Genomic DNA, 54,239 nt, shown 5'->3' with positions numbered 1-54,239 from the left:
GGGGAGTTGCGCGATGCGAGCGCGACGATCGTGCCCGGCGTGGGCGCCGCGGGTCCTGCGATGCGCCTGTTGCGGGAGCGTGGATTCACGACAGTCCTGCGAGCCATGGATCGCCCCATGCTGGGCATCTGTCTCGGAATGCAATTGTTGTTCGAGGCGTCGGAGGAGCAGGACACCGAATGCCTGGGCCTGCTGCCAGGGGTCGTGCGGCCCTTGCCGCCGTCGGCGGGCATCCGGGTGCCACACATCGGATGGAATGAGTTGGACGTGCGCTGCGCGGACCCGATCCTGGCCGGGGTCGCGCCGGGAGCACGTGCATATTTTGTCCACGGGTATGCGGCGCCGGTGACGGACGCCTGCATTGCGACCGCAACACACGGCACCTCGTTCGCCGCCGTCGTGCGGCGGGGTTCGATCTGGGGCACGCAATTCCACCCGGAGCGGTCTGCCGCAGTGGGCGCGTCCATCCTGCGCAACTTCCTGGCGCGCGCCAATGCGAATCGGGAGGCGGCATGAGCTTCACCTGTTATCCGGCCATCGACGTGCGCGACGGTTGCGTCGTGCGCCTGCGCCAGGGCGACTACGCGCAGGAGACACGTTACGACCCGGACCCGCATGCGTGCGCGATGCGCTTCGCGGATGCGGGGGCGACGTGGTTGCATCTGGTCGACCTCGACGCCGCTCGCGCTGGCGGCTACACATTGGCACCGCTCTTGCGCCGGATCGCGGACGAGGGTCGCCTGCAGGTGCAGACCGGGGGTGGTGTGCGCACGCGCGAGGACATCGCGTCCCTGCTCGATGCCGGGGCGACGCGCGTGGTGATTGGATCGCTTGCGGCCGAGAACCCCGCGCTCGTCGCCCAATGGATCGAAGACTTCGGCGCCGAACGGATCGTCGTCGCGCTCGATGTCCGCGTCGACCAGGGCCGCTGGCTGCCGGCGATCCGCGGATGGACGCGCAATGCCAGCGCAGACGCGCTCGGCCTGCTCGTGTTCCATCGCGACCACGGCCTGCGGCATTTGCTTTGCACGGATGTCGCTCGCGACGGCATGCTCAGCGGCATCGATCCCGCGCTCTACACTGCCTTGCGACGCTGCGCGCCGGAGGTCGCCATCCAGGTTTCCGGCGGCGTTCGCGACGTAGCCGATGTGCGGGCGGCCCGGACCACTGGCTGCGCGGGCGCAATCCTCGGCCGCGCCCTCCTCGATGGGCACCTCTCGCTGTCGGAAGCGCTGGCATGCTGAGCCGTCGCATCATCCCGTGCCTCGACGTGCGCGATGGTCGCGTAGTGAAGGGCGTGCGCTTCCGCGACCACATCGATGTGGGCGATGTCGTCGAACTCGCGCGTCGCTACCGCGATGCTGGCGCGGACGAACTCGTCTTCTACGACATCGGCGCCAGTCCCGAGGGACGCAGCGTGTCGATCGACTGGGTCGAGCGCATCGGACGCGAGCTCGATATTCCATTCTGTGTGGCGGGTGGCGTGCGGGATGTCGCCACCGCGCGCGCTGTGCTGCAGGCCGGCGCAGACAAGATTTCGATCAACACGCCTGCGCTGGAACGCCCCGCGCTGATCGACGAACTGTCCGCAGCCTTTGGCGTGCAATGCGTCGTGGTTGGCATCGACAGCACGCGCGAGCCCGACGGCGAATGGCGTGTGCGCAGCCATTCGGGCGATCCGGCGGCAATGCGTTCCCCGGGGCGCTCCACACTGGCGTGGATGCACGAAGTGCAGGACCGGGGAGCCGGCGAGATTGTGCTGAATTGCATCGGCAGCGACGGCAGCTGCGATGGTTACGACCTTGCACAGCTGAGCGCCGCTCGCGCGCTTTGTCGCGTACCGCTGGTTGCGTCGGGTGGCGCCGGCCGCGTGGAGCACTTCATCGATGCGTTTCGCCACGCCGATGTGGATGCGGCGCTCGCCGCCAGCGTGTTCCACTCCGGCGCGATTGCGATTCCGGATCTCAAGCGCGACTTGAACCAGGCAGGCATCCCGGTGCGCCTCGTATGAATCTCGACTTCGACAAACAGGGGGGCTTGGTGCCCGCGATCGTGCAGGACGCAGATACGTTACGCGTGCTCATGCTCGGCTACATGGACGCGGCCTCCATCGACGCGACGCGTGCCACCGGCCGAGTGACGTTTTTTAGCCGCAGCCGGCAGCGCCTGTGGACGAAGGGGGAAAGCTCGGGTCATAGGCTGGAGCTCGTTTCGCTTTCCGTGGATTGCGACCACGATTCGGTCCTGGTTCTCGCGCGCCCGCAGGGTCCGACTTGCCATACCGGCTCAACGAGTTGCTTCGCGGGATCTGCGGAGAATCCGCTCGCTTCGCTCGATGCACTGATCCTTACGCGCGAGCGAGGGCGCCCAGCCGGTAGCTATACAACGCGGCTGTTCGACGATGGCGTGCGTCGCATAGCGCAGAAGGTGGGCGAGGAGGCCGTTGAGACGGCGTTGGCGGCGGTCGCGCAAGACGACCAGGCGTTGATCCGTGAAGCCGCCGACCTGCTGTTCCACCTGCTGGTGCTGTTGCGTGCGCGGGGTCTTGGCTTGGGGGACGTCGAGGCGATGCTCGCCGCGCGACGCCTTGCCCGACCCCCGACATCTGCTTGACCGATCCCTGCCACAGAAGATCGTGCCCGATTCAAAAATCGCGGACAGAACCGTGCGTTACGCGCAGCCGCACGATTGAATAGATGGCGGAGTAGATGTGGGAGAGCAACCGTTGAGTCGAATGTCCGCTTTCGGCCAGAAGCGGACACTCCGGACTCGCGCAAAATCGGCGCGAGGCGGCCGTGCGCCTGTAAGGAGGCGAGATTTCAACAGCCAGACCACCAAAATATCAGGCCCCGCTCCTACCGCCGGTCAGCGGGGCACCGCGTCGCTGCCGAGCTTCTTGGCGAATGCATGGTCCCGCAGAATAGCGCAATCGCGTTCGCAACTAGTCTTTGGACACACAGACCTTGAGCGGATCTAGCGCTGAAAGTGACAGCTAGCCGGGCGCGAGCGCGATGCTTTCATCGAAGTTCTGAGACTATCGGCGCATGAAACTGTCTTTGGTCGCACGGCCGGAGAGCTTGCGATCAAAGGTCCAGCCGTCCCACCGTTCGCTGATTTTGAGCATCTGTCGTGCAGCTCTGCTCGGTACACGCTAACTGCGGACACGTCCTAATCGAACAACGGCCGACTTTGGAGGCCCCTGACGCAGCATGGGACGCCTGGCTCGCTACTGGTGTCACTTGCGTGAGACCTTCTGGTTCCTTCCAGGAGCGATCGTGGCCGGCGCCACGCTCCTCGCGTTCGCGGCCATCGAGGCCGACGCAAGGTTTGTTGCTTCCGGCGCGCTCGAAGCGTGGCCCAGGATGTTCGGCGCCGGGCCAAGCGCATCGCGTAGCTTACTCACAGCCATTGCGGGGTCGATGATTACCGTCGCCGGCACCGTATTCTCAATCACGCTGGTAGCGCTATCTCTGGCATCGAGCCAATACAGCTCCCGCGTGCTGCGCAACTTCATGCGCGATCGCACAAACCAGTCCGTCCTGGGGACGTTTCTTGGCATTTTCGCTTACTGTTTGGTAGTCCTCAGGTCGATCTATGGAACCGGCGAGGACGCGTTCGTGCCCTCGGTAGCCGTTCTTCTTGGATTACTACTCGGCTTCGGAGGAATCGGTGTTCTGGTGTTCTTCATCCACCACATTGCGCGATCAATTCAGGCATCCCAGATCCTTGATGCTGTCCGCGGGGAAACTTGCGCAGTTGCCGACCGCTTGTTTCCGGAGAATGCCGGAGTGTGCAGCATCCGAGACTCAAGCTCGACAGGTATGCAGTGGCACGACGTGCTCCGCGCGAGCGCACCAGGCTATGTTCAGTTCATCGACTACCCGCGCCTGCGAGCCAATGCACGCGAACACAACGTCCGGTTCTACGTGCACCCGCGAATTGGCCAATACGTGCTCGAAGATGACCTGCTTTTGTCAGTTTCTGAATTATCAGCACCGAAATTCGTGGCTGCTGACGATTGCTTAGCTATTGGTGCGCAGCGAAGCCTCGAGCAAGACGTGGGATTCGGGATACGTCAGGTGGTCGACGTGGCGTTGAAGGCGCTATCTCCTGGTATCAATGACACTACAACGGCTGTCATGTGCATCGACACGCTCACGGCGATCCTCGCTCGCCTCGCATCGCGCGAACTTCGGTACGAGGGCTGTGCTCAGGAGGACGTGCCATGGGTGGACGCGCGTCACCCACTTTATGAAGACCTGCTCGACGAAGCGTTTGACCAGATTCGGTACGCAGCGCGCTACAACGTCGCCATTTTGGAGAGATTGTGCTGGGCGCTCTGTGCGTTGCGTACAAAGACCGGTGTCCCCGAACGATTGCGCGCGCTACGCGTCCACGGGGAGCGGCTGCAAGAGACGGTGCAACGGCACGTCGAGGAGTCCCATGAGTTCAACCGCCTTGTCAGATCGACGGATGCGATTCTCCAAGAACTTCGCTCGAGCGGCTGAAGAATGCGTGCGTGGAGGTGCGCGATCGCTTAATGAACTACATGATTACTAACTGAGCGCTGTTTTCTTCGTTGTGCAGCGGTTTCAAAGCATCGCGAATGCGAGTGCCGCCGACCCTGTCGGTACCAACGCACCGGCAAGCAATCCGCTGGCACTGATCGTTTCGTCGGAAAACCCCTTTTTCAAAAGCGATGCCCCTGCAGGATTGGGCGCGTTCGCAATGACCGTTAGGCCGCCGCCCGCTACCGCACCTGCGACCAACCAATACCGGGTGTCGCCCACGATTCCGGAAATTGAGCCTAGGTACGTCAGCGCCGCGTTGTCGGTGATCGCGGTGAGTCCGAGCGCGCCCAGGAAAAGCGATACGTCGTCTAGCCCGGCGATGGTCGGCTGCAGCCACCATCGTTGCAGGCCTCCCAAGACGACCAGTCCGGCAAGAAAAAAGCCGACCAGGAGAGCCTCCCGAAGGATAAGGGGGCTCTGGAATCGGTCGTACGCCTGCGCGAAGCCCAGGAACAGCAACAGCAACCCGATGAAGACAACCGCGTGGTGGGCGCTCACCACGATGCCCGCGAGTAGGCACACATGCACGACGATGACAGACACAGGTAGTTTGTCGTCGTCGCGGCTGATGCGGTCCGGGAGATGCTTACTCAGGGTCACGGTCGCGAATGTGGCGTTGACGATCACAGCAAGTGAGGCCTTCCACCCGAAGTTCGCCAGCATGAATCCGGTGTCCCAGTCCCACGTCTTGGCGACCATCAGGATCGGTGGGGCCGCGTAAGCGCTCAACGTCCCGCCGATGGAGACGTTGACGAACAAGGCGCCGAGCGCGAGGTACTTCGGCATCTCGGGTACGTCGCTGCGAAACGCGACGGGGCCAAGCATCAATGCCGCGATCGTCATTGCCGCCGGTTCCGTGATCAAAGAGCCCAGCAAAGGCACGGCGGCAAGCGCCAGCCAGGTCGTGGACACGCCGGACCGCAACGACAGCCGATCGGCGATCGCATGCACGATCGTTCTCACCACGTGCAGAATGGGTTTGGAGCCCGCCACCACCATAATCGCGAACACGAACAGCGGTTCGGTGTAGTCGCGCGACTCGACATAGCTTGTCGCTTCGATCGGCCCGACCAGTGTGGCCATGACGGTGATGAGTACGATCGCCCAGAAACCGAAAACGACTTCCACTTCTCCGAGAAGATGGAAGACCCCTGCATGGTTGGGAATTCGATGCGCGAGGCGCTCGAAGCGTTTCGCCGCGAACGTGTGAAGGACGGCGAGTCCGAATATTACGGCGGCCGCGAGTTCGATCGACGTTGGCTGCATGGTCAAGGGTTGCGCATCAGCGCCCGTCGAATTCGGGCAGGCCATGCTTCCGGACGCGCTCTTCCACGCGGGCGCGAAGGCGCCACCGCGCAGCGTCGCTGAGCATCCGCCCCGCCCATCGAAATACATTGAAGTCGCGCACCGTATGCCGAAGGCTGATCATTCGTTCGCGTTGCTCACCGGACGACATCCTCGCCGCTCGATAAATCGCATCGGCGGTTTCCTCGACATGGTAGGGATTGACGATCAACGCCTCGTGCATCTCGCGCGCAGCGCCAGCGAACCGGCTCAGCACCAGAACGCCCTGCTCGTCATCCCGGGATGCAACGAACTCTTTGCATACCAGGTTCATCCCATCGTGGAGGCTGGTGACGACGCAAATGTCCGCGGCACGGTAGAGCTCGATCAACTGTCCATGGTCGTGGTGTTCGGCAAGCAATACGACCGGCTGATAACACCCGGAACCGAAGCGCGCGTTGATCCTGGAGGCGATACGCTCGACCTGCTGCTGGAAAGCGCGGTATTCGTCGAGAGTGGATCTCGTCGGAGAGGCGACTTGCACGAACACGAACCTGCCGCGGAGGTTCGGATGCTTTTCCAGCATGCGCTCGACTGCGTTCAGGCGCTCTACGATTCCCTTGGTGTAGTCGAATCGATCCACGCCTAGCCCGATGATGGCGTGCTCGGGAAACCCGAGGCGCCCGATGACGGCATGCCGGCAATCAGCGGGCGATGCCCATTCTCCTTCGGTGGGGTGAGGCCATTCGATCGAAATGGGATAGCTTTCGATGAAAGTTTCCCGCTCGGCAACAGCCACGACCGAATGCTCGTGCTCGATCCTGGCCTCGATGAACCGATCGACGGTCTCGAGGAAGTTCTTGCAGTGGAACTTCGTGTGGAAGCCCAGGATCGTGCTGCCCAACAATCCGAGCAGGATTTCGCGTCGCCACGGACAGATGCCGAAGGATTCCGGGTTCGGCCAGGGGATATGCCAAAACGTCAGGATCGTGGCTTGCGGCAGCTTTTCGCGAACCAGCGCGGGCACGAGCGCCAAGTGGTAGTCCTGCACCAGCACGACGGGATCTTCGGTACGCGCCTCCTCGACGACGGCATCGGCGAACCGTTGGTTGACCGCACGATAGGCTTCCCAGTCCGATTCGCGGAACACCGGGCGGACGTGCGCGACATGGCACAACGGCCAGAGGCCCTCGTTGGCGAAACCGTAGTAGTACCCCTGCTCTTCTTCCGGCGTCAGCCAGATGCGGCGAAGCGAATACATCGGATGATCCGGCGGAACCGAGACACGATCATCAAGGTCGACCATGTCGCGATCGGCCGTTCCGCTCCCGTGCGCGATCCATGTTCCCGAGCACGCCCGCATTACCGGTTCTATTGCGGTTACCAAACCGCTGGCCGGGCGACGAACCCTTACGCCCTGCTGGTCGCGATCGTGTATGTAGGGCTCGCGGTTGGAGACGACGATGATTTCGTCGCCCCGCAGTTCCGAATGCAGCAAACCCCGCAGGCGCTCAGGCGTCCAGCCTGTCTCCGGGCCCCTCGCGCGCCGATACTCATCCTCCAACTGCCGCAGCCGTCCTCGCAGTTCCTCGGCGAGCGGCGCCAGCTCGGGTCGCACGGCTAAGGGGCCCACGGGGACGACGTCGCCGCGGAGCAATGCGCGCGCCCCAGCAATCCATCCGCGCCAGCTGATTTGCGCGACGAGCATCGTAATGATCGCCACGACAAAACCGAGCGTTGCGAGGAACGCGATCAGATAGCGCCGCGTATCCAAGCTGCGACGTTCGATGAAACTCAGGTCGTGAAGCAGGATCAACTCCGGCGTCGGCTCAAGCCCGATTTCGGAATTTTCGGTAGCGGCCAGCGGGTGGCGGCTGATCAGGACCGCGCCGCCGGGAAGCGTTATGCGCGGGTCGCCCAGGCCAGCGGTTTGCTTGGCGTCCGCGCACGACAACGTAGCCGGAAATGCATTTGATCGTGCGAACACTCCGCCATCCGAGCCGCAGAGCCCAATGCCGAACACACGCTCGTCCTGCGCCGTTCGATCGAAAAGCAACACGAGGCGACGCGCATCGCGTGAGGCCAATGCGTCGATCGTCGAGTCGTGGAGGGCATTGGCCACGAGCGCGGCACGAGCGCTGATGTCGCGCGTGAACCACCGCAGCGTGAGCTTTTCGATCAGCGGAAGCGCCACGTATGCCGCAACCACCATTGCGGCCGCAAGGGGCAGGAGAAATCGAAGCTGGAGTCGAAGATATCCGAGCATTAAGGACCAAACTTTGGCGACGCGACACTCCCCTGTCGCACGGACGCGCGAGCGAACGAAAACGTTGCATTAACTGCGCTGGTGGTCCTTCACGATTGCGGGGAACTCACGGCGCGGCTATAGGTATTCTCCATCATGCGCATGCGCGAGGTGTGCACGCGGGGTGAAGAGCGCCGATCGGAGTTCGGATGCACTTTTTCTGGGAAACCATCGTGGTCCCGCTCGCGCTCTATCTGGGCGTAGTCGCGGTCGCCGTCGTGGTGATCAGGTTGGCGCTCGCCCTTGTCGAGAAGCTGGGCCGACGTGATTAGGAAAGGCGATCGGCGCTGAGGCAAAAAAGAAGGGCTCGATCGTAACCGAGGCCCTTCCGATGCACGGCCCGAGGGTCATGCGTTACGCCGGACGAGTGGCGTTGCCGGACAATATCACCCTTTGATTTTCACAGCGAGCTCGTCGCTCTACCGCCCGCGATCAGTCGCAAACACGTGGAGGCTCTGCCCCCGAGAAGGAAGTCCTTGCCTTCCACGACTGCAAATCCCTGGATTTGAATCTGTTCTGCGACCGCGTCGCCCAAGTTTGCGTTGGCAAAACGCCACTCTGTGGTTCCCAGATAGAGCGTCGTCGCGGCGGGCGCAACCAACACATCAATTGGCCACCGGCGCGACAGAATGTATCGCCCGTCGCTTTGGCGATGAACGTGCAACTGATTCATGACTTCCCCCCGGCGCTCTTGACCCGCCAACAGTTACGCCAACTCCGTACTCCGAAAGTGAATCCAAGGACCCACCTGTCCGAAGGAGTCCGCCGTCCATCAAGTCCGTCGGTTGCCGCTTGCTGACGGCCTACTTGCAGTTCGGCTCGCAAGGCAAGGATGCGAAGCAAGCTGGCACCTGGCCGTTCATCAGTGTTTTTCCCGAATCGACAAGCAGTAGAAATACGCAAGCGGCCGACTGCTTCCTATTGCGAGCATCCACGCAGCCACGGAGGTGCGCAAAATGTACGGTCCCGATGAACGCTACCTGCATATCGCACCTTGGCTGTTGGCGCTGTGTCTGTTTGTCGCGCTGCTTGCGGCGCGTGAACTCGGCTACGCGATCCGCAGGCGCACGCGGACGGACAAGGCCGACGATGACGACGTGTTCGCGATGACCTCCGTTCTCGGCCTGCTGGCCCTGTTCATCGGGTTCACCTTCTCCATTGCCCTCGACCGCTACGAGCACCGACGCGCGTTGGTCGTTGCCGAAGCCAACGCATTGGGTACGACGTGGCTGCGTACTTCGCTGGTCGACGCGCCCGATCGGGATCGCATGCGCGCGGTGCTGCGTGCGTACGTGGCCACGCGCGTGGACTATGGCAATGCGTCCGACCCACGCGCGGAAGCCGACGCATGGCTGCGGACCGAAAGGTTGCAAGGCACCTTGTGGGAGACCGTGGTGCACGCCGTCGGCCCATTCCGCGACACGCCGCGTGCCTCCCTGCTGGTGACCACGACCAACGAATCGATCGACCTGGCCGCCGAACGTTTCGCCACGCGGCAGTCGCACGTTCCGCCGCGTATCCTGCGGCTCCTCGCGACCTTTGCGTTGATTTCGGCCGCCATGGTCGGTTTCCAGCGAGGCAGGCAACGGAATGCTACGACTTTGCTGTTCGTGCTGCTAACGCTGGCGATCGCGCTTGTCCTCGACCTAGATCGGCCGACGGCGGGGCTTACCAATGTGCCGCAGCAGCCGATGCTCGACTTGCAGCGGTCCATGCAGGGCACCTAGACAGGACCACGATGGCGATTGCCGCGACGTAGCGCACGATTTGCGACACGGGGCCTCCGGCCCCGTATTGCGGTCGATCGCCCCTTGTTCGATCATCGCGGCATGCTGACGCTCTCTCCAGACCTCCGGCGATTCGTCATTGCCAAGATCCCCAGCGTTTCGCACCTGGAAGCCTTGTTGCTCCTGCGCTCCACGAACGCGGCCTGCTCCATCGGGCAGTTGGGGGCGCGGCTGTATGTATCGCTGCCCCAGGCGATCAAGATCGTCGACGATCTCGCGACGGTCGGCCTTGCAGTGCACCTCGGTGAAAACGTCCAGTACCTGCCGAAGTCGGAAAAGCTCGCGCGCAACGTCGACGAACTGGCGGAAGCCTACGTCCGGCGCCTGGTCGAGGTGACTCGCTTGATCCACGCAGCCAACGACAAGAAAGCTCGCCGGTTCGCGGATGCCTTCTTCATGCGAAAGGACTCTTGATGGCGCTTCTCGTCTATGCCCTTTGCGCACTTGCCGCATTGGCTTGCTCGGCGTTGCTCCTCAATGCATGGCGACGAAATCGATCTCGGATGTTGTGGTGGAGCGGCGTGTGCTTTTTCCTGCTGACACTCGCCAATATCGCGCTGATCGTGGATTTCTTCGTGCTGCCGGATGTGCCGCTGTGGCCGTTGCGGCATGGACTGAGCTTGGCAGCGATCAGCGCGCTGCTCTATGGCCTGATCTTCGAGGAGAAATGAAACATGGAACCGCTTCTGCTCGGCATGATCTCGATGGGGTCGGCGGTGGCCGCACTTCTCTTCCTGCGGTTTTGGCGATCGACGCAGGATCGCTTCTTCCTCTTCTTCGCAGCGGCGTTCTTCGTCGAATCCATCAACCGATTTGTGTTCGCTACTATTGGGGCGTCCGCAAGCGAGCATCAATTCGGATATGTGTTGGCTCGCCTGGCCGTATTCGTCTTGATTCTCATTGCAATCCTAGACAAAAACGTAATTCGCAAAGCGCGTTAGGCTGCATCATTGGCCGCACCCGGCTCTCCAATTGGTAACTCATGAGTGTGCGGGTCAATTGCGGAGCGTCCGCACGTTAGCCGAGTATCAATGTCCGCTTTGGGTCGAAAGCGGACATCCACTAGCCCTATCTGCTTGACGTCGTACTGCAAACCGAGGCCCTGCCCTACCCATCCTGGACCCCCAGCTCGAAACCTGGCTGAAGCGCTACCCGCCTACAGCGTCTGCCTGCAGAGGACTTGAATAGGAACCGCCTAAAGCGTACACATCTGGCTAACCACCGGTACGCGGAGTTGTACATGAAGTACGTGGGATACCTGCGAGTCTCCACGGCGAGACAAGGCCACTCCGGCTTGGGCTTAGATGCTCAGCGCCTGGCTATTGAGGCGTTAGTCGAGCAGCGGGGTGGCAAGGCACCAGAGATCTTCGTGGAGATCGAAAGCGGTAAGGTCAATAACCGCCCGGAGCTCTCAAAGGCATTACACCTAACGAAGGTGACAGGAGCCACACTCGTTATCGCGAGGCTGGATCGCTTGTCCCGCAACGCGGCGTTCCTGCTTACGTTGCAGGATAGCGGGGCGCGCTTCGTCGCGGCCGACATGCCTGACGCTAACCACCTCACCGTCGGCATCATGGCTCTTGTTGCGCAGCAGGAGCGCGAAGCTATCTCGAAGCGAACGAAAGAAGCACTTCAAGCTGCGAAGGCTCGTGGGCAGAAGCTGGGCAATCCAAACGGTGCTCAAGCCCTGAGGCGCGCCGCTCGCGGAAACACTGCGGCCATCGAGGCAGTTAAAGCGACCGCTGACTCGCATGCTGCTGCTTTGCTCCCCGTACTTCGCGAACTTCGCGCGAACGGTTGCACCACACTCTCGTCGCTTGCCAAACAGTTGAACGAACGCGGCGTCCTGGCGCCCCGGGGCGGCACCTGGCACCGTTCGTCCGTTGCGAACCTAATCGCACGTGCGCGCTGAGGCCACGCAGGGGGAGCAATTGAGCGCTGCGCGCCTGTCTCACGTTTCGGTATGGCACAAGAGGGACTCACCGGGCTTTGCTGCGTAAGGGTTTCAGAGGGTCACTTCAGGAGGCCTTTCGGTATGCCCTAGCGCGGCCCTCGGTACTTGATCGCTTCCTCCAGTTGCACCTTGCGACACGCTTCCACGTACTGGATCAGAGAGGCGTGCGTCGCCAGCCAGTCACGGCACTCAGCGTCGCCACCTTCAGCGGACTCACGGATGGTCCTGAGGTCGGACCAGAGGGAATGCCACCCAGCGGATGCGGGGCCTGAGCCTCGGGTGGATGGACGGTGTTGAGCGGAGTGGCGGCGCAGGAGACCGAGAGTGGCGTCGAGGTGTGCATGGGTGTGTGTAGGGTGGGGGTATGGGGGAAGTGGGGATCGATCGATCTATCAACCCCCTTCGGAATTTTTTCCAAAATCGGGGCCGCCTGGACTGGGGGATGGATGAAGACTTACGCACTGCTCGTGGCGTTGCTCGCGCTCTCCGCATGCAAGCCAGAGAAGCAACTCGCGGACAACCCGCAGACCGCTACGGGCGAGACGCCTATTCGGTTCGTGATCTGCAACACGGGCGGCTCAGGGTGCTTCGTCGCTTCGCGCTTCGCGAGCTTCAACTCCTGCACGGCGCACAAGGAGTGGTCCGATATGAAGTGCGACCGGACTACTCCCGGCAGGATGGATTGCCGCGCTCAGGTCTCCGAAGTCTCCGCCACCTTCTGCACGCAGTAGGGAAACCTATGGGGCAGTTCAACGTCATCCCAAAGGAAATCGTGCCGACGTATCGACGCACGATGCGCTTCTGTAATCGTTTCGCCGAGCGCACTGCGCCTGAACTGTTTCGCTGGCTCGGGTGGTCTACTGCGCTCGCTGCAGTGCAGGTCGTGGCAATACGCACTGAGTCCAGTTGGCTCAAGGCAGTACCGATCCTGCTGGGCCTTTTTGTGGCGGCACGCATCCAGTGGTTTATCGGCCTCAAGCATCCCGAGGTGCCACAACAGGACGGCTCACTGCTGATCCGCTTCCAGTGGTGGCGGATGCTCATCGCGCCCGTGGGGTGGCTGCTTACGTGGGTCTTCGCCGTCGGCGCGGCCAACCTGATCGCCCAGAGCGATCTGCTTCCACCTATTGGAGAAACGAAGGCGGCAGAAACGACGAAGCCCCGGATAACGCCCGAGGCTCAATCAAAGGTCGCACCTGTTGTTGCGCCAGCGGCGGCGTCGAGTGTGACGCGAAGTGTGCCATTGGCTCCCCCGGCTGCAGCGTCTACGACGGTGCCGAAGCCCCCTAATGACTCCCCTAAGGTCGCGCCTCAATCAGCCGTAACGCACTGATTTGCAAGGGCCTACAGGGGGTGGCGCCGGAAGTGGGATCCGGCACCAAGAGTCTTCATCGGTCTTGGCGCCCCCTGCCAAGCTTTATGTGCCCTGCCCTCCACTCTAGGCAATGCATTGGTTCCGGTGCTGATGAACATCTAGTTAGCTTCAAACCGCTTCAAGCCTACTTACGAAAGCGACGAGCATTTGATCGCGTTGATCTTCCTCTTCAAACCAAGCCGCCGCTAGTTTCTTGAATGTTTTCAAACGCATCCCTTTAGGCCGCACTGGACTCATCCAGGCACTCGCATTTTGACCGAGACGCGCCGCAATTTTGTGGCTGCGCCGCCAACTGCGGGCCATTGGGTCTTCCGCTTGTGACGGATAAACCAGCTTCGCGCATTTACGACACAACGGCACATTCCACAGGTACAAGATCGCCATGCGTGCAAAGCAGCGCGGACAGGAGAACCATGGTCGACTTCCACCGAAATGGCACGCCGTTTTGGTGATGACAACGCGCTGCCTAATGTCGCGCCACGCAGCGTGCCGGTCCTTGTAGCGGTACCTCAGCGTCACCATATCCGGTGATGTCTCCAGCTCAATTTCCGCGCCACTCGGCCACCGCCACGTCAGGACATGTCCGACGGACAGGTGTCCGTCACGCTGCAGCCTGCGCACGTCCACTTGTAGTTTGCCAGTTGTCTTCGCATGCCAGCCTGGCCGGCCAGCGCCGCATCGCATCCCGCCTCGGCTCACGTTCCCCCCACAGAATACGAAACCAATAGTTGATCGTGGCGGCGAATCCCGCGTCCGCTTCGAACACAGGGAGCCATCCGTTTTTTGCGGAATGACGCGCGCGGCCGGACACCCGGAGCGATCAGTCCAGGGACCGAGCGACAATCAATTGACGAGCTGCGCCCTTGGTAACTTATAAAGGTGTACGCCTCCCGACTAATGTCTGGCGGGAAAAAACGCTGACCAGTACACGTTGCGACTAGTGCTCGGCTCAAGGTGCACCGTCCATCGCTTGACTGCTACACGTCGCGACTACTTCGGGGCGTATTTCGACTACGGAAATTGTTTCTCGCCATGAGTGGCTCGCTTTGTATTCGGGCGCTACTTCGAGCCACTTTCCCTTGCAGGCATCCACGGGCCACCAGCTAAGCGCGTACAAGGCGCACCGATTTCGCCCCCCCATACGCGTGGACAACAACCACCTTTCGCGCAGAAGCTTTCTAATTGCTTTGTTGAGCGTGCCGGGGCTACGCCAACCCCGATGCCGTAGCACCGAGTACGCGGCGGATAGGTCACCGTTGTTCTTTCCTGTGTAGTTTGCTGCGATCTCGATGAGCAGCTTTAGCGCCCAGGGATCCAATCTGCCGAACTCAGGGGAACGGAGGATGAAGTGCGGGATTCCGAGGAAGCTGTGCTCGCTCGCGCGACCGCGCTTACGAAAGCGCCGCGTAGTCTCATTGGCCATTTTCGCCCCCCGGCGAGTAGCCGACCAGCAGATCGCCTCTCGTCAGCTCAATTCCGATCCTCCGACAAACAGTAGAGGCCACCTGCAGTTGGCGGACAATGATGTCCTTGAAGAGCTCGACCAGTTGGCTATAGGTCCGCTCGCCTACCTCGACGAGGCAGGACCGCAGTTCATGGGCGTGGGCGCTTGTCATGCCTGGGCGCTCCGCTCTGAGTTACTCGCTGGGTTCTGCGCTGCGATCCATCGGTCAAAACCATCGGTGTCGATGTAGACGCGTCGCCCAAGCCGCACGATGGCGCCTGCGGCAGCCATGCCGTTGTGTTCGGCCTGGAATATCCACCAGCGAAGCTGGGGTTCGGTAAACGGGTGCTCGCTCGCGAACTGCGATACGGATCTGAGTCGTCGTGTCACTTCTATTGCTCCGCGCGGCTCGGAGTTGGCCGCTGCGGAAGCCATTCAATATGTCATCTAGTGCGGCGCGGTAATGCATCGCGATAGATGTCACTCAGCGCGAAGGGTGATAAGCCTTCGCCCATCTCGTCTGGGCGTTCTTGATGCCCTCAACAGTAACAACTCCACCGTAGCGCACGTTCATTTCCTTGGCGAAGGTTGTAGCGTTTAAGCGCGTCCCCGCATTTCGTCTCCGCACCCATTCCGATTGAATTTCGGCCATGACTCGAAGTTTTCCCCCGGCATCCTTCTGCAACTTTGCTGCCACAGCTTTCCGCGCGGCTTTTGTCGCAGCTGACTTTCGCCGCTCGACTAATGCGATTGCTAAGACCCTCGCCTCATCGGCGAGCGACTCTATGTAAGCAAGCATTTTGCGAAGGTGCGCCTTCGCTTCAGCCTCATTCAACGCGTCGATTCGTTGAAGCCGGTTCTCTCCGGCGCCCCAAATGTGCTCGATGTAGCCCTTTGCGCTGCTCACCAAGAGGTAGGAGCTCAACTCTTCGACGGGGCGGGTTTCAGTCGCATCTCGCAATTCAATCGCCCACTCCTCACCCGTGGCGGCCAGGGTATCCAAAACTTTTGCGAAACGCTCCGCCAACGCAGCTGCCTCTTGGGTCATCACGCAGCACCTCTGTCAGGCAACGCTGCGAAACCCTCATGGCGAAACTTCAGCGCATTCTCGTGACGCCTTGTGGAAACGCCCTCGGCAGCCAGGTCGCGCGACCAAGGCTTGTCTGCGCACGGTCCGTGCTTCTTCTTTGCTCCTCGCCTCCTACTGTGAGAAGAGCGGGCCGCATTCTCTACGCTTGTCGTTGTCAGGATCGTTCTCCAAGTGGACCGGTTATCGAACGTGTTGCTGAGTGTTAACGCACCCAGTCGCGCCTCTTGCCCGGCGCCTTTGCGGGAGCTTCTATCAAGTGCTCTGACATGCGTTCCAAAGTAGCTCGGACGTGCTCGCCGGTCTGGTGGCTATACCGTTTAGCCATGACCAATGTGCGGTGGCCGAGCGCTTCGGCCACTTCAGCAAGGCTCGCACCATTCATCGTGAGGTAGCTGGCGGTGGTGTGCCGCAGATCGTGGAAGCGGAAGTCGGTGAGTCCCGCGCTAGCGCGGACCTTGCGCCATGGCTTGTCCAAATCCGCAGGCGCATTGTCGTGCGCGCCCTTGAATACCCAACCCTCTTTAGTCGGATCTGCTTTTCGATGCGCACGTAGCGCCTCCTTAGCAGGGGCAATTAGCGGGACGTATCTGGGCTGGCGGTTCTTCGTTTCAACGAAGCGCAGCCGCCCAGACGTGAGGTCTATGTCGCTCCATTTCAGATACCGGATATTTGAGTACCGGGCGCCTGTAGCGAGCGCCAACAAAACGGCAAGGTTGATATTCGAATCAGAGGATTGCCGACAGGTCTTGAGGAGCGCGGTGCGCTCGGCGTCGGAAAGGAAACGGACGATGCCCTCGGATTCGGGAGCCTTCGACACGTCAAGAACGGGGTTTGACGGTAGCCAGCGCAGTTCCTTCCACGCCCACTTGCAGACGGCACTGAGTGCCGCCAGATAGCGATTGACTGTCGCGCCGGCAAGCGGCTCACCGTCGCGATTGCTGCGTGTCTGTAGGCGTCTACGAGCCTCAGCGATGGCCTCAGGCTTTAGGCGGTCCAGCGTCATGTGGCCGTAATTTTCATCCCACCAGGCGAGCAGCGACCTCTGTTTTGCCTCGTCTCGAATCTGACGGGTTGGGAGGTACTCGTCTCTGTACTTCCCAATAAGCTCTCGCAGGGTCCTGCGGCGCTCTAAGGCGGTCGGGACGTAGGTGCCATGACCCAAGTCCGATTCAACTTTGGCGGCCCACGCCTTCGCGTCTGTGAGGCGCTTGAACGTCTTCGTGCGCGGCAGCTCACCTTGCAAGCGAACCCGCACTCGATAACGCTTGGTTCCGTCCTGCAGCGTGCGCGGCTCAATGGTTGCCATGGTGGCGGGGAATAGTCGCTGGTTGTTGTCCCGCGAGTGTCCCCTGCCACCGTTATGGAGTCATGCCGCGTCGCACAACTCGCTCCGAAATCGCTTAATTTAAGTGGTGCCCGGAGTGGGGATCGAACCCACATGACCTTGCGGTCGAGGGATTTTAAGTCCCTTGCGTCTACCAGTTTCGCCATCCGGGCCGGGCGCGGCGCAGCATATCGCGATCTGCGATAACCTTTCCCGGGCCGGCGGGGAGCCGGCGCGGGAGCATTCGATGAGCGAAACGTTCGTTGCACCACGGCCGAACAAAGCTGGCAAGGCCGCGTGGATCTGCCTGGGCCTCGCGTGGGTCGCATTCCTGTTACCGGTACCGGGCCTGGGATTGCTCGGATGGGCGCTGAATTTCGCCGCTTTCATCCTCGCGATCATCGCGATGTCCAACCTCGGGGCGATGGCGGGGTTGTTCCAGTTGCTTTCGTCCCTGCTCGTTTCGCCGTTCGTGTATTTGATCGGCGTGCTGATCTTCTTCGGCACGGTCAGCGGCACGCCGGATTGGGCGGAATGGACGCGCGACCACGGCACGTTCCAGAGCGCCGGCGCCGATGCGGCGGAAGAAGCGAACCAGGCCGCGAACGACGCCGACATCGCCGCGATCGAAGCGATGGCCGACGCCGCGTCGGGCGCGCCGCCCGCGCAAGCCTCGGTCGTGGCGCCGGCTGCGGCTTCGACGCGCTGAACGCAGCGATCTTGACGCCCTGACGGAAGGGGTCCGCTAGAATGCGGGCCCGTTCCAGGGGTTGTGATGGAAGCTTTCCTCGTTTCGACCGGCGTCGTCGCGCTTGCGGAAATCGGCGACAAGACGCAATTGCTCGCTTTCGTCCTCGCCGCCCGCTTTCGCAAGCCGTGGCCGATCATCGCCGGCATCTTCGCCGCGACGATCTTCAACCACACCCTCGCCGGTGCGCTCGGTGCATGGTTGATGCGCGTGGTCGGGCCCGAACCGCTGCGCTGGATCCTCGGCCTGTCGTTCATCGCGATGGCCGCGTGGACGCTGATTCCCGACAAGCTCGACGACACCGATGCCGCCGCCAGGAAACACTGGGGCGTCTTCGGCACAACGCTCGTCGCGTTCTTCCTCGCCGAGATGGGCGACAAGACGCAGTTCGCCACGATCGCCCTGGCCGCGAAGTACGCCGCGCCGGTGGAAGTCGTGCTCGGCACGACGCTCGGCATGATGATCGCGAACGTGCCGGCGGTCTTCCTCGGCGACAAGCTGCTTTCACGCGTGCCCATGCGGCTGGTGCACATCGTGGCCGCCGGTTTGTTCGCGGTACTGGGCGTGATGACCCTCCTCGGCGCGGGCGCACGCTTCGGCTTCTGATTTGCCGTCGAGCTTCGGCCGCCTTCAGTAGTTTTGCTGACCCCCGTCGGTTGTTTTGCTGATTCGCCCGGCGGGCGCGGCGAACAGACTGGATCTCCCGTCCGGGAGGCCTGCCATGTCCACGCGATGGATGCTGCTGATCGTCGCCGCCCTCGCCTGCGCGTCCTGCAAGAAGGAAGAAGCGAAGGCGCCCGCCGCCACGACACCCACCCCCGCGGCGACCGCGGCGGCCAAACCTGCGCCCGCGGCGACCACGGCCGCTGCGCCCGCCGCTCCGGCTGCGCGCGACCGCGTGTTCACGCAGGAAGAGCTTGCGCAGATGGTCGCGCCCATCGCGCTGTATCCCGATCCGTTGCTCGCGCAGGTGCTGATGGCGGCGACGTATCCCGGTGATGTCGCCGATGCCGCCGCGTGGGCGAAAGCCCATCCGGATGCGAAAGGCGATGCCGCGGTGAAACAGGTCGCCGATCAACCATGGGATCCGAGCGTGCAATCGCTCGTCGCGTTCCCGCGGGCGCTCGCGACGCTCGGCCAGGACCCGGGATGGGTGCAGAACCTCGGCGATGCGTTCCTCGCGCAGCCCGACAACGTCATGGACGCCGTGCAGCAGTTGCGCCACAAGGCGCAGGACGCGGGGAACCTGGCGACCAACGAATACCAGAAGATCAGCACGCAACCGGCGCCCGCGCCGTCCGAACCTGCGCCGGTCTACGACGACAGCGGCAGCGGCGCGGTGGTGTCCGCGGCGCCCGCCGCGACGACGGATGTCATCGTGATCGAATCGGCCGATCCGCAGACCGTCTACGTGCCCTCGTACAACCCGACGACGGCCTACGGCACCTGGGCCTATCCCTCGTATCCGCCGCCCTACTATCCGCCGCCGTCGGCCTACTACCCGGTCGGCACCGCGCTCGCGCGCGGCCTTGCATGGGGCACCGGCGTTGCGATCGCCGATTCGTTGTGGGGCGACATGGACTGGAACGACCACGACGTCGACATCAACGTCAACAGCTACAACAGCATCAACACCAATCGGCAGATCAACAACAGCAATTGGCAGCACAACAGCCTGAACCGCGACGGCGTGCCGTACCGCGACCAGGTGAACCGCGACAAGTTCTCCAACCGCCTGCCCGACTCGGCCTCGCGCGATCGCCTGCGCGGCGACGACGCAAAACGTGCGCAGGCGCGCCAATCGATGGAACGCCGCGGCATGGACGCACCGGCACGCACCAATCGCGAAGCGCAACAACGCGCGCAAAGCGCTAGGCGCGACGTCGAGCAGCGGGGTGGTGCCGATCGCGCACGCGGTGATCGCCCAGCGGCCGGTGGAAATCGCGATGCCGCACGGGATCGTGCAGCGGCATCCGCAAATCGCGATCGCGCAGGCGCCAGCGGCAATCGCGACGCAGCCCGCAATCGCGCAGCCGCCAGCGCCAACCGCGGCGGAGCGGATCGTGCGAACGCAGCCAATCGTGCGAACGCAGCGAATCGACAAGGCGGCAATCGCCAGGCCGGGCAGAATCGCCAGCCCACGCAACACCGCCAGCAAGGCGCGAACAACCACGCCTCGCGCGACGCCGCACGCCAACAGGCGAATCGCCAGCAACGTCCGCACAACGACGCATTCTCCGGCGCACGTCAGCCGCAACAGTCGCGCGCCGCGGCGCAACGCGGCCACGCGAGCCAGGGCCAGGCGCGCCAGGCACAGTCGCGTGGTGGTGGCGGCCGACAACAAGCCTCGCACCAGGTCAACCGACAACCGCGCGGCGGAGGGGGCGGACAACGCCAGGCCAGCGGCGGACATCCGCAACGCGCCGCAGGTGGAGGACATCGTCGATGAACAAGTTCCTCCCGTTCGCATCGCTCGCCGCGCTCGCGTTCGCGATGCCCGCGTACGCGCAGCAAGCCTTCCCGACGCCCGACGCCGCCGGCGATGCACTCGTCAAGGCACTGGGCAGCAAGGAAGCCGACGCGACCCAACTCGCCGCGCTGCTCGGCAAGGATTGGCGCACCTACATCCCGACCGGCAGCGTGGACCGCAGCGATGTCGATGCCTTCCTGACGAAGTACCGCGACCGCCACACCTGGCAGGACACCGGCACCGACAGCAAGATGCTGGCCGTCGGCGCGGACGCCTGGACCTTGCCGGTGCCCCTGAAGAAAGACGCGAAAGGCTGGCACTACGATCTGGTCGCGGGCGCCGATGAAATCCGCGCACGCCGCATCGGCCGCAACGAGATCGACGTCATCGATGCGTTGCGCACCTATCACGATGCGCAGAACGATTACGCCGAAGCCGATCGCGACGGCGACGGCGTCCTCGAATACGCGCAGAAACTGATCAGCACCGACGGCCGCCACGATGGCCTGTACTGGGCCGACGACGACAGCGGCGAAATCAGCCCGCTCGGCCCGCTGTTCGGCGACGACACACCCAAGGGCGAGTACTACGGTTACCACTACCGCATCCTCACCTCGCAAGGTCCGTCGGCACCGGGCGGTGCGTACAAGTACACGCTCGGCGACAACATGAGCCGCGGCTTCGCGCTCGTTGCGTGGCCCGCGAAGTACGGCGACACCGGATTGAAGTCCTTCATGATCAGCCACGACGGCGGCGTGTTCGAACGCGACCTGGGCAAGGACACCGAACGCTCCGTCGCGAAGATGAAGACCTTCGATCCCGATAGCGGGTGGCAGGCGATCGACGAACCGAAACCCTAGGCGCGCGATGTCCGAGGAGTACGCCACGAGCAAGGTGTTGCTCGATCGCCTCAACGCGCGCTTGCCCCGCATGCTCGAGCTACAGCGCCACGTCGACGCCGGCGCGAAGCTCGACGAAGGCGAGTTCGAATTCCTGAAGGAGCTGGTCGAGGACGCCAACCTCAGCCACCAGTACGTCGCGCGACATCCCGACCTGCAACCGCTCGCCAGCCGACTGGTGTCGCTCTATGGCCAGATCGTCGAGAAGGCGCTGGAGAACGAGTCGAAAGGTTGAGCGACGCCGCACCTGCGGTATCGTGGACCCCTCATTCGGGGGGAGCCGATGATGTCCGCGATCCAGGCGCCGCCGGCGTGCAGGCCGGCGCAGTCCACGTTCGTCAATGTCGTTGCGTGGATTTCCATCGTGCTGTCCGCGTTCGCGACCTGCTCGGGGCTGTTCTCGCTGGCGATCTTCATCGTGTTCACTACGTCCGAAGACGTGCACCAGTGGTACGTGAACAGCCCGGGTGTCGGTGCGGCGACGATTTCACGATTGAAGTATCTGCCCTGGTTCGTCGGCGGCCACCTCGTGTTCACCACGACGATGTTCGCCGCATCGATCGGCTTGCTGCGCCGTCGCAACTGGGGCCGATGGATGTATATCGGGATCATGGCGCTGTTCATCGCCTGGTTCGTGGCCGTGCTCGTGGTCCCGCAGTACGTGCTTGGGTTCTCCGAGCCGATGCCGCTGGTCATGCGCGTCGTCAGCATCGTCATGACGGCCGCGATCTGCGCCGTGCCCCTGTGGATCATCAGGCGCCTGGTATCGCCAGCGATCGTCGCGGAATTCCGCAGGCCCTAACTAGTGGCACTGGGCGGCGCGCGGCACCAATGGCCTGATCGCGCGTCATCCGCCTTCGACACGGAACCTCGCATGCGCCTTCCGCTCACCCTGTGCCTCGCGCTCACCACCCTGGCCGCGCCCGCCTTCGCGCAGACCGCGCCGCACGCCGAACCGCCGACCAACCCGGTGCTCACGCCGATCCCGCCGGCGAAGGACGCCGACGTCGCCACGCTCGACGGCATCCTCGCCGCGCTCTACGACGTGATCTCCGGACCGCCGGGCCAGGCGCGCGACTGGAACCGCATGCGCTCGTTGTTCGTGCCGGGCGCGCGGATGATGCCGGTGGGTGGCAAGTCGAAAGACGCGATCGGCATCCGCCTGCTCACCGTCAACGACTACGTCGCCTCCTCCGGCCCGCTGCTGCTCGAGAAAGGATTCCACGAACGCGAACTCGCGCGCAGGACCGAACAGTTCGGCAACATCGCGCACGTTTTCAGCACGTACGAGGCGAAGATCGAAAAGGACAACGTCACCCTGCGCGGCATCAACACGCTGCAGCTGATGAACGATGGCAAGCGTTGGTGGATCGTCTCACTGATGTGGCAGGCCGAGTCGCCCGACCTGCCGTTGCCGAAGGAATACCTGCCGGCGACGAAGTAAACGCAGCGCGCTTACTTCGTCTTCGCTTTCTTCTTGGCGTTGTGCGCCGCCGCCGCGCGGATCAACGCACCCAGCGCCTTGTCGTCGATCGATGCTCCTTCGGGGATGTCGATCGCACGGCGCACATTGCCGTCCAGGCTCGAGTTGAACAATCCCTTCGGATCGGCGACCGACGCGCCATTGGCGAAGGTCAGCTTGACGTGCTTCTTGTAAGCCTCGCCCGTGCAGATGATCCCCGCGTGCGACCACACGGGCACGCCCCACTTCCATTCCTCGACGACTTCGGGATCCGCGGCAAGGATCACCTTGCGCACGTGCGCAAGCGTCTCGCCACGCCAGTCGCCCAACTCCGCGATGCGTGCATCGATGTGCGCGGATGCATCGCCATTGCCTGCCTTGGCACTTACCTTCTTCATGGACGCTCCTGTCGGGTCATTGAATCCATCCGGGATGCTTCGCGGCCTGCGCGATCCAATGCGCAAGACGGGCCTCGTCGAACGGATCGTCTTCGTGGATGTGGAAGTAACGCGTGTTCGGATCCTTCGAACCGACCGGCGGCTCGGGATCGAGCAACGCGCCGTTGAAGAACGCGAGCTTGATGTACTTGCTGAAGCAGTGGATGCCGAGGAACCAGCCGTTGCCTTCCACGCCGTAGAGCGGCGAGTTCCACTTCACGGCCTTGCGCACGTTGGGCACCGTGCGTTCGATCAACGCATCGAGTTGGCGGCCGACATCGCGTTTCCACTCCGGCATCGCCGCGATGTACGCCTGCACGGGCGCATCGCCATCGCCCTTGGCGATCTGCGGATTGCCGCCGGAAAGCAGCACCGGGGCTTTGGAGGGGGACTTCGACAAGGCGGGGGCTCCCTGGCGTCGTGAAGCGGGAGCTTACGACGAGTCGGGGCGTTACTCCACACGGCCGGGCCGCAAATCGTGTTGTCCGAAAGCGAGATTGCGCTTGCTGTCGGTGCGCTTCCGGTCACCTCCATTGTTCGCAAAATCACGCCGCAGGCATACTCCCCGCGCCCATCACGGGCTTCAGGGGAAACAATGAAAGTCCATGCACGCCACGCGATGCTCGGGGCATCGCTGCTTTTGCTCGCCGGTTGCGCACCTGCCCGTTACGCAGTGAAGGCGCCGGATCCGTCGAACGTTCCGTACACCAGCACGTCGACCGCGACGACCAATCTGGGCATCAAACATCAACAGGCGGGCGCAACCGCGTTCATGACCGGCAGGTTGCCGGCGTCGCTGGATTACGCCGGCAAGCCGCTGGAACCGGCGGCATACCTCGAGCAATCCCTCCAGGCCGAGTTCGCTGCGCGCGGCGTGCCGATCACGGTGTCGTCGGACGCGTCGGCGTTCCCGCGTCTGGACGTGGCCTCGTTCCGCATGACGAATTGGCGCACCAACGCCTACACGCCGTTCATCACCTTCACCAGCCTCAGCACCGATCTGGAAACTGCCACGGGCCGCAAGCGGATCGCGGTGTTCGTCAAGCGCGGCAAGGTGCCGGTCTGGTCGTTCGACGAACTCGTCGAGCCGACGTTGAACGAACCGCTCTCCGTCGCCGTCAAGGAACTTGCGAGCAAGGTCGCGCGTGAGTTGTACGGCGCGCAGGCATCGGATGAAGCGGTCGACGTCCTCGTGGACAAAGTGACGAACGCGAAGACCGACGATTACCTCGACGTGTACGCGCTGGGTTTCACCAACAACCCCCGCGCCATTCCGACCCTGGCCAAGCTGACCAGCGCGGAGCCGGAGTACGTGCGCATGGCCGCGATCTCCTCGCTCGGCACGCTGCGTGCGGTCGATCAGTTCGAACTGCTCAAGACGCTCTCGCTCAAGGCGGAGCTCTGGCAGGACCGCGCCATGGCGATCAAGGCCATCGGCGACCTGGACACGCCCGAAGGGCGCGCGTACCTCGGCGAGATGCGCACGCGCTTCCAGAACTCGAAAGAAAACGAAGCCCGCTGGACGCTCGATCTGATTTCGCTCTACATCTGACCAACGAAAACGCCCCGCATGGCATGGGCCATGCGGGGCTTCACCGCGGCGGCGCGCCGAACTGCGAGACCGTCTCCCTCAGCCGTTTGAGCGCCTCTTCGGAACCGAAGCGACCTGCCTTGCCGTAGCTTCCCGATTCGGCGTTGGTGTCGGAGCAGACGTAAGCCAGGATGGTTTCATTCAAGGTTCGATGCGGCGCGATGCGATCTTCGAACTTCGCAAACAGCGATCGATCCGCTGCGTCCGCCTCGTTCCCGTCGAGCGCGTACGTCCAATAGAAGTTGTCGTAGGCTGCGCAGAAGTCCCAGAACGGCAAGTCCCCGGATGCGCACTGGCGAACCAGCGCATCGTGGTGATCCAAAGCGGCGGTGAGTTCTGACGGGGTCATGTCGATTCACCCTGGAGCGAGACGCCAAGGATTGCACGGATGCCGTGAGGCCGGCTGCGGCGATTCGTGGCACTTACCAGATCGTTGAAACTTGGCGAGAACCGCAACGACATGACGATCCTGAGCACACGCCGCGCCGCATTCGGAGCTCCCATCCCGGAGGGTGATCGCATCCTGCGCGTCAATCACGCGGGCGAGCACGGCGCGATTTGCATCTACACAGGCCAGTTGCTCCTCGCACGCCTGACGGCGCGTTCGTTGCTCGCGGAGCTTCGCGAATTCCGCCAGCACGAGCGCAGGCATCGGGACATCTTCGCGGCGGAATTGCGCAAACGCGGGCGTCGTCGTTGCCGCAGCTATTGGCTTTGCGGCATCGGTGGCTTCGTTCTGGGCGCGGTCACCGCCGCGTTCGGCGCGAGCGCGATCCGGGCGACGACCGTCGCCGTCGAAAGCGTGGTCCTGCGACACCTCGACGCGCAAATGGAAACGCTGCGCGACACCGACCCCGCGGCTTGCGTGGCGATCGCCGCCATCGTCGAGGAGGAGCGCATGCACCACGACGCCAGCGACACGGGCGTCGTCGCGTTCTGGCGGCGCGTGCTGATGCCCATCGTTTCGACGGCGACCGAGGGCGTCATCTGGATGGGGATGAAGTTCTGACCGTTGGCGCAGGTCGCGCTCTCGAAGCAGCGCCCGGGGACGTCAGATGGCCATAAACAAAACGCCCCGCAGAAGCATGCTTCGTGCGGGGCGCTTTGATTCTGGAGGCCGAGGTCGGAATTGAACCGGCGTACGCGGATTTGCAGTCCGCTGCATAACCACTCTGCCACCCGGCCGGATGACGTATCGGATTCAACCACATCCGACTGAAACAACGAAGCCCCGCGAACGGGGCTTCGACCTGGACACTAGTCCAAAACTTGGAGCGGGAAACGAGACTCGAACTCGCGACCCCGACCTTGGCAAGGTCGTGCTCTACCAACTGAGCTATTCCCGCATTGAGCCCGCCATTTTACGGGCCAATCATTGGCTGTCAACACCTGCGTGCGCTTGTTCGCGCAATGCCGGCCAGGCCGCACGCAAGTACTCGAAGCCGCTCCACAACGTCAACAGCGCCGCAGCCGCCAGCATCCATTCGCCGATCGTGAACACGGGCAGACCGAGTATCGGCGCCTGGTACAGCAGCAGCGTCACCGCGACCATCTGCACGATCGTCTTGATCTTGCCGATGCTGGCCACCGCGACTTTCTTGCGCTGGCCCAATTCGGCCATCCATTCGCGCAATGCGGACACCGCGATCTCGCGGCCGACGATCACCGCCGCCCACAACGCCATCCATCGCGTCGGGTGGCTCTGCACGATGAGGAACAGGGCCGTGGCGACCATCAGCTTGTCGGCCACCGGGTCCAGGAACGCGCCGAAGGCCGAGTACTGGTTCCAGCGGCGCGCGATGTAGCCATCCAGCCAATCGGTCAGCGACGCGAAGGCGAAGACGAAGGCCGCGGCGAAATTGGTCCACTTGTAAGGGAGGTAGAACACCAGCACCAGCACGGGGATCATCACGATCCGGGCGATGGTGAGCCAGGTCGGTACCGTCATCTTCATCCGTCGCGTCCTGCTTCCGTTCCCGCCGCCGGCATCGGCAGCCCGTGCAGCGTGGCATAGATTCGTTCGGCGAGTGCGGCATTGATGCCTTCCACGCGCGCGATTTCCTCCGCCCCGGCCTGCTTCAGTCCGCCCAGGCCACCGAAATGCTTGAGCAGGCTCGCGCGGCGGCGCGGGCCGATGCCCGGGATGTCCTCCAAGCGGCTGGTGCTGCGCACCTTCTGGCGCTTGCCCCGGTGGCCCGTGATGGCGAACCGGTGCGCCTCGTCGCGCACCTGCTGGACCAGCTGCAGCGCGGGGGATTCAGGGCCGGGGCGCAATTCGCGACCATCCGGAAGAATGAGGGTCTCGTGCCCGGGGCGGCGTTCCTCACCTTTCGCGACGCCGACCACATACACCGACGAAACGCCGAGGTCCTTCAACACCGCATTCGCCTGCGCGAGCTGCCCCTTGCCGCCATCGATCAGCAGGACGTCGGGCAGCACCCCGCCCTCCTCGATCGCGCGGCGGAAGCGGCGCTCGAGCGCCTGGTGCATCGCGGCGTAGTCGTCCCCGGGTTCGATGCCCGTGATGTTGTAGCGGCGGTACTGCGCGCGCACGGGGCCGTTCTCGTCGAACACCACCTGCGAAGCCACCGTCGCCTCGCCCATCGTGTGGCTGATGTCGAAGCATTCGATGCGCTTGGGTTGTTCGGCCAGGCCGAACATCTCGCGCAACGCTTCGGCGCGCGCGCTCTGCGCGGCGTGGCTCGCCAGCTCCGTCGCGAGCGTGAGTTCGGCATTGCGCTTGACGAGGTCGACGTACCCCGCGCGTTCGCCACGCACGTTGCACTTGAGCTGCACCTTGCGGCCGGCGGTTTCCCACAGCGCGACTTCGATCAGCTCGCGATCGGGCACGTCGCGATCCAGCACGATTTCGCGCGGCGGCGGTTGCTCGGCGTAGTACTGCGACACGAACGCGGACAACACTTCATCCGCCGGCGCGCCGTTGGTCTTCGGGAAGAATGCGCGCGTCCCGAGGTTGCGCCCATCGCGGAAGGCGAGCAGCAATACGCACGCGGACGCGCCCTGCATCGCGACGGCAAGCACGTCGAGGTCGGCGGCCTGGCCATCGACGTACTGGCGCGCCTGCAATTTGCGAATGGTCGTGACGAGGTCGCGCAAACGTGCGGCTTCCTCGAAATCGAGGCGCTCGCTCGCGCTTTCCATCGCGGAGGTGAGTTCGTTGCCGAGTTCTTCGCTGCGCCCATCGAGGAACAGCGAGGCGCGACGCACGGCATCGGCGTAATCGCGCGCGGGCGCCAGCCCGACGCACGGCGCGCTGCATCGGCCGATCTGATACTGCAAACACGGCCGCGACCGATTGCGGAACACGCTGTCCTCGCAACTGCGCAACTTGAACAGCTTGTGCATCGAGTTGAGCGTTTCGCGCACGGCGGCGGCGCTGGGATACGGACCGAAGTAACGCCCGGCGATCGCGCGCGGCCCGCGATGGAACGCCAGGCGCGGCCACGGCTCCTGCGTGAGCAGCACGTAGGGATAACTCTTGTCGTCGCGCAGCAGCACGTTGTAGCGCGGCTGCAGCGATTTGATCAGCTGGTTTTCGAGCAGCAACGCTTCGGCGTCGGTGCGCGTGACGGTGGTTTCCATGCGCACGACCTGCGCGAGCATGGCCATCGTGCGCGCGGCCTTGGGCGTGGCGTTGAAGTAGCTGCCGACGCGGTTCTTCAACGCGCGCGCCTTGCCGACGTACAGCACGGCGTCGTCCTTGCCGTACATGCGATACACGCCGGGCTGCGTGCCCAGCCCGCGGGCGAAGGCCTTGCCGTCGAAAGGAGGTTGTTGCGTGGCTTGCGTCGTCACCGGGACATTATCGGGGCGGCAGCGTCATTCCCCAATCGGGACATGCTGAACCGCGCCGGTTTTCGGGTCCACGCGCAGCACCGCATGCGCATCGGTATCGGAGATCCACACCGCGCCGGCGCCCACCGCGAGGCCCGAGGGCCCGTGCAGCGGTTGCGGGAGCATGTGCGTGGTCATCTCGCCGCCGCCCAGGCGCAGGCTGCGCAGGCGGTCGTTGCCGGCGTCGCAGATCCACAGCAGCGGCGCGTCGGGGTCCAGCGCGATCGCCTGCGGCTCCTGCAACTGCGCGATGTTGCGCGGCCCGTCGACATGCCCGAAGGCCCAGGCCCCCTGCCCCAGCAGCGTCTGCACCGCGTGGTCGCGCAATTGCAGCGAACGGATCGCCGAACCCGCCGAATCGCACACGTACAACGTCTGCTGCACGGCGGCCAGCGCCACCGGTTGCGCGAAGGCGGCCGACGACCCATGCCCGTCCGTCACGGCCAGATCGCCCGAGCCCGCGCGGAAGGTGAGCAGCGCGCGCCCGAGGTCGTAGGTCCAGATCTTGTTGTCGCCGGTGACCGCGATGTGCAATTGATCGTTCGCGACGGCCACGGCGCGCGGTGCGTCGAGCAGCACGGAACTGGATTCGCGCACCGGCCCTTCGGTCGGCGTGCCGCGCCGGCCGTTGCCGCACAGCGTGGTGGTGTCGCCGCTGCGCAGGTTGATCCGGCGGATCGCATGGTTGCCCGTGTCGGCGACGTAGAGCATGTCGCGCTGCAAGGCCAGGCCGTGCGGGCAATGGAAGGACGCATGCCCGGGATCGCCGTCGATCAGGTTCGCATCGCCGGTGCCGAACACGCGCAGGATGCGACCGGCATGGCTGCATTCGAGGACGCGATGGTGGCCGCTGTCGGCGACGTAAAGGTATTGCGGCGTAACCGCCAGGCCGGTGGGGAACATCAGCGGCATCGCGGGTTCGCGCACCTTGCGCACCTGCACGCCGTCGTCGTCGAGCGTGGGCGTGCCGGCGAGCGCCTGCAGGCGTTTGTCGAGTTCGGCGAGCGCATCGCCGCCTTCCAGCCGCCCCTGCACGTCACCGTTGCCGTCGATCAGCACCACCGTCGGCCACGTGCGCACGCCCCACTGTTGCCACGCGACCCAATCGGCATCCATCGCCAGCGGCAAGGTGATGCCGTGGCGGTTGGCGCGCTTGAGCGTGCGGCGCGGATCGCGTTCGTGGTCGAAGCGCGGCACGTGCACCGCGAAGGCGCGTAACCGGCCCGGATGGCGCAGGCGCAAGGCCTGAAGATCGTGCATCGCCTGGATCGACCAGGCCGAGCCGATATTGACGAAGGCCACCGCCGTCAGCCAGCCGCGCAGATGCGCCGCTGCAGGCGGCGCTGCGTTCAACCAATGCAATGACGAAGGAAATCCCGGCACCAACGAACGTCCCATCCCCACGACTCCAACGTCAACGATCCCCATCACGCCTCAGTCTAAGGTTGGGTGCGATGCAGCATGCGTGATTTGGGTCGAAGGTTCACCTGCCTGAAGCGAACCGAGCCTCGGCGCGCGCCAGGTCTTCCGGCGTGTCCACGCCCGGCGGGAAGGGTTCGGGCGACAACGCGACCGCGATGCGGAAGCCGGCCTCGAGCACGCGCAGTTGTTCCAGCGATTCGATGCGCTCCAGCGTGCCCGGCGGCAGCGCGGTGAATCGCTGCAGGAATCCCGCGCGATAGGCGTAAAGGCCGATGTGGCGCAGCCAGTGACCGCCGGCGGGCATCGTGCCGCGGTCGTTGGCGAAGGCGTCGCGCGGCCACGGGATCGGCGCGCGGCTGAAGTACAGCGCGTTGCCGTCGCTGCCGCGCACGAGCTTGACGGCGTTCGGATCGAGCAGTGTTTCGATGTCTTCGATGGGCGTGGCGAGCGTGGCCATCTCGGCGCCGGATCCGGCCAGCGCTTGGGCGGCTGCCTGGATTCCGGAGGCGGGCGCGAAGGGTTCATCGCCCTGCAGGTTCACGACGATCGTGTCGTCCGACCAGCCCGCGATGCGCGCGCATTCGGCGAGGCGATCGGTGCCCGAGGCGTGATCGGGCGAGGTCATCGCGATGCGCACGCCGCTGTTCGCGAGTGCGTCGGCGATGCGTTGGTCATCCGCGGCGACCCACACCTCGCGCGCACCGGCCGCGAGCGCGCGGCGCGCCACGTGCAGCACCAACGGTTCACCGCCGATCGTGCGCAGCGGCTTGCCCGGCAAGCGCGAGGCGGCATAGCGCGCGGGAATGGCGACAACGAAATCACTCATTGGAGCTGCGGTCATGCGTGCCCCTTCGGCGGGAGTTTGTCGAACAACGCGATCCAGAAGGCTTCCGGCAATTCGGCGCGTACCGGCACGGAGAAGAACGCACTGTCGGCGAAGTCGCGGCATTTCACCGCGTCCTTCTCGGTCATCAGCACGGGCAGGCGGCTGCCGAATTCGAAATCCGCCGGCACGTACGTGTGATGGTCGGCGAACGCGTGCGGAACGACGGCAATGCCGTGCGAGCGCAGCATGTTGAAGAAGCGCTCGGGATTGCCGATGCCGGCGACGGCATGCACGCGTTGCCCCGAAAACGTGGCGAGCGATTTGGGACGCCCGCCTTCGATCGGCTGCGCCTCGCCCGGCACCAGGCGCATCGACCATTCGCCGAAACCCGCAGGCACGTCGTCGCTGCCCACGTTGACGACGCGGAAGTCGCATTCGTCGGCGCGCTGCACCGGTTCACGCAAGGGGCCGGCGGGGAGCAGGCGATTGTTGCCGTGGCGGCGCAGATCGACGACATCGATCTCGACATCGCGCGCGAGGCGGTAATGCTGCAGGCCGTCGTCGCACACGACGATGTCGCAACCGGCCTGCGCGAGTGCACGCGCGGCGGCGACGCGGTCGCGGTCGACGCGGACCTTCGCGCCGGTGCGCAACGCGATCAAGACGGGTTCATCGCCGCCTTCGGCCGGCGCAGTGCGCGCATCGACCCAGCGCGCGGCTTTCGCGTCCTCGCGGCCGTAACCGCGACTGGCGACGCCGGGCTTCCAGCCGGCTTCGCGCAGGCGTTCGATCAGCGCGATGGTCAGCGGCGTCTTGCCCGTGCCACCGACCGCGACGTTGCCGACGACGATCACCGGCACGCCCGCGCGCTGCGGCTTCAACCAACCGCGCCCGTACCACTTGCGACGCAGGCCGACGAGCCCGCCGTACACCCCGCTCAGCGCGCGTGCGCCGAGCGGCACCGGCCCATCGGAATACCACCAGTCCGGCGTGTCGCCCTTCTTCATGCCTCGGCCGGTTGCTCGCGGAATTGCATGCGATGCAGATGTGCGTACACACCACCGGCCGCGATGAGTTGCGCGTGCGTGCCCTGCTCCACCAGGCGGCCTTCGTCGAGGACGAGCACCTGGTCGGCGTGTTCGATGGTCGAGAGACGATGCGCGATCACGATCGTCGTGCGATCGGGCATCAGGTGATCGAGCGCGTCCTGCACGAGGCGTTCGGATTCGTTGTCGAGCGCGGCGGTGGCTTCGTCGAGGATCAGCAGCGGCGCGTTCTTCAACAATGCGCGCGCGATCGCCAGACGCTGGCGCTGGCCACCGGACAGGCGCCCGCCGTGTTCGCCGATGCGCGTGTCCATGCCTTCGGGCAGGCGTTCGACGAACTCCATCGCGTTCGCGCCGCGCACGGCCTCGGCGAGCGTCTGCGCGTCGGCGCCTTCCATTTCACCGTAGGCAACGTTGGAACCGATGCTGGCGTCGAACAGGATCACGCGCTGGCTGACCATCGCGACCTGGCGGCGCAGGTCGGCGAGCGGGTAATCCTCGATCGGGCGGCCGTCGAGCAGCACCTGGCCGGATTCGGGTTCGTAGAAGCGCGGGATCAACTTGATCAGCGTGCTCTTGCCGCTGCCCGAGCGGCCGACGATGGCCGTCACCGTGCCCGGCTTGGCGACGAAGCTGATGTCGTCGATCGCCGGGCGCGCCTGGTTCGGATAACGCGCGGTCACGTGGCGGAATTCGAGCTCGCCCTTCGCGCGCTTGAGTGGTTGCGTGCCCGTGTCCTTCTCGTCGGGCGCGTCCATCACGGAGAACAGGCGCTCGGCGGAATTCACGCCGCGCTGGAGCATCGCCTGCACGTTCGTGAGCTGGCGCAGCGGCGGGATGATCGCGACCATCGCCGTCATCAGCACCGTGAAATCGCCGGCGGTCAGGCGCCCGGCGGCGGCTTCCTTCGCGGCGAGGAACAGCAGCACGGCCATGCCGATCGCGCCCAGCACCTGCACGAAGAAGGAAATCGAACCGCGCGTGACTTCCACCTTCAACGCCAGGCGCAGGTTGTGGTTGGTCTGCTCGGCGTAACGGCCGATCTCGCTTTCCTGCGCGCCGTAGATCTTCACTTCCTGGTGGCCGTGCAGCGCCTGGTCGGCGGACTGCAGCATGTCGGCGGCGTTTTCCAGGATGCGATGGTTGATGCGGCGATAACGCCCGCCCACCTTGTTCATCGCCCACACCAGGAACGGCGCGAGCAACAGCAGCGCGATGGTGACGCGCCAGCTGGTGGACAACATCGCCCACAGCATCGCGACGGTGGTCAGGCTTGCGCTGATCATCACCTTCAATGCGTCAACCGCAGCGCCGGCGACCTGCTCGGTGTCGCCGCCCAGGCGCGTGAGCATCGAGGCGACGGGCTCGGCATCGAAACGCGCGCCCGGCAAACGGAAATACTTGCGCATCAACATCAGGCGCAGATCGCGCGCGACACCGCGGCCCGAGCGCGCCATCGTGTAATCGCCCGCCAGGCCGAACAGGCCGCGCGCGATGAACAAGCCGACGAGCGCCGCCGGCAACCACAGCTGGAAGGTCTTCGGATCGGCGAGCCCGTCGACGATGGGCTTGAGCAAGCGCGTGATGCCGTAGCTGGTCAGCGCTTCGAACGCCATCACCAAGGCGGCCGTCGCGAGCCAGCCGCGATACGGCTTGGCGAACCCGAGCAGGCGGCGGTACGTCTGCGCAGGCGTCGCGGGGGTCGCTTCGGTCATGGGGCCTTGGCCTGCGCCGGCTGCACGGGCGGCGCGGTGGCGATCGACACGCGCGAGAAGCCCAGTTGCGCGAGTGCGTCGAGCGCGGTGACGACGGACTGGTGCGGCGTGCGGCCATCGGCGCGCAGCAGCACCGGGCGCGTGCGGTCGGTGCCGGCGACGTCGACGAGGGTTTGCTTGAGCGATTCGACGTCGGTGCGCAGCGCTTCGCGATCGTCGATGAAGAAACGCCCTTCCGCGTTCACCAACACGCTCAGCGCCTTGGTCTGCGATTCGGCCGGCGTACCGTTGGCCTGCGGCAGTTGCAGCTTGAGCACCGAGCGCGCGTCGAACGTCGTGGTGACGACGAAGAAGATGATCAGGCAGAGGACGACGTCGATCAGCGGGATCAGGTTGATCTCGGGCGTGTCGTCTTCGCGATGGTCGCGGATGCGCATGGGGTCAGTCGACGCTGGCGCTCGCGCGGGCCGGCGGCGTGGCGGGCGCCTGCCCACTGGCGGCGGCGGCAGCGCGCGCTGCGGCGGCGCGCGGGTCGAGCGCGTCCATCAATTCGAAGGCTTCGTGTTCCATGTCGACGATGTACGCAGCGATGCGGCCACGGAAGTAACGATGGAAGCACAGCGCCGGGATGGCGACGATCATGCCGGCCGCCGTACACACCAGCGCCTTGCCGATGCCGCCGGCGAGTTGGTTCACGTCGCCGATGCCCTGGTCGAGGATGCCGAGGAACATCTGGATCATGCCGACCACGGTGCCGAACAGGCCGAGCAGCGGGCCCGCGGCGGCGATGGTGCCGAGCGTGTTGAGGAAGCGCTCCATCTTGTGGACCTGGTGGCGGCCCACGTCCTCGGTGCGCTCGCGAATCTCTTCACGCGTGCGATGGCGGACGTCGAGCACCGCGGCCAGCAGCGCGCCGAGCGGCGAGTTGCGGCGCAGCGAATCGATGTGGGCCGGGTCCAGGCGACCCTTGGCGGCCCAGGCGCGCACCTCGGCGCCGAGGCCCGGCGGCAGGACCACCTTGCGCCGCAGACTCCAGAAACGCTCGACGATGATCGCCAGGGCGACCACGGACAGCAGCAACAGCGGGATCATCGGCCAACCGCCCGCGCGCACCAGTTCCAGCACGTTCACTCCTCCGGGCCAGGCCCGTCATTCCGCCGATAGCATAGCCCAGCCCCATGGCCGGACCGGGGCGCTGCGTCCCAAAGCCGCGCGTGGGTTTCGCGACGTGCGGCGGTTTTCGGCCCATCCGAGCCCACATCCACACGCAGGGCGCCGCCCGCGGCGGTCTCGAGGACGCGCGCGCCGGCGGCGCACCAGCGTGCGACGACCTCGCTGCGCGGGTGCCCGAAGCGATTGCCGGCGCCGGTGGCGACGAGCGCAACACGGGCGCCGGTCGCACGGATGAACGCGGGATCGGACGAGCCCTCGCTGCCGTGATGGGGAATGAGGACGACATCGGCGCGCAACGCGGCGGGATCCCGGCGGACCAGCGTGCGTTCGACGACCTCGCCGATGTCGCCGGTCAGCAACGCGCTGCCGTGCGCGCCTTCGATTCGCAGCACGCAACCGGCGTCGTTGCCCAGGTACGGGAAGTGTTCGGTGGGATGCAGGTAACGGAAACGCACGCCGTCGCGTTGCCACGTTCGGCCGGCGATGCAGCGCGATGCGACGGGCGTCGGGCTACCATCGGGCGCATGGCTGTCGCGAATCGGCAACGCGCGACGCACCGCATGCCAACCGCCCGCGTGATCGCTGTCGGCATGGCTGATGATCGCGACATCGAGTGCGCGCACCCCGAGCGCACGAAGCGCGGGCACGACGGCGCGTTCGCCGGCGTCGTAACCGTCGTGCGAGGCCGGGCCCATGTCGAAGAGGATCGCGTGCGACGCGGTGCGCACGAGCGCCGACAGCCCCTGCCCCACGTCGAGCACGTCGATGCGGAATGCACCGTGTGGCGGAAGATCGCGCGAGGGCCAGAGCAACGGGAGCCACAGCAGCAACGCGAGTGGCTTGCCGGGAACGCCGCGCGGCAACAGGCACCAGAATGCAGCGAAGGCCGCCATCGGCAACGCGAACCAACGCGCCTCGGGCAACCATGCGAAGGCAAACCGACTTTCGCCGAGCGCTTCGAACGCAGGCCACGTCGCATCGAACGCGAACGCCGCCGCGCGCCAGGGCCACTCGCCGAGACCGACGTGCATCGCCTCCATTCCCGTGCCCAGCAGCGCGAGTGGAACGACGACCAGACTCCACCACGGAATCGCGACGAGATTCGCGACCGGCCCGGCGAGCGAGGCTTGCCCGAACAACGCGACCGTGAGCGGCAACAACCCGACCGTCGCGACCGCCTGCGCCGAAGCGAAACTCCGCAGAACGCCGCCGTCGCCGTTCGGCAAGCACCACAGCAACCACGCCACGCCGCAGACGCTGAGCCAGAAGCCCGCGCCAAGCAGCGACAAGGGAGCGACAAGCACCATCGCGATGACGGCGAGCGACAGCGCATCGAATGAAGAATGCGCGCGACGCGTGCATCGCACCGCGGCGACGACCGCGATCATCAATGTCGTGCGCACGGTGGGCAATGCGAAGCCGGCGACCGCCGTATAGAGGACTGCACCGGCCACGGCGGCGAGCGCCATCGCGATGGGTCGTGGCACGCGATGCGCGAGCGCAGGAACGAAGCGCCACACCAGCGACACCGCGAGCGCGAAGAACCCCGCGACGAGTCCGACATGGAAGCCGGAGATCGCGATCAGATGCGTCAGGCCGGTCGCGCGGAGCGTCGCCCAATCATCGTCGGAGAGCCCACGCGTGTCGCCGAGTGCGAGCGCGCGGATGAAACGTGAGATGGGTGCGTCGATTGCATGATCGATGCGATCGGCCATGTCGGCGCGCCAGGCTTGCAGGCCCTTCGGCGCGGCCACCTCGCGTGCGCTGGACGCGTTGCGGACATAGCCGGCCGCTGTCAGCCGATTCGCCAGAGCGTGGCGCTCGGAGTCGAACCAGCCGGGATTGCGAAGGCCGCGCGGCGCGCGGAGGCGCGCATCGAATTCCCAATGGCTGCCGGCGGCGACGGGGCGCGGCTGCGCACCGCCTCCGTCGTACCAGGCGATTCGCAACACTCTGCCGCGCAACGCCCCGACCTGCGAGGCATCGTCATCGACACGCAACAGGAATTGCACTCGGCGCGCATCGCGATCCGGCAGGTCGACGACACGGCCGCGGATGCGAAGGTCCTGCCCTTCGAGAGACGCAGGCAGGCGGGCGCCGAGGGCGTCTGCGGCGTGCCAACCCGCAAGCGCAAAACCACTTGTCGAGACCGCAGCCAGGACGATCCAGGGCAAGCACGCGCGCACGTGCATGACGCACGATGTTGCGCCGATGGCCAGCGCCGCAACACCGATCGCGACGCACGCCCAGGCGGGAATGACGAACGGCAGCCACAGCGCAACGACGGCGCCGCCGACGAAGGCCGCGGCGATGCCCGCCCTTCCGACGTGAGGATTCGATGCTGGAGGCGATGCGCATTGCATCGTCGTATCTCGCCACGTCCGGGCCGACGTGTGTAAGCGCAAGGCTCGGGCCGAAGTTCGCGGCATCGCACGGAATCTTCCCGCCTTGCTTCATTCGGGATCGCGCCTGCGCTTCGCGATCGCGCGCTTCCGAACGTTCGGAGAACTCCGACACGCGCGTGCGGCACCCGATGACGGCGGGCTGACGCGCGTCGCGTTAGGGTGGGTTCATCGCTCTCGGACATGGATGTCTTCGATGCCTTCCGCGTCGCCTCGCTTGCGTCCGTCGCCCGATTGCCGCCTGATTTGGCGGCCATCGAGGTGGGTGGTCGCCGTCTTGATTGCGCTCGGCGCCCTCGGCGCGTTGGCCGTCCACGTGTCCGCCGTGCCTGCGATGTTCGAGCGTCCGCTTGCCGCCTCCGCGTGCCTGTGGGCGCTGGTTTGTGCGTATCGGGAACATCGCCGCCCGCCGCGGGTCTTCATCGTCCGGTCCGATGGGAGCGCCACGCTCGACGCCATGCCCCTCACACATCATCACGTTCATTGGCGCGGCACGCTCGCGTTCCTGCGCGCCCGCGATGCGCAGGGCCGCACCCATCGCCTCGCGTTCTGGCCCGATACGCTGGATGCGCGCGGACGACGGGCCCTGCGCCTGGCCAGTCCCTCGGCCGCGGTCGCCGATGGCGGGCCCCTGTCCGCGCAACCCCGCGAAATGCGACGATAGGCGACCCATGTTCAAACCCATCCCCGTCGCCATCGGCCTGCGCTACCTCCGCGCCAAGCGCCGCAATGGATTCATCTCCTTCATTTCGCTGGCGTCGATCCTCGGGATCGCGCTGGGCGTGACCGCGCTCATCACCACGCTCGCGGTGATGAGCGGGTTCCAGCGCGAAATCCGCGATCGCATGCTGCAGATGGCGGCGCACGCCACCGTCAGCGGCTACGGCGATCCGCTCACCGACTGGCCGCACGCGGTGAACCTTGCGATGCAGGACAAGCGCGTGGCCGGCGCCGCGCCCTACGTCGAAACGCAAGGCCTGCTGCGTGGTGCGCGCAACCAGCCGGCCATCGTGCGCGGCATCGTGCCCGGGCAGGAGCGCAACGTTTCGGTCCTCGGCGAGAAGATGGTCGACGGCAAGATCGACTCGCTCACGCCCGGCAGCTTCAACATCGTGCTCGGTCGCGAACTCGCGCTGTGGCTCGGCGTGAATGTCGGCGACTACGTCGTGCTCACCACCGACCTGCAGGCCACGCCCATGGGCGCGATGCCGCAGTTCAAGCGCTTCAAGGTCAGCGGATTGTTCGAAGCCGGCTACAACGAATTCGACAAGGGTCTTGCGGTCGTGAACCTGCAGGACGCCCAACGCCTGATGCGCATGGGCAACGGCGTCACCGGCGTGCGACTGCGCCTGCACGACATGGACAAGGCCTTCGACGTCGCCCGCGACCTCGCGCTCAAGTTGCCCGGGCCGTACAGCGTCAGCGACTGGACGCGCGAGAACGCCAACATGTTCCGCGCGCTCAAGATGGAAAAAACGGTGATGGCGATCCTGCTCTCGCTGCTGATCGCGATGGGCGCGTTCAACCTCGTGTCTTCGCAGGTCATGCTGGTGACCGACAAGCAGGCCGACATCGCGATCCTGCGCACGCTTGGCCTCACGCCGCGCGGCGTGATGCAGGTCTTCATGGTGCAAGGCACGCTGATCGGCATCATCGGCACCGTGCTGGGCGTCGTCGGCGGTATCGCGCTGACGCTCAACCTCGACCACATCCTCAACGGGCTGGAAAAAGTGCTCGGCGTGCAGTTGCTGCCCGAGGACGTCTACTACATCACCGGATTGCCGACCGAATTGAACGCCGACGACGTCACCATCATCGCGCTGGTCGCACTCGGCATGGCCTTCGTCGCCACCCTGTATCCCGCGTGGCGCGCCGCGCGCACGGCCCCGGCGGAGGCGCTGCGCTATGAGTGACGTCCTGCGCGCCGAACGCCTGGCGAAGACCTACGCCGAAGGCAACCTGAAGACGCACGTCTTCCACGACCTGCAGTTGTCGGTCGCCGAAGGCGAAACGGTGGCGATCCTTGGCGCGTCGGGCGCCGGCAAAAGTACCTTGCTGCACCTGCTCGGCGGGCTCGACATCCCGACCGCGGGCGAAGTGTGGGTCGCCGGCCAGCGCATGAGCGATCTGTCCGACGCCGAGCGCGGCAAGCTGCGCAACAAGGCGCTCGGCTTCGTCTACCAGTTCCATCACCTGTTGCCGGAATTCACCGCGCTCGAGAACGTGATGCTGCCCGTGCTGCTCAACGGCACGCACATCCCGGATGCACGACAGCGTGCGAAAGACTTGCTGGAATCCGTCGGCCTCGGTCATCGCCTGGAACACAAGCCCGGCGAACTCTCGGGTGGCGAACGCCAACGCGCGGCCGTTGCACGCGCGCTGGTGAACAAGCCCGCGTGTGTCCTCGGCGACGAGCCCACGGGCAACCTCGACGAGAAGACCGCGGCGCACGTGTTCGCGCAGATGATCGACCTCAACCACGCACAGCGCACGAGCCTGGTGCTCGTGACGCACGATCGCAAACTCGCGCGTCGCCTGGATCGCGTGCTTGAACTGCACGAAGGCAAGCTCAGGGAACTGGCACCCAGCGAGGTTTGACCGAGCGGCACTCCAGGTTTTTCAGTGTTGGCCCGGCGCAGCAATCTCCCAAAACTCACCCGCTTGCGTAAACGTCCTGCCGAACAACGCATGGCGGATTTCAATGCGGATGCTGAAACGCTCCGGACCTTCGTTGCGATGCACGAGGAACGTCTTGCCGGGCGTCAGCAGCCTGGCAGCGGAATACGCGTGCCGAAAATCTGGAAGAAGTAACGCTCGCTCGTGAAATGCAGGTTGCCATCGTCGACCGACAACTTCAGCACCATCCCCAGCCCGGCACCGACGTACTCGATGACGCGATCGGTGCCGAGCGCCACCATGCGCGAAGTGAACATGACCGGCTTGCGCCCATTGAGCCGATAGGTGCGCTGCTTGAAGATCGCAGGATCGCCAGGCCGCGAATACACCTCGATGTCGACCGGAAAGTCGTGGTCGGTGGCCGGGATCAGCGCGCCGCGCACGATGGGTTGCGTCGCCCACGCAAGCAACCTCCCAAGGCGCGAACACGACAGCTCCCACAACGTCCCCGTGTAATGCAGGCGATGCCCGACCTGCGGGTTGCGCCCGAAGCGATGCTGGATATCGGGATGCAGCTTGCGCCACTGATCACCGAGCACGCGGCGGAACAGTTCGCCCTCCGATGTGACGACATCGGGCTGCGTCATCTGGTGCATCGCGTCCCCCGACTGCGGCATGGTTGTTCCCAGCGCGATTATGCCGCCAGCCCCCCGCGCCAAGCGCATACAATCGCCCCCGATGACCCTATCGCCCCGCTGGCCGCAGCTCCTCCTCGCCGCCTCCGCTCTCCTGATGGCGGCGCTCACCGCGTTCGCCGCGCGCGTGTTGTTCGCGGCGCATCCGGAAACCGAAGGCGGGAGCACGCTGTTCGCGATTGCGATCTTCGTCTACCCGATCACGCTGATCATGCAGGCCGTGGCCATCGTCGGTCTCGTGCGCCTGGCCAAGGCAGGCGCCGACGAACCGACGAAGCGGACACAAGGCCTCATCGGCCTGGCGTTTCTTTCGCTGGCCGGGCCGGTACTCGTGTTTCTTGCGTTCGCGTTGATGAGCCGCTGATGCGCGTCAGCTAAGACGCCACCACAGCACGCCTGCGATCACGATCACCCAGAACAGCACGCCGACGAAGGTCGCTTCGTTGTCGGAGAACTTGCGACGCATCGGCAGCAGCCAGCCGATCCCGTGGCCGGTGGCGACGACCGCGACTTCGAAAAAGATTTCCGCGAAGAGTTCGAGCAGTGCGCTCATCAACCGCGCCCCGTTCGGCGCGCGTTGAAGTGGGTCAATCGTTGCGGTGGTGCGCGATCTCCGCGCCGACGCCGACCGCACTGGTGGCGCGCGATTGCAGCGAGAAGCGGCGGGCGATTTCCAGGCCGACGGTCACCAGCGTGTACAGCGCCGCGGCGATGCCGAGGAAGAGCGCGAATTGCAGTGTCTGTGCGTCCATGGCGGAGCCCCTGTTCTCCCTGTGCGTGGCGAGAGGATCGCGCCAGCCGGCCCCGTGAAATTGAGAACAAAGTCACATTTCTGAAACCGGACCCCCTTCCTGTCGCCTGGAGGTCACCTGGGCACCATCGGGTGTGAAGATCCCCTGCCCGAAGGCGATCAGGTCCCCGTCGGGCACCTTCACGAGCAACTCCCGCTGGCCATAGGGTTTATCGGCCGGGCCGTGGACGTCTTCCTTGGGCAGGGTGTCGAGCTTGGGCTTGAGCTCGGCGTAGAGCCCGTCGACGTCGCGGACGTCGACGTAGTACCGGAACCGCCGGTTCCCCGTGATCAGTGGGTTGCCCTCGCCCGCCTCCAGCATGCGGATGCCGCAGCCCTCGCGCTCGATGTAGGCGTAGCCCGGCTGCCGATAGAGGATTTCGAACCCGAGGATGTCGGCGAAAAACTTCGCCGTCGCTTCCACGTCCGCCACGTGCATGAACGGGGTGATCTGGAGGAAGTTCGCCATGGGGCGAGTATGCGCCGGCAGCCCCCTTCGGCGAATGGGCTACAGGTGGCGGAGGCTGTCGCTGATGGCGTTGCCTCCCATGCCGATCGGTACATAGACCGCATCGACCCCGGGGATCGTGATCTCGACGTGCGGGGAATAAGGAACCATGCCGCCCGCAACGCTGTACTCGAAATAGTTCGGCGAACTGGCCCAGTCGGTGCGCGTTCCATCGAGCGGGCCGCCGAGGAAAAGAACCACCATCAGGAACCTGTCTCGCCCACGCCTGGATTCGACGCCATCTGTTTGTGCTGCGGTGCTCGCGATACAAGCGCAGCGGCACGCTCGACAAATGCGCCGGAGGCCTCCTGCAGGATGCGTTCGGATTGTTCCAGGAGTCGTCTTGTTTCGGTGATTGCGCGCGCGAGGCGTTCGATCTCGCTCGGAGATTCGGGGTTCATGGCAGCATCCAGTCAGGAGCTGCACGGAGGCCCGAAATCGGCGGCGAATGTCATCGCCGTTGTGCAACGCGTTTGTACGCCCTGCGCCGTGAACGTGGCGACGCGATCTTTTTCTTGCACGCAAAAAGAAGCCCCGATCTCGCGGTCCTTTTTCAAGGGACTGGAGGGGATCGAGGCTTCCGCTCGTCGTGGTCGTCTTCGACTGCCATTCCCTCGAACCTTTCGTTCCTGGGACGGCGGGACTCTTGGACGTTCCTCGACGGTTGCGAAGGTATTCGATGCAGCGTCAAGAAACTGTCAAACACGACAGCCGCTTCAAGACCACGGCCACCAATCGCGTCCGGTCAGCGCGTAACGATCCGCCGCGCGTTCGAATCGATTGCGCACGCTCACGCCGCCGCATGCGAGATACAGCGGCAGGAACAGCGGCCCGAGCGCCATGTATTGGAAGACATGCGCGCGTTCGTGGTCGGCGAAGGTGATCGAGGGTTCGTGCGCATGGCCTGCGCGATGCGCGTAAGTCACGCATTCGGAATCGAGCGAATCACCCGTATGGAGGATGGTATTCCCGAGCGTGATCGCCCCGCCCGGTCCCCACGGAAAACGATGGAACACGATGGCGCATTCGCGCACGCGGACGTGCGCATGCGCGCCGAAGGCCATGCCTGCGACGCCTGCGATCAATCCGATCAAGGTGTTCGGCACGGTCCACACCATGCCGATGGAGCGCGCGACCGTCAGCGGCAGCGCGCCCATTGCGATCAGCGCGCGAGCAGCCAGTCGTGGATGGTCTGCGGCACTTCCTTCTGCGCGCGACCGGACACGTAGATGCCGATGTGGCCACCCTTGAAGGACAGCTCGGTGTAGTCCTTCGTGCCGACCACGTTGCGCAGCGCCTTCGACGCACCCGGCGGCACGAGGTGATCCTGCTCGGCGAAGATGTTGAGCACCGGCATTTCCACCATGCCCAGGTGCACTTCGCGATCGCCGATCGTGATGCCGCCGTTGATGAATCCGTTGGCCTGGTAGAACTGCTTGACGAACTGGCGGAACGCTTCACCCGCCTGGTCCGGCGAATCGAAGATCCACTTTTCCATGCGCAGGAAATCTTCGACGGCCTTCTTGTCGTCGAGGATGTCGACCAGGCCCACGTACTTCTGCACGAACAGGCGCGCCGGCTTGAGCGTGAGGTAGCACCAGTTCATCAAATCGGCCGGCACGTTGCCCAGCGTGTCGACGAAGAGGTCGACGTCCATCGCGCGCGTCCAGCTCGACAGCATGTTGTCGTCGGTGTGGAAATCCACCGGCGTCACCATGGTGATGAGGTTGCGGATCTTTTCCGGATGCAGCGACGAATAGCACAGCGAGAACGCGCCGCCCTGGCAGATGCCGAGCAGGTTGATCGCATCCAGGCCATGTTCGCGACGCAGGTAATCCACCGCGCCACCGAGGAAGCGTTCGACGTAATCCTCGAGCGTGAGGTAACGATCCGAACGATCCGGATAGCCCCAGTCGATGATGTAGACGTCTTCGCCGCGCGCTAGCAGGCCGCGCACGATCGAACGATCGGATTGCAGGTCGACCATGTAGGGGCGATTGACCAGCGCGTAGCTGATCAGCAGCGGGACCTTGGCGGTCGGCGCCTGTTCGCCGCGATAGCGATACAGCACGACCTTGCCGTCGGACCACACGGCTTCCTTCTTCGTCGCGCCGTATTCCACGTCGTCGACCTCGCGCAGGGTGTTGAGGCCCGCGCCGAGCTTCTGCTGCATCTTCAGCGCTTCGTCGGCGAGCGCTTCGGGGCTGATGTCCAGCGGACCCTGGTTGCCGAGGCTCATGCGCGCTTCCCCTTGCCCTTGGTGGTCGTCTTCGCGGACGGCTTGTTCGAGGACGGCGTGCTCGCCGCCGGCTTGTTGCCGAGGATCTTGTCGCCCTGCACTTTCAGCGACGGCTCGTCGCTGCGCGCTGCAACCGGTGCGGCTTTCGCCGGCGCCGGCGCTTGCTGCGCGAGGATGGCATCGCGCAACTTGCGCACTTCGCGTTCCAGTTGCGTGATCTTGCGATGCGCGGCGTCCATCTCGGTGCGCGAGGGCATGCCGAGCTGGCCGGTCGCGTTTTCCACTTCGCGCTGCACGCCACCGCGCACGCGCATCTGCGCATCGACGAGGCGGCCGTAGACCTTGCGGAATTCATCCGACAGCGCAATCTCTGCGTAGGCTTCTTCGGCCGAGTCGATCCACAGATCGAACATCGCGCGCGCGGACTTCAGTTGCTGGCCGTCGCCGGTGCGCGCGGCGAGCTTCTGTTCGAAGACTTCGTACGCACGCTGGCCCGACTTCACCATCAGCGCGTTGTAGGCGCTGTTTTCCTGTTGCAGGTCCAGCTGCGCCTGCACGAGCTTCTGCCAACGCTCCTGGTGTTCGCGCGCGAAACCGAAGGCCGGCATGCCGAGCCACGAACCGGCTTCACGACGCCAGGCATCGAGGAACGGCGAAGCATCTTCGATCCACTGGTCCAGGCCCTGCTGGCCCTGGCCGCGCATCGAACGGAACAATTCGGGGAACGGGTTCTCGCCGACCGCACCGAGCGCCGACTTCCACGCATTGGTGATGTCGCGCGCCGAGGCATCGTGCCCGGCGAACTGCGCGGCCACCTGCTGCATCGAGCCGTACCAGCTGCGTGCCTGCCCGTTGAAACGGTCGACCGCGGCATTGACCTCCGAGCGCTGGCCGTGGGCGAGCTGGGTCCACCAGTCCACCGCGTCGTGCCACTGCTTCATCGGGTCCGGCGTGGCGGGCTGGGCCGCCGCCGTCGCGCCACGAAGCATGTCGCCCCATGCGCTCCAGTACTGCCGTGCCATCTTCTCGAAATCCTGCCCTGCGTCCATCCGTGCCTCCCGTGTCAGGCGGGCATCCTATCCTTCGAAATGTTGCAGTGCCACATTTCCTCAGAACTTCGGGATCTTCAGGGTCTTGCTGATCATCAGCGAACCCGACAGTGCGAACACCAGGACCAGCGGATGCAGCTGCCACGGCCCGAGATGGACCACCCCGAACCACAGATCCGCCCCGATGCGGCCCTGGATGGCGGCCACGGCCAGCAGCACCACGATCAGCAGGCTGGTGGGGATCGGCGTGCCTTCGAAGTACTTCACCTTGTCGTCAGCGCCCGAGAGCGCCTCGGCGGTGACGTTGTAGCGCGCCAGGCGGCTCACGCCGCAGCCGACGAAGTACGACAACACGACCCAATCCCACCCACCCTGCAGGCCGCAGGCATAGCCCAGCGCCGCGGGCGCGACGCCGAAAGAGATCACGTCGGCGAGCGAATCGAGCTCACGGCCCAACGTGGACGCCGACTTGCGCCAGCGCGCCACGCGCCCGTCGAGCGCGTCGAAGATGAAAGCCAGCGGGATCAGCGCCATGCCGACCAGCAGGTCGCGCACCACGCCTTCCTGCAGGAAGCGCATGGCCGCGAAGATCGCCCCGGTGCCGCAGAACGCGTTGGCGAGCGTGAACCAATCCGCCAGGTGGAAGTCGCGCAGCATCGAGAAATGGCGGGGTCGCGACATCGTTGGACTCCTTTACGAAGACGCAGGGTGCCAAAGGGGGTGTGAACGTCGCAACCTCAGACGAGGGCGCGGCGCTTCCGCAGCCAAAGCACGATGGCCAGCATCGCCAGTGTGTAACCCAGTGCGACCGACGGATCGCGTAGGTGCATGTTGAAGCCCCAAACCCACCCCGTCATCAAGGTGAGGAGCAACAGCGGCCAGAGCGCCATCTTCCGCAACATCGCCAGACAAGCGCCCGTGATCAGCCAAGGCAGCCCGAACAGAACAAACAGGAACAGGATGAGCGCGTCAGCGGAAACCTGGCGCCAATCGTCGAACAGGATGCTGAGGAGCAACCCGACCGGCACCAGGCTCAGCGCCGATGCGCTCCATGCGAGCCATCGCCAGGTGGTTTCGGGAGGCGTCCGCGTTTCCGCAATGAGCGTCCCGGGTGCCTCGTACGGATTCGTCATTCCCGCCGCCAATCATCACCGAACGCATCACGCATGCGTTCATACGCTTCGCGCTGTTCGTTCGAATGCGCGCGCGGCGCGAGGATCTCCAGTTCGACGATCTCATCGCCGGGCGGTTGTCCCGGCAAACCGCGCCCACGCAAACGCAACTTGCGGCCCGACTCCGAATCCGCGGGAATCTTGAGTTCCACCGGACCACCCAACGTCGGCACGCTCACCGTCGCACCCAATGCGGCTTCCCACGGCGCGAGCGGCAACACATGCAGGATGTTGCGCCCGTCCACTTCGAATTGCGGATGCGCGGCGTACTCGATCTCCAGATACAGATCGCCGCCGTTGTTGCCCTGCTTCCCGAGGCGGATCGATTGCCCCGGCTTGATGCCCTTGGGCACCTTGATGTCGAGCGTGCGGCCGTTGACGCCGATGCGCACGTTGCCGCCGCTGTACACCGACTCCAACGGCACCGCGAGCTTCGCGCGCGTATCACCCCGCGCTTGTGGACGTGGACCCGGACCACCGCCGGGTCCGCCGCGCTGGCGGCCGAACAACGATTCGAAGAAATCGGAGAAGCCACCGCCCGCGCCACCGCCGGCGAAGATTTCGTCGAAATCGAAATCGCCCTGGCCGCCGTGGAAACCGCCGGGCGGCGGCTGCACGTCGTCGCCCGGGCGATAGCCGCGTGCGCGCAACTGATCGTAGGCGGCGCGCTTCTGCGGATCGCGCAAGGCTTCATAGGCCTCGTTGACGGCCTTGAACTTGTCTTCGGCGCCCGCTTCCTTGCTCACATCGGGGTGGTACTTGCGCGCGAGGCGCCGGTACGCGGTCTTGATCTCCGAGTCGCCCGCGCCGGGCTCCACGCCGAGGATCTGGTAGTAGTCCTTGAATTCCATGCGCGAAAGCCTACCGCAACGCCGTCGAGGCGGGATCATCGCCTAAACTCGGTGGTCTGCCCCCATCGAGGATTCCCCCATGTCCATCCAGATCGGCGATCGCATCCCCGAAGTCACCCTCAAGCGCATCCGCGAAGGCGTGGAGACGGTGGATACGCACGCGCTGTTCGACGACAAGAAGGTGCTGCTGTTCGCGGTGCCCGGCGCGTTCACGCCGACGTGTTCGGAACGCCACCTGCCCGGCTTCGTGCAGCATTACGAAGACTTCAAGGCGCGCGGCATCGAAGTGCTCTGCATGTCCGTCAACGATCCGTTCGTGATGAAGGCCTGGGGCGAATCGCAGCACGTGCCGCAGGGCCTGGAAATGCTGGCCGACGGCAATGGCGATTTCTCGCGCGCACTCGGCCTTGAAATGGACGCGAGCGGTTACGGCATGGGCACGCGCTCCAAGCGCTTCGCCCTGTACGCCGAAGACGGCGTGGTGAAGCAGCTGCATGTCGAAGCGCCGGGCGAGTTCCGCGTGTCGTCGGCCGAGTACGTGCTCGAGCAACTGGGCTAACTATTCCATCACCCGGAAACCGATCGCCGACCACGCACCGGTTTCCGCCAACGCGGTCAGCGTGTGCGCGCCGTGTTCGGCGAAGTCGAAATCGAACGGCGCCGCGCCGCGCGTTTCGCCGACCATGCGGCCGTCGATGAGCCAACGAATGCGCGCTTCGCTCCCGAGCGCGCGCACGGAAAGCCGCAGCGGTGCCGAACTGTTCGACGGACGCGCGAGCGTCGCGCGGTCGACGAGGCCATCGATGCGCAGCGACTGCGTGGCATCGCGGCTGTCGGGTTCGCAATCGGATGCGCGCGCGGGCAAGGTCGCGGCCGCGCGCGTTTCGTCGGAGAGCCAGGGCGATGCGAGCGCGGGCCAGCGGGCGAGTTCCGCGGGTTTGCGTGGGTGTTGCGCACTGCACTCGGCGGTGAGGCGTTGGCCGGTGCGTGCGTCGACATCGAAGCGCTCGACGCCCGCGTTCCACAGGCGCGCATCGCGTTCGGCGAAGGTCGGCGGCACGTTGCCATCGAGCGTCCACGCTTCGCGTTTCTTGCGGCACAGTTCCGGGGTCGCGGGATCGGGCGGCAAACCGAGCGGCCAGCACACTTCGATTTCTTCCACGCCAGTCGGTGGCGGACGCGGCGCACTGTCGACCGCAGCCGTCGGCAGGCTGTCGATGGTTTCGAACAACAGGGGCAACGCTGTCATCGCGCCGTACTGTCCAGGCAACGGCGTGCCATCAGGACGACCGACCCACACGCCGACGGTATAACGCCGCGTGCTGCCGAGCGCCCACGCATCGCGATAGCCGTAACTCGTGCCCGTCTTCCATGCCACGCGCATGCGCGAACGCGGGTCGAAGGTGTCGGCCACGCTGCCGGGGCGCGCATGCGCTTCGAGGATCTCGCGCACGATCCATGCCGCACCGGGCGACAGCAGTCGTCGATCGACGCGCGGTGCATCCGCCCGATAACGTACGCGACCGGCGATACCATCGCGATTGAGCGCCGCATACGCACCGACGAGATCCTCCAGGCGCGCACCCGTGCCACCGAGGATCATCGCGAGATTGGGCGCTCCACCCTGCGGCCACTTCAACGCGATGCCCGCATTCTCCAGCCGTGCGGCGAAACGTGCGGGGCCGACGCGATCGAGCAGATCGACCGCGGGCACGTTCAAGGACAGACGCAAGGCTTCCGATGCGGCCACGGGCCCGTTGAACGCCATGTCGAAGTTGCCGGGCCGGTAATCGCCGAAGGATTGCGGCGCATCCACGAGCAGACTTTCCGAATGGATCAAACCATCGTCGAGCGCGAGGCCATAGAGGAAAGGCTTGAGTGTCGAACCCGGCGAACGCCAGGCCTTCACCATGTCGACGTGGCCCAGGCGCTGCGGATCGCCGAATTCGACGGAACCGACGTAAGCCCGCGCTTCCAGCGTCGCGTTGTCGACGACCAGCAGCGCGGCGGACGTGCGCGGCGGTAAGTCGGAGAAGTACGCGGAAACGCGCTCTTCCAGCATCCGTTGCAGATCATTGTCGATCGTCGAGCGAATGCGCGCGACGCCCGGCGACGCATCGCGCAGGCGTTGCGCGAGCAACTGCGCATGACGCGGCGGCTCGAGCGCACGCGCAACGACGGGCTCGACACGCGCCTCGCGCACGTCATCGGCCGACCACAGCCCCTGCGTCGCCATCCGCGCGAGCACCTTGTCGCGTGCGACGCGTGCGCGCTCGGGCTCGCGATCCGGCCGCAGGCGGCTCGGCGATTGCGGCAAGACGACGAGCAACGCCGCTTCCGCATGCGACAAGCGTGACGCCGGCTTGCCGAGATACGCCCAGCTGGCGGCTTCGACACCTTCGATCGTGCCGCCGAACGGCGCGCGATCCAGGTACAGCGCGAGGATCTCGCGCTTGGACAGATGCACTTCCAGTTGCAGCGCGCGCGCCATCTGCCGCGTCTTGTCGAACACGCTGCGACGCCCCGGCCGCGGCGGATCGAGGATGCGCGCGACCTGCATCGTCAACGTCGAACCACCCGACACGACACGGCCGTGCCGCACCCACTGCCCCGCCGCGCGCGCGAGCGCGATCGGATTGATGCCGGGATGTTTGTAGAACCACCGATCCTCGTAGCCGATCAACGCTTGCACGTACAAGGGCGAAACGCGGTCGAGCGACGCGGGGTAACGCCACACACCGTCGCGATCGGCGAAGGCGCGCAACGGTGTGCCGTCGCGTGCCAGGACGATCGCCCCCGCGCCGCGCCCATCGGGCAACGGCACGGGGAACGCGAGGTCCGCCAACAGCGCGAGGACGAACAGCACCTCGACTGCCAGCAAACCCCGCCACCACCACCGACTTCGACTGCGCACGGTCATTGCCCCGGTTGCGTCACCGTGATCGTCGCGGGCGTGCGCGCGCCCGTGCCGCGAATCTCCGGCCGATACATGTCTTCCGCCTGCGGCGGCGGCACCGCGTACGTGCCCGGCGTCACCGCGCGCACGAGGTAGAACAGGCGCGCGGTGTCGTAGCGATCGAGCTTGAGCGCGGCGGCGTAACGGTCGTCGCGGAACTCTTCGTGGATGATCTCGCTCGCGCGGTCGCGGTTGGCGATCTCGATGCCGTCGATCACCACGCCCGCCCACTGCTTCGCATCGCCCAGGTTGAAGTTCTCGATCTCCAGGCCCGCGGGCAACAGGTCGGTCACCAGCGCGTCCGGCATCTTCTCCGAGGTCTTCACCGTGAGCAGCACGATCAGGCTGTCGCCTTCGGCGAGCGAGTTGCCCTCCCAGCGCTTGCCATCGGTGGTGTAGTACTCGCGCTTGATGTCGAGCACGGACTTGTCGACCGGCGGCGCTTCACGCGGGATGCCGGCGACTTCCATGCTCACGTAGTACGGCGGCGGCGTGCTCGGGACGAAGCGCAGGTCGAGCGCGCCGCCATCGACGACACGGCCGGTCATCGGCACGTTCGCGACGTCGCTGCGTTCGTTCGCGCCGATCCACTGGCCCGCGACCACCTTGCCCTTGCCGCGCATCAACGCCTTGCCCATGCGGGCGATCGATACCTGTTCCTGCGTGCTGAGCCAGAACCAACGTTCCTTGCGGCGTACGTCGAGCTCGCGACCGAGCTTGATGGTGCGCGCGTCGTACTCCGGTTTCGCAAGCCCGCGCTCGTGCACCAGCGCGATCATCATCGCGTCGTCGCGCAGGCGCGTGCCGTAGTCGCCGAGGTAATCGGGGCGCTTGGAATCATCGAACGCGAAGCCTTCGGCGATCGCCTTCGCGCCACGGCGTCGGTCGCCCTGCAACGACAACGCGATGCCCAGGCGCACGAGCGGCAAGCCGGTTTCGGCCTTGCTGCGTTCGTCGTCGTACAGCGCGCGCAGCGTGCCGAGCGGCGCGCGGTTGACGCGGGCCAGCGCATAACCGGCGTGCGCGCGATACGCGAACATCAGGTGCGCGCGATGGTCGTAGTTGTAGAACTGCGGGCCACCGGAGAGCAGGTCTTCGTTGAGCGCCTTCAGCGTCTTCTGCAACATCGCTTCGGGCACGGCGAAGCCGGCTTCGCGCGCGTCGAGCAGGAACTCGGCGATGTAGGGCGTCAGCGAGGGATCGACCATGTCCTCGCCACCCCACAACGAGAAGTGCCCGGACGCGACCTGCATGCCCGAAAGACGCGCGAGCGCCCCCGCGATGCGATCGCGACGCACCTTGTCGCCGAGCGGCGGCACGCCGAGCAGTTTCGCGGTCGCATCGTCGAGCACGAGCGTGGCGAAGCCCTTGCTCGTCGTTTGCTCGGCGCAGCCGTAGGGATACTGCAGGACGTCCACGAGCGCGGCGGCGAAGGGAATCGGCGGGAACGCGCTGACCACCAGGCGTCCACGCACCGAGTCCGGCATCAGGCCCGCGGCGAGTTCCTTGTCCAATGCGATCGGGCCATTCGCTTGCAGCGTGACGCTGCGCGTGCGCATCACCTGCGGCCACGCGGCACGCACGGGCAGATCGTATTTGCGATCGACCGGATGGCCGTTGCCATCGACGCGCACGCGCACCTGCGCGGTCGAGAAGCCTTCCTTCGCCTGCAAGGGGAAGGTCAGCGTCACGCGCTCGTCCTTCGCGAGCTTCACCGTGCGGCTGCCGTTGCCGATCGACAACGGACCGATGCCATCGACCTGCACCTTGAACGTCCCGGGTTGACCCGTGAAGTTCTGCACATCGAGCGTCACGTTGCTCTTGTCGCCCGGTGCGAGCACGCGCGGCATGCTCGCTTCGGCCAGCACCGGCGCGCGCACGAGCGTTTCGTTCGCACGGCTGCCGTACTTGCCGCCGGACCACACGAGCGCGGACACACGCAGCGTGCCGTTGAAGTCGGGCACGTCGAGCTTCACGCGGGCGATGCCCTTCGCATCCAGTTTCACCGGGCCGCTGAACAGATCGACCGTCTGCACGCGCGAAGTCGGCCTGCGCGCTTGCGGCAAGGCGAGCGGCGCGGCCATGTCGCCGCCGAAGCGGATCTTCGCGGTGTCGCCGTCGAAGCTTTCGATCACGCGGCCGTACAAGTCGTACGCATCCACGCCCAGGCGGCGTTGCGCGAAGAAATGCTCGGCCGCATTGGGCACCGGGAAGCGCGTGATGTTGAGGATGCCGACGTCGACCGCCGCCACCGACACATACGCCACCTGCCCCGCCAGTTGCGGCGCGCTGACGACGACCGGCAGCTTTTGTTGGGGGCGCATCGCCTTGGGAACGGCGACCCCGATGGCGATCGTGCGATCACGACGATCCATCACGACATGCGCCACGCCCACGGCGCGCGCAGGCGTGACCTTGCTCCGCGCGCTGCCGCCGCGGAACACGAGCGCGGTGACGTACACATCGTGACGCTCGAATTCCTTCGTCACCGGAATCTCGAACGTGCTGCCCGCCTTCGCCGTGATGCCCTGGACGAAGAGCATCTTGTCGCTCTCGACCATCAGCAGGCCTTCGCCTGCGTGCGGGGGCGTCACGGTGACTTTCATCGTGTCGCCGGCGCGGTAATGCGTCTTGTCGAGCGCGAGCTTGACCTTGTCGGGGCGCGCGTCGAGGCCGCGGTTCTCGTCGTCCCAGCTCCAGCCGGCGGTGAAGGGATAGCGCGTCGTGAGTTTGGTCGTCGGATCGTAGACGTCGATACGGTAGCTGCCCCACTCCACCGGGAAGTTGATGCGCACGGCGCTCGTGCCCAGGTCGATGTCGCGCGTTTCGATCGCCGACCAGCGGCTGGTGTAGTCGTAGTCCCAACCGCCGTCGTCTTCCCACGCCCAGTGGTAGTCGCGCTTCTCGCGCATCAGCGTGACGCGCGCGCCCTGCACGGCGCGCATCGCGCCGTCGGCGGAGTAACGCGCGAGTTCGAATCCGGCGTTGGATTGCGAGCCCGGACCTTCCTTGTCGTCGAACAACGGACGCACGCCGACGAGCGTTTCGGCCGGCCACACCACGCGCGTGATCGAACGATTGACGCTGCGCCCGCCGGTTTCGAACACGCTGCCGGTGACGATCGCGGCGATCGGCGTGACGGGTTTGGCTTCCTTCGCCAGCTCGATGGGCTGCACCAGCGTGCCGTCCTCGCCGAACTTGGTGTCGACGATGTCCTTGGCTTCCTTCGGCAGCGCGAGCGTCGGGTCGCCGAAGAACCAGCCCTTCAGCGATTCGATCGGATGTTGTTCGACGGCGACGGCGAGTTTCGCGGTGAAGCGATTGCCGGCGGCGGGCGCGCCGTAGAGATACGCGCCGGTCGCCTTCAATTGCATCGGCTGGCCGAACGCGAGGCGCGCCGGTGCGTCGAGGTCGAGCTTCATGCGCTCGGGCAGGAACTCTTCGATGCGCAGCGTCATGCCCTGCACCGCGTCCTTGCTGGAAGGATCGGTGCGGAATTCCACGCGCCAGCGACCAGTGGCGGCATCGGCGGGAATCGCCTGCGCGTGGCGGACGTAGCCCTGCGCGTCGGGTTGCAGGCGCGTTTCAAGCAACGCCTTGCCGTCGGGTTGCACGTAGCGCACGAAGATCGGTTGCGGCGCCTTGCCCTTCGTATCGATCGGCTGGCCGTCCTGATCGCGCAACAACGCGGAGATGCGGACCGTTTCGCCGGGGCGATACAGGTCGCGGCCCGACCATGCGAACACATCGAACCACGCTTGTTCGCGGCCCGAAACCGCGAATTCGGAGAGGTCGAGCGCCGGTTGATTGAACGGCAGCATCGACACATCGGTGCCGTGCGTGGCGACCAGGACATGCGTCGCATCGAGCTTGTACGGCAGCAGCGCGTTGCCGTTGCGATCGGTGCTGGCCTTCAGGATGGCCTCGCCTTTCGCATCGAGCACCTTGAGTTCGACCGTGGCTTGCGCGTTGCCCGTTTGCAAGGAAGCGGCGTGCACGAACAGACGATCCTTGTAGGCGCGCGTGTGCAGGCCGAGGTCGCTGACGGTGAAGAACGCGGTGTCGTACTGATCGGTGAACTGGCCGGTGCGCTTCATCACCGCGAAGTAGAGGCCGGGCTTTTGCAGCTCGGTGATGTCCTGCAGCGGCAGGTAGGTCAGCACGCGCTCGTTGGTCTTGCCAC

At 65.1% G+C, this 54,239-nt stretch carries 61 protein-coding genes and 3 tRNA genes (2 of these 64 running past the window's edge); 28 read left to right on the top strand and 36 right to left on the bottom strand.

Annotated elements, in window-relative coordinates; translation table 11 throughout:
• The 5 genes from hisH to GN331_RS10845 form a co-directional block, all read left to right on the top strand.
• Positions 1-516: the 3' portion of an imidazole glycerol phosphate synthase subunit HisH gene (gene hisH, locus GN331_RS10865; RefSeq protein ID WP_331713445.1), read on the top strand. It extends 96 nt beyond the left edge of the window; the window shows 516 of its 612 coding nt (coding positions 97-612); its start codon lies beyond the left edge, outside the window; its stop codon occupies positions 514-516.
• On the top strand, positions 513-1,244 hold the full coding sequence (locus GN331_RS10860; protein WP_156641989.1) for a 1-(5-phosphoribosyl)-5-[(5-phosphoribosylamino)methylideneamino]imidazole-4-carboxamide isomerase: 732 nt from the start codon (positions 513-515) through the stop codon (positions 1,242-1,244). The genes hisH and GN331_RS10860 overlap by 4 nt, the downstream gene beginning before the upstream one ends.
• Positions 1,238-2,011 (top strand): imidazole glycerol phosphate synthase subunit HisF, encoded by a 774-nt coding sequence (hisF, locus tag GN331_RS10855; protein ID WP_156641988.1) that lies wholly within the window; start codon positions 1,238-1,240, stop codon positions 2,009-2,011. The genes GN331_RS10860 and hisF overlap by 7 nt, the downstream gene beginning before the upstream one ends.
• Entirely contained in the window at positions 2,008-2,613 is a 606-nt protein-coding gene (hisIE, locus tag GN331_RS10850; RefSeq protein WP_156641987.1) for a bifunctional phosphoribosyl-AMP cyclohydrolase/phosphoribosyl-ATP diphosphatase HisIE, read from the top strand. The genes hisF and hisIE overlap by 4 nt, the downstream gene beginning before the upstream one ends.
• Positions 2,614-3,209: 596 nt before the next feature.
• Positions 3,210-4,508, top strand: coding sequence for a DUF2254 domain-containing protein (locus GN331_RS10845; RefSeq protein WP_156641986.1), 1,299 nt, complete (start codon positions 3,210-3,212; stop codon positions 4,506-4,508).
• Between the two features lie 84 nt (positions 4,509-4,592).
• On the opposite strand, the gene GN331_RS10840 is transcribed toward GN331_RS10845, so the two are convergent.
• Complete coding sequence (locus tag GN331_RS10840; RefSeq protein WP_156642062.1) at positions 4,593-5,837, bottom strand: putative Na+/H+ antiporter; 1,245 nt, start codon at positions 5,835-5,837, stop codon at positions 4,593-4,595.
• A 16-nt stretch (positions 5,838-5,853) separates the two neighbouring features.
• Positions 5,854-8,049 (bottom strand): alpha,alpha-trehalose-phosphate synthase (UDP-forming), encoded by a 2,196-nt coding sequence (locus GN331_RS10835; protein WP_197427095.1) that lies wholly within the window; start codon positions 8,047-8,049, stop codon positions 5,854-5,856.
• A gap of 260 nt (positions 8,050-8,309) precedes the next feature.
• Between GN331_RS10835 and GN331_RS16900 the strand changes: the two genes are divergently transcribed.
• Positions 8,310-8,432 carry a hypothetical protein gene (locus GN331_RS16900; RefSeq protein ID WP_269448200.1) on the top strand — a complete coding sequence of 41 codons (123 nt, stop codon included), beginning with the start codon at positions 8,310-8,312 and terminating at the stop codon, positions 8,430-8,432.
• Positions 8,433-8,560: 128 nt separating this feature from the next.
• On the opposite strand, the gene GN331_RS10830 is transcribed toward GN331_RS16900, so the two are convergent.
• Positions 8,561-8,833, bottom strand: coding sequence for a hypothetical protein (locus tag GN331_RS10830; RefSeq protein ID WP_156641984.1), 273 nt, complete (start codon positions 8,831-8,833; stop codon positions 8,561-8,563).
• 283 nt (positions 8,834-9,116) lie between these two features.
• On the opposite strand from GN331_RS10830, the gene GN331_RS10825 reads away from it, so the two are divergent.
• The 7 genes from GN331_RS10825 to GN331_RS10795 all read left to right on the top strand — a co-directional run bounded on the left by GN331_RS10825 (position 9,117) and on the right by GN331_RS10795 (position 13,234).
• The gene (locus GN331_RS10825; protein WP_156641983.1) at positions 9,117-9,887 is read left to right on the top strand and encodes a bestrophin-like domain; all 771 of its coding nucleotides are present in this window, start codon (positions 9,117-9,119) and stop codon (positions 9,885-9,887) included.
• A gap of 102 nt (positions 9,888-9,989) precedes the next feature.
• Positions 9,990-10,361 carry a hypothetical protein gene (locus GN331_RS10820; RefSeq protein WP_156641982.1) on the top strand — a complete coding sequence of 124 codons (372 nt, stop codon included), beginning with the start codon at positions 9,990-9,992 and terminating at the stop codon, positions 10,359-10,361.
• Positions 10,361-10,618 (top strand): DUF5985 family protein, encoded by a 258-nt coding sequence (locus GN331_RS10815; RefSeq protein WP_156641981.1) that lies wholly within the window; start codon positions 10,361-10,363, stop codon positions 10,616-10,618. Before GN331_RS10820 ends, GN331_RS10815 begins: the two co-directional genes overlap by 1 nt.
• A gap of 3 nt (positions 10,619-10,621) precedes the next feature.
• Entirely contained in the window at positions 10,622-10,888 is a 267-nt protein-coding gene (locus tag GN331_RS10810; protein WP_156641980.1) for a DUF5985 family protein, read from the top strand.
• 299 nt (positions 10,889-11,187) lie between these two features.
• Positions 11,188-11,859, top strand: coding sequence for a recombinase family protein (locus tag GN331_RS10805; RefSeq protein WP_156641979.1), 672 nt, complete (start codon positions 11,188-11,190; stop codon positions 11,857-11,859).
• Between the two features lie 488 nt (positions 11,860-12,347).
• Positions 12,348-12,632: a hypothetical protein gene (locus GN331_RS10800; protein WP_156641978.1), complete on the top strand. Its 285-nt coding sequence runs from the start codon at positions 12,348-12,350 to the stop codon at positions 12,630-12,632.
• 8 nt (positions 12,633-12,640) lie between these two features.
• The gene (locus GN331_RS10795) at positions 12,641-13,234 is read left to right on the top strand and encodes a hypothetical protein (protein WP_156641977.1); all 594 of its coding nucleotides are present in this window, start codon (positions 12,641-12,643) and stop codon (positions 13,232-13,234) included.
• Positions 13,235-13,384: 150 nt separating this feature from the next.
• Here GN331_RS10795 and GN331_RS10790 read toward each other — a convergent pair whose 3' ends face one another.
• The 5 genes from GN331_RS10790 to GN331_RS10770 all read right to left on the bottom strand — a co-directional run bounded on the left by GN331_RS10790 (position 13,385) and on the right by GN331_RS10770 (position 17,307).
• Complete coding sequence (locus GN331_RS10790; RefSeq protein ID WP_156641976.1) at positions 13,385-13,660, bottom strand: hypothetical protein; 276 nt, start codon at positions 13,658-13,660, stop codon at positions 13,385-13,387.
• Between the two features lie 1,028 nt (positions 13,661-14,688).
• The gene (locus GN331_RS10785; protein WP_156641975.1) at positions 14,689-14,892 is read right to left on the bottom strand and encodes a hypothetical protein; all 204 of its coding nucleotides are present in this window, start codon (positions 14,890-14,892) and stop codon (positions 14,689-14,691) included.
• 312 nt (positions 14,893-15,204) lie between these two features.
• Positions 15,205-15,768: a hypothetical protein gene (locus GN331_RS10780; protein ID WP_156641974.1), complete on the bottom strand. Its 564-nt coding sequence runs from the start codon at positions 15,766-15,768 to the stop codon at positions 15,205-15,207.
• 244 nt (positions 15,769-16,012) lie between these two features.
• A complete protein-coding gene (locus GN331_RS10775; protein ID WP_156641973.1) occupies positions 16,013-17,116 on the bottom strand; it encodes a tyrosine-type recombinase/integrase in 1,104 nt (367 codons plus the stop codon).
• Positions 17,117-17,220: 104 nt separating this feature from the next.
• Positions 17,221-17,307 (bottom strand) — tRNA-Leu (locus tag GN331_RS10770).
• A 74-nt stretch (positions 17,308-17,381) separates the two neighbouring features.
• Between GN331_RS10770 and GN331_RS10765 the strand changes: the two genes are divergently transcribed.
• The 7 genes from GN331_RS10765 (at position 17,382) to GN331_RS10735 (ending at position 22,695) form a co-directional block, all read left to right on the top strand.
• Positions 17,382-17,843, top strand: a complete 462-nt coding sequence (locus GN331_RS10765) for a hypothetical protein (protein WP_156641972.1) — start codon at positions 17,382-17,384, stop codon at positions 17,841-17,843.
• 66 nt (positions 17,844-17,909) lie between these two features.
• Complete coding sequence (locus GN331_RS10760) at positions 17,910-18,488, top strand: TMEM165/GDT1 family protein (protein WP_156641971.1); 579 nt, start codon at positions 17,910-17,912, stop codon at positions 18,486-18,488.
• Positions 18,489-18,603: 115 nt separating this feature from the next.
• A complete protein-coding gene (locus GN331_RS10755) occupies positions 18,604-20,331 on the top strand; it encodes a DUF3300 domain-containing protein (RefSeq protein WP_197427094.1) in 1,728 nt (575 codons plus the stop codon).
• Positions 20,328-21,212 carry a DUF2950 domain-containing protein gene (locus GN331_RS10750; protein ID WP_156641970.1) on the top strand — a complete coding sequence of 295 codons (885 nt, stop codon included), beginning with the start codon at positions 20,328-20,330 and terminating at the stop codon, positions 21,210-21,212. The genes GN331_RS10755 and GN331_RS10750 overlap by 4 nt, the downstream gene beginning before the upstream one ends.
• 7 nt (positions 21,213-21,219) lie before the next feature.
• Positions 21,220-21,486: a hypothetical protein gene (locus GN331_RS10745; protein WP_156641969.1), complete on the top strand. Its 267-nt coding sequence runs from the start codon at positions 21,220-21,222 to the stop codon at positions 21,484-21,486.
• Between the two features lie 51 nt (positions 21,487-21,537).
• Positions 21,538-22,053 (top strand): hypothetical protein, encoded by a 516-nt coding sequence (locus GN331_RS10740; protein ID WP_156641968.1) that lies wholly within the window; start codon positions 21,538-21,540, stop codon positions 22,051-22,053.
• A 72-nt stretch (positions 22,054-22,125) separates the two neighbouring features.
• The gene (locus GN331_RS10735) at positions 22,126-22,695 is read left to right on the top strand and encodes a hypothetical protein (protein ID WP_197427093.1); all 570 of its coding nucleotides are present in this window, start codon (positions 22,126-22,128) and stop codon (positions 22,693-22,695) included.
• Between the two features lie 11 nt (positions 22,696-22,706).
• On the opposite strand, the gene GN331_RS10730 is transcribed toward GN331_RS10735, so the two are convergent.
• Positions 22,707-23,111, bottom strand: coding sequence for a DUF1801 domain-containing protein (locus tag GN331_RS10730; protein ID WP_156641967.1), 405 nt, complete (start codon positions 23,109-23,111; stop codon positions 22,707-22,709).
• 16 nt (positions 23,112-23,127) lie between these two features.
• The gene (locus tag GN331_RS10725; RefSeq protein ID WP_197427092.1) at positions 23,128-23,550 is read right to left on the bottom strand and encodes a DUF1801 domain-containing protein; all 423 of its coding nucleotides are present in this window, start codon (positions 23,548-23,550) and stop codon (positions 23,128-23,130) included.
• A gap of 195 nt (positions 23,551-23,745) precedes the next feature.
• On the opposite strand from GN331_RS10725, the gene GN331_RS10720 reads away from it, so the two are divergent.
• Complete coding sequence (locus GN331_RS10720) at positions 23,746-24,702, top strand: HEAT repeat domain-containing protein (RefSeq protein ID WP_156641966.1); 957 nt, start codon at positions 23,746-23,748, stop codon at positions 24,700-24,702.
• A 40-nt stretch (positions 24,703-24,742) separates the two neighbouring features.
• Here GN331_RS10720 and GN331_RS10715 read toward each other — a convergent pair whose 3' ends face one another.
• Positions 24,743-25,090, bottom strand: coding sequence for a hypothetical protein (locus GN331_RS10715; protein ID WP_156641965.1), 348 nt, complete (start codon positions 25,088-25,090; stop codon positions 24,743-24,745).
• Between the two features lie 111 nt (positions 25,091-25,201).
• On the opposite strand from GN331_RS10715, the gene GN331_RS10710 reads away from it, so the two are divergent.
• On the top strand, positions 25,202-25,750 hold the full coding sequence (locus tag GN331_RS10710; RefSeq protein WP_156641964.1) for a demethoxyubiquinone hydroxylase family protein: 549 nt from the start codon (positions 25,202-25,204) through the stop codon (positions 25,748-25,750).
• A gap of 102 nt (positions 25,751-25,852) precedes the next feature.
• Here GN331_RS10710 and GN331_RS10705 read toward each other — a convergent pair.
• The 11 genes from GN331_RS10705 to GN331_RS10655 form a co-directional block, all read right to left on the bottom strand.
• A tRNA-Cys gene (locus GN331_RS10705) sits at positions 25,853-25,926 on the bottom strand.
• An 85-nt stretch (positions 25,927-26,011) separates the two neighbouring features.
• Positions 26,012-26,087, bottom strand: a tRNA-Gly gene (locus GN331_RS10700).
• A gap of 26 nt (positions 26,088-26,113) precedes the next feature.
• Positions 26,114-26,695, bottom strand: a complete 582-nt coding sequence (gene pgsA, locus GN331_RS10695; RefSeq protein ID WP_156641963.1) for a CDP-diacylglycerol--glycerol-3-phosphate 3-phosphatidyltransferase — start codon at positions 26,693-26,695, stop codon at positions 26,114-26,116.
• Positions 26,692-28,557, bottom strand: a complete 1,866-nt coding sequence (gene uvrC, locus GN331_RS10690; RefSeq protein WP_331713444.1) for an excinuclease ABC subunit UvrC — start codon at positions 28,555-28,557, stop codon at positions 26,692-26,694. The genes pgsA and uvrC overlap by 4 nt, the downstream gene beginning before the upstream one ends.
• Before the next feature lie 24 nt (positions 28,558-28,581).
• The gene (locus tag GN331_RS10685; RefSeq protein WP_156641962.1) at positions 28,582-29,994 is read right to left on the bottom strand and encodes a hypothetical protein; all 1,413 of its coding nucleotides are present in this window, start codon (positions 29,992-29,994) and stop codon (positions 28,582-28,584) included.
• Between the two features lie 85 nt (positions 29,995-30,079).
• Entirely contained in the window at positions 30,080-30,844 is a 765-nt protein-coding gene (gene kdsB, locus GN331_RS10680) for a 3-deoxy-manno-octulosonate cytidylyltransferase (protein ID WP_156641961.1), read from the bottom strand.
• 11 nt (positions 30,845-30,855) lie between these two features.
• On the bottom strand, positions 30,856-31,851 hold the full coding sequence (lpxK, locus tag GN331_RS10675) for a tetraacyldisaccharide 4'-kinase (protein ID WP_156641960.1): 996 nt from the start codon (positions 31,849-31,851) through the stop codon (positions 30,856-30,858).
• Positions 31,848-33,605, bottom strand: a complete 1,758-nt coding sequence (gene msbA, locus GN331_RS10670; protein ID WP_156641959.1) for a lipid A export permease/ATP-binding protein MsbA — start codon at positions 33,603-33,605, stop codon at positions 31,848-31,850. The genes lpxK and msbA overlap by 4 nt, the downstream gene beginning before the upstream one ends.
• Complete coding sequence (locus GN331_RS10665) at positions 33,602-34,042, bottom strand: ExbD/TolR family protein (RefSeq protein WP_156641958.1); 441 nt, start codon at positions 34,040-34,042, stop codon at positions 33,602-33,604. The genes msbA and GN331_RS10665 overlap by 4 nt, the downstream gene beginning before the upstream one ends.
• A gap of 4 nt (positions 34,043-34,046) precedes the next feature.
• Positions 34,047-34,730 (bottom strand): MotA/TolQ/ExbB proton channel family protein, encoded by a 684-nt coding sequence (locus GN331_RS10660; RefSeq protein WP_331713443.1) that lies wholly within the window; start codon positions 34,728-34,730, stop codon positions 34,047-34,049.
• A gap of 2 nt (positions 34,731-34,732) precedes the next feature.
• A complete protein-coding gene (locus GN331_RS10655) occupies positions 34,733-36,970 on the bottom strand; it encodes a DNA internalization-related competence protein ComEC/Rec2 (RefSeq protein WP_231734447.1) in 2,238 nt (745 codons plus the stop codon).
• On the opposite strand from GN331_RS10655, the gene GN331_RS16790 reads away from it, so the two are divergent.
• From GN331_RS16790 to lolD, 4 genes are all read left to right on the top strand, one after another.
• Complete coding sequence (locus tag GN331_RS16790) at positions 36,969-37,109, top strand: hypothetical protein (RefSeq protein WP_231734446.1); 141 nt, start codon at positions 36,969-36,971, stop codon at positions 37,107-37,109. The genes GN331_RS10655 and GN331_RS16790 overlap by 2 nt on opposite strands.
• Positions 37,110-37,637: 528 nt before the next feature.
• Positions 37,638-37,844 (top strand): hypothetical protein, encoded by a 207-nt coding sequence (locus tag GN331_RS16785; RefSeq protein ID WP_231734445.1) that lies wholly within the window; start codon positions 37,638-37,640, stop codon positions 37,842-37,844.
• Positions 37,845-37,851: 7 nt separating this feature from the next.
• Positions 37,852-39,093, top strand: a complete 1,242-nt coding sequence (locus tag GN331_RS10645; RefSeq protein ID WP_156641955.1) for a lipoprotein-releasing ABC transporter permease subunit — start codon at positions 37,852-37,854, stop codon at positions 39,091-39,093.
• Positions 39,086-39,778 (top strand): lipoprotein-releasing ABC transporter ATP-binding protein LolD, encoded by a 693-nt coding sequence (lolD, locus tag GN331_RS10640; RefSeq protein WP_156641954.1) that lies wholly within the window; start codon positions 39,086-39,088, stop codon positions 39,776-39,778. Before GN331_RS10645 ends, lolD begins: the two co-directional genes overlap by 8 nt.
• A 164-nt stretch (positions 39,779-39,942) precedes the next feature.
• Here lolD and GN331_RS10635 read toward each other — a convergent pair whose 3' ends face one another.
• Entirely contained in the window at positions 39,943-40,473 is a 531-nt protein-coding gene (locus GN331_RS10635; RefSeq protein ID WP_197427091.1) for a DUF4166 domain-containing protein, read from the bottom strand.
• A gap of 61 nt (positions 40,474-40,534) precedes the next feature.
• On the opposite strand from GN331_RS10635, the gene GN331_RS10630 reads away from it, so the two are divergent.
• Positions 40,535-40,855 carry a hypothetical protein gene (locus GN331_RS10630; RefSeq protein ID WP_156641953.1) on the top strand — a complete coding sequence of 107 codons (321 nt, stop codon included), beginning with the start codon at positions 40,535-40,537 and terminating at the stop codon, positions 40,853-40,855.
• A gap of 6 nt (positions 40,856-40,861) precedes the next feature.
• Here GN331_RS10630 and GN331_RS10625 read toward each other — a convergent pair whose 3' ends face one another.
• From GN331_RS10625 to GN331_RS10575, 11 genes are all read right to left on the bottom strand, one after another.
• Positions 40,862-41,044 carry a hypothetical protein gene (locus tag GN331_RS10625; RefSeq protein ID WP_156641952.1) on the bottom strand — a complete coding sequence of 61 codons (183 nt, stop codon included), beginning with the start codon at positions 41,042-41,044 and terminating at the stop codon, positions 40,862-40,864.
• A 34-nt stretch (positions 41,045-41,078) separates the two neighbouring features.
• A complete protein-coding gene (locus GN331_RS10620; protein ID WP_156641951.1) occupies positions 41,079-41,243 on the bottom strand; it encodes a hypothetical protein in 165 nt (54 codons plus the stop codon).
• Positions 41,244-41,315: 72 nt separating this feature from the next.
• A complete protein-coding gene (locus tag GN331_RS10615) occupies positions 41,316-41,750 on the bottom strand; it encodes a bleomycin resistance protein (protein WP_156641950.1) in 435 nt (144 codons plus the stop codon).
• A 39-nt stretch (positions 41,751-41,789) separates the two neighbouring features.
• On the bottom strand, positions 41,790-41,993 hold the full coding sequence (locus GN331_RS10610) for a hypothetical protein (RefSeq protein WP_156641949.1): 204 nt from the start codon (positions 41,991-41,993) through the stop codon (positions 41,790-41,792).
• Complete coding sequence (locus GN331_RS10605) at positions 41,993-42,190, bottom strand: hypothetical protein (protein WP_156641948.1); 198 nt, start codon at positions 42,188-42,190, stop codon at positions 41,993-41,995. Before GN331_RS10605 ends, GN331_RS10610 begins: the two co-directional genes overlap by 1 nt.
• 315 nt (positions 42,191-42,505) lie before the next feature.
• Positions 42,506-42,946, bottom strand: coding sequence for a hypothetical protein (locus tag GN331_RS10600; protein WP_156641947.1), 441 nt, complete (start codon positions 42,944-42,946; stop codon positions 42,506-42,508).
• A 5-nt stretch (positions 42,947-42,951) separates the two neighbouring features.
• The gene (locus GN331_RS10595) at positions 42,952-44,028 is read right to left on the bottom strand and encodes a class III poly(R)-hydroxyalkanoic acid synthase subunit PhaC (protein ID WP_156641946.1); all 1,077 of its coding nucleotides are present in this window, start codon (positions 44,026-44,028) and stop codon (positions 42,952-42,954) included.
• The gene (gene phaE, locus GN331_RS10590) at positions 44,025-45,077 is read right to left on the bottom strand and encodes a class III poly(R)-hydroxyalkanoic acid synthase subunit PhaE (protein WP_156641945.1); all 1,053 of its coding nucleotides are present in this window, start codon (positions 45,075-45,077) and stop codon (positions 44,025-44,027) included. The genes GN331_RS10595 and phaE overlap by 4 nt, the downstream gene beginning before the upstream one ends.
• Before the next feature lie 60 nt (positions 45,078-45,137).
• The gene (locus GN331_RS10585) at positions 45,138-45,758 is read right to left on the bottom strand and encodes a CDP-alcohol phosphatidyltransferase family protein (protein ID WP_197427090.1); all 621 of its coding nucleotides are present in this window, start codon (positions 45,756-45,758) and stop codon (positions 45,138-45,140) included.
• A 56-nt stretch (positions 45,759-45,814) separates the two neighbouring features.
• Positions 45,815-46,210 (bottom strand): hypothetical protein, encoded by a 396-nt coding sequence (locus GN331_RS10580; protein ID WP_156641944.1) that lies wholly within the window; start codon positions 46,208-46,210, stop codon positions 45,815-45,817.
• On the bottom strand, positions 46,207-47,100 hold the full coding sequence (locus GN331_RS10575) for a DnaJ C-terminal domain-containing protein (RefSeq protein WP_156641943.1): 894 nt from the start codon (positions 47,098-47,100) through the stop codon (positions 46,207-46,209). Before GN331_RS10575 ends, GN331_RS10580 begins: the two co-directional genes overlap by 4 nt.
• Positions 47,101-47,179: 79 nt before the next feature.
• Between GN331_RS10575 and GN331_RS10570 the strand changes: the two genes are divergently transcribed.
• Entirely contained in the window at positions 47,180-47,659 is a 480-nt protein-coding gene (locus GN331_RS10570) for a peroxiredoxin (protein WP_156641942.1), read from the top strand.
• On the opposite strand, the gene pbpC is transcribed toward GN331_RS10570, so the two are convergent.
• Positions 47,660-50,020 carry a penicillin-binding protein 1C gene (gene pbpC, locus GN331_RS10565; RefSeq protein WP_156641941.1) on the bottom strand — a complete coding sequence of 787 codons (2,361 nt, stop codon included), beginning with the start codon at positions 50,018-50,020 and terminating at the stop codon, positions 47,660-47,662.
• A protein-coding gene (locus GN331_RS10560; protein WP_156641940.1) for an alpha-2-macroglobulin family protein crosses the window boundary here: on the bottom strand, positions 50,017-54,239 show its 3' portion. The gene runs 766 nt beyond the window's last position; the window shows 4,223 of its 4,989 coding nt (coding positions 767-4,989); its start codon lies off the right edge, out of view; it ends in the stop codon at positions 50,017-50,019. Before GN331_RS10560 ends, pbpC begins: the two co-directional genes overlap by 4 nt.

It is taken from the genome of Noviluteimonas gilva (assembly GCF_009740395.1).
Lineage (GTDB): Bacteria > Pseudomonadota > Gammaproteobacteria > Xanthomonadales > Xanthomonadaceae > Noviluteimonas > Noviluteimonas gilva.
This window is presented reverse-complemented; position numbering and strand designations above follow the sequence as displayed.

Excerpts from the sequence above, each read along its gene's own strand:
- GN331_RS10755 (WP_197427094.1), top strand. The coding sequence starts at position 18,604 with ATGTCCACGCGATGGATGCTGCTGATCGTCGCCGCCCTCGCCTGCGCG.
- GN331_RS10735 (WP_197427093.1), top strand. The coding sequence starts at position 22,126 with ATGCGCCTTCCGCTCACCCTGTGCCTCGCGCTCACCACCCTGGCCGCG.
- GN331_RS10780 (WP_156641974.1), bottom strand. The coding sequence starts at position 15,768 with ATGACCCAAGAGGCAGCTGCGTTGGCGGAGCGTTTCGCAAAAGTTTTG.
- lpxK (WP_156641960.1), bottom strand. The coding sequence starts at position 31,851 with ATGAAGAAGGGCGACACGCCGGACTGGTGGTATTCCGATGGGCCGGTG.
- pgsA (WP_156641963.1), bottom strand. The coding sequence starts at position 26,695 with ATGAAGATGACGGTACCGACCTGGCTCACCATCGCCCGGATCGTGATG.
- GN331_RS10600 (WP_156641947.1), bottom strand. The coding sequence starts at position 42,946 with ATGGGCGCGCTGCCGCTGACGGTCGCGCGCTCCATCGGCATGGTGTGG.
- GN331_RS10840 (WP_156642062.1), bottom strand. The coding sequence starts at position 5,837 with ATGCAGCCAACGTCGATCGAACTCGCGGCCGCCGTAATATTCGGACTC.
- GN331_RS10830 (WP_156641984.1), bottom strand. The coding sequence starts at position 8,833 with ATGAATCAGTTGCACGTTCATCGCCAAAGCGACGGGCGATACATTCTG.
- GN331_RS10570 (WP_156641942.1), top strand. The coding sequence starts at position 47,180 with ATGTCCATCCAGATCGGCGATCGCATCCCCGAAGTCACCCTCAAGCGC.
- GN331_RS10625 (WP_156641952.1), bottom strand. The coding sequence starts at position 41,044 with ATGAGCGCACTGCTCGAACTCTTCGCGGAAATCTTTTTCGAAGTCGCG.
- GN331_RS10765 (WP_156641972.1), top strand. The coding sequence starts at position 17,382 with ATGAGCGAAACGTTCGTTGCACCACGGCCGAACAAAGCTGGCAAGGCC.
- GN331_RS10610 (WP_156641949.1), bottom strand. The coding sequence starts at position 41,993 with ATGGTGGTTCTTTTCCTCGGCGGCCCGCTCGATGGAACGCGCACCGAC.
- GN331_RS10750 (WP_156641970.1), top strand. The coding sequence starts at position 20,328 with ATGAACAAGTTCCTCCCGTTCGCATCGCTCGCCGCGCTCGCGTTCGCG.
- GN331_RS16785 (WP_231734445.1), top strand. The coding sequence starts at position 37,638 with ATGCCCCTCACACATCATCACGTTCATTGGCGCGGCACGCTCGCGTTC.
- GN331_RS10775 (WP_156641973.1), bottom strand. The coding sequence starts at position 17,116 with ATGGCAACCATTGAGCCGCGCACGCTGCAGGACGGAACCAAGCGTTAT.
- GN331_RS16900 (WP_269448200.1), top strand. The coding sequence starts at position 8,310 with ATGCACTTTTTCTGGGAAACCATCGTGGTCCCGCTCGCGCTCTATCTG.
- GN331_RS10595 (WP_156641946.1), bottom strand. The coding sequence starts at position 44,028 with ATGAGCCTCGGCAACCAGGGTCCGCTGGACATCAGCCCCGAAGCGCTC.
- GN331_RS10720 (WP_156641966.1), top strand. The coding sequence starts at position 23,746 with ATGAAAGTCCATGCACGCCACGCGATGCTCGGGGCATCGCTGCTTTTG.
- GN331_RS16790 (WP_231734446.1), top strand. The coding sequence starts at position 36,969 with ATGACGCACGATGTTGCGCCGATGGCCAGCGCCGCAACACCGATCGCG.
- GN331_RS10820 (WP_156641982.1), top strand. The coding sequence starts at position 9,990 with ATGCTGACGCTCTCTCCAGACCTCCGGCGATTCGTCATTGCCAAGATC.
- pbpC (WP_156641941.1), bottom strand. The coding sequence starts at position 50,020 with ATGACCGTGCGCAGTCGAAGTCGGTGGTGGTGGCGGGGTTTGCTGGCA.
- GN331_RS10655 (WP_231734447.1), bottom strand. The coding sequence starts at position 36,970 with ATGCACGTGCGCGCGTGCTTGCCCTGGATCGTCCTGGCTGCGGTCTCG.
- GN331_RS10800 (WP_156641978.1), top strand. The coding sequence starts at position 12,348 with ATGAAGACTTACGCACTGCTCGTGGCGTTGCTCGCGCTCTCCGCATGC.
- GN331_RS10645 (WP_156641955.1), top strand. The coding sequence starts at position 37,852 with ATGTTCAAACCCATCCCCGTCGCCATCGGCCTGCGCTACCTCCGCGCC.
- msbA (WP_156641959.1), bottom strand. The coding sequence starts at position 33,605 with ATGACCGAAGCGACCCCCGCGACGCCTGCGCAGACGTACCGCCGCCTG.
- GN331_RS10605 (WP_156641948.1), bottom strand. The coding sequence starts at position 42,190 with ATGAACCCCGAATCTCCGAGCGAGATCGAACGCCTCGCGCGCGCAATC.
- hisF (WP_156641988.1), top strand. The coding sequence starts at position 1,238 with ATGCTGAGCCGTCGCATCATCCCGTGCCTCGACGTGCGCGATGGTCGC.
- GN331_RS10665 (WP_156641958.1), bottom strand. The coding sequence starts at position 34,042 with ATGCGCATCCGCGACCATCGCGAAGACGACACGCCCGAGATCAACCTG.
- GN331_RS10760 (WP_156641971.1), top strand. The coding sequence starts at position 17,910 with ATGGAAGCTTTCCTCGTTTCGACCGGCGTCGTCGCGCTTGCGGAAATC.
- GN331_RS10585 (WP_197427090.1), bottom strand. The coding sequence starts at position 45,758 with ATGTCGCGACCCCGCCATTTCTCGATGCTGCGCGACTTCCACCTGGCG.
- GN331_RS10805 (WP_156641979.1), top strand. The coding sequence starts at position 11,188 with ATGAAGTACGTGGGATACCTGCGAGTCTCCACGGCGAGACAAGGCCAC.
- GN331_RS10730 (WP_156641967.1), bottom strand. The coding sequence starts at position 23,111 with ATGAAGAAGGTAAGTGCCAAGGCAGGCAATGGCGATGCATCCGCGCAC.
- GN331_RS10710 (WP_156641964.1), top strand. The coding sequence starts at position 25,202 with ATGACGATCCTGAGCACACGCCGCGCCGCATTCGGAGCTCCCATCCCG.
- GN331_RS10575 (WP_156641943.1), bottom strand. The coding sequence starts at position 47,100 with ATGGAATTCAAGGACTACTACCAGATCCTCGGCGTGGAGCCCGGCGCG.
- GN331_RS10785 (WP_156641975.1), bottom strand. The coding sequence starts at position 14,892 with ATGACAAGCGCCCACGCCCATGAACTGCGGTCCTGCCTCGTCGAGGTA.
- GN331_RS10810 (WP_156641980.1), top strand. The coding sequence starts at position 10,622 with ATGGAACCGCTTCTGCTCGGCATGATCTCGATGGGGTCGGCGGTGGCC.
- GN331_RS10620 (WP_156641951.1), bottom strand. The coding sequence starts at position 41,243 with ATGGACGCACAGACACTGCAATTCGCGCTCTTCCTCGGCATCGCCGCG.
- kdsB (WP_156641961.1), bottom strand. The coding sequence starts at position 30,844 with ATGAGTGATTTCGTTGTCGCCATTCCCGCGCGCTATGCCGCCTCGCGC.
- lolD (WP_156641954.1), top strand. The coding sequence starts at position 39,086 with ATGAGTGACGTCCTGCGCGCCGAACGCCTGGCGAAGACCTACGCCGAA.
- GN331_RS10685 (WP_156641962.1), bottom strand. The coding sequence starts at position 29,994 with ATGGGACGTTCGTTGGTGCCGGGATTTCCTTCGTCATTGCATTGGTTG.
- hisIE (WP_156641987.1), top strand. The coding sequence starts at position 2,008 with ATGAATCTCGACTTCGACAAACAGGGGGGCTTGGTGCCCGCGATCGTG.
- GN331_RS10825 (WP_156641983.1), top strand. The coding sequence starts at position 9,117 with ATGTACGGTCCCGATGAACGCTACCTGCATATCGCACCTTGGCTGTTG.
- GN331_RS10815 (WP_156641981.1), top strand. The coding sequence starts at position 10,361 with ATGGCGCTTCTCGTCTATGCCCTTTGCGCACTTGCCGCATTGGCTTGC.
- GN331_RS10745 (WP_156641969.1), top strand. The coding sequence starts at position 21,220 with ATGTCCGAGGAGTACGCCACGAGCAAGGTGTTGCTCGATCGCCTCAAC.
- GN331_RS10630 (WP_156641953.1), top strand. The coding sequence starts at position 40,535 with ATGACCCTATCGCCCCGCTGGCCGCAGCTCCTCCTCGCCGCCTCCGCT.
- GN331_RS10845 (WP_156641986.1), top strand. The coding sequence starts at position 3,210 with ATGGGACGCCTGGCTCGCTACTGGTGTCACTTGCGTGAGACCTTCTGG.
- GN331_RS10715 (WP_156641965.1), bottom strand. The coding sequence starts at position 25,090 with ATGACCCCGTCAGAACTCACCGCCGCTTTGGATCACCACGATGCGCTG.
- GN331_RS10860 (WP_156641989.1), top strand. The coding sequence starts at position 513 with ATGAGCTTCACCTGTTATCCGGCCATCGACGTGCGCGACGGTTGCGTC.
- GN331_RS10615 (WP_156641950.1), bottom strand. The coding sequence starts at position 41,750 with ATGGCGAACTTCCTCCAGATCACCCCGTTCATGCACGTGGCGGACGTG.
- GN331_RS10740 (WP_156641968.1), top strand. The coding sequence starts at position 21,538 with ATGTCCGCGATCCAGGCGCCGCCGGCGTGCAGGCCGGCGCAGTCCACG.
- GN331_RS10790 (WP_156641976.1), bottom strand. The coding sequence starts at position 13,660 with ATGGCGATCTTGTACCTGTGGAATGTGCCGTTGTGTCGTAAATGCGCG.
- GN331_RS10635 (WP_197427091.1), bottom strand. The coding sequence starts at position 40,473 with ATGCCGCAGTCGGGGGACGCGATGCACCAGATGACGCAGCCCGATGTC.
- GN331_RS10580 (WP_156641944.1), bottom strand. The coding sequence starts at position 46,210 with ATGACGAATCCGTACGAGGCACCCGGGACGCTCATTGCGGAAACGCGG.
- GN331_RS10795 (WP_156641977.1), top strand. The coding sequence starts at position 12,641 with ATGGGGCAGTTCAACGTCATCCCAAAGGAAATCGTGCCGACGTATCGA.
- phaE (WP_156641945.1), bottom strand. The coding sequence starts at position 45,077 with ATGGACGCAGGGCAGGATTTCGAGAAGATGGCACGGCAGTACTGGAGC.